Consider the following 57,671-nt stretch of genomic DNA (forward strand, 5'->3'; position numbering starts at 1 on the left):
TGGCCGGGTTCCTGCGCTGGTTCGCCGGCACCGTCGGGATGACCCCGGTCTGGCTGTGCCCCTTGCGGCTGCGCGAGCCGTCCGGTCCCGGATCGGCCCGGGCCTGGCCGCTCTATCCGCTCCGGGCCGGGCAGAACTACGTGAACGTCGGCTTCTGGGGCAGCGTGCCGATCGCGGCGGGGGCCGCCGACGGCGACGTCAACCGGGCGATCGAGCGCATGGTGTCGGAGTCGGGCGGCCACAAGTCGCTCTACTCCGACGCGTACTACGACCGGGAATCCTTCGACCGGCTCTACGGCGGCGCGACGTGGCGCGCGGTGAAGGACCGTTACGACCCGGACCACCGGCTCACCGGACTGTACGAGAAGGCGGTAGCGAGAGCATGAGCCTGACCGATCGAGACCAGGGGGCGGCGAGCGCTCCCGCCAGCCCGCCGGCGGGGAGCCGGCGACCGGGTCCGACCGTGGCGGACGTCGTCCGCGCGTTGACGACCGGTGCCCTGCCGGTGCGGGTCACCGGGTACGACGGCAGCGCGGTCGGCCCGGCCGACGCCGGCATCACCCTGTCGATCCGTTCCGAGCGGGGCCTGACCTACCTGCTCACCGCCCCGGGCGACCTGGGCATGGCCCGGGCGTACGTCGGCGGCGACCTGGCGTTGCAGGGGGTGCACCCGGGCGACCCGTACGAGGCGTTGCGGGTGCTCAAGGACGAGCTGCGGCTGCGTACGCCGTCGCTGGCCGAGGGGCTGGCCCTGGTGCGCGGGCTGGGCTGGGAGCGGCTGATGCCGCCGCCGCCCCCGCCGCAGGAGGCGCTGCCGCGCTGGAAGCGCGTGGTGAACGGGCTGCGGCACTCCCGCAGCCGGGACAGCACCGCGATCTCCCACCACTACGACGTCTCGAACGCCTTCTACGAGAAGGTGCTCGGCCCCTCGATGACGTACACCTGCGCGGTCTTCCGCTCGCCCGACGACACGCTGGAGCAGGCGCAGGCGGCCAAGTACGACCTGGTGGCGCAGAAGCTGGCGCTGAAGGCCGGGATGCGGCTGCTCGACGTGGGCTGCGGGTGGGGCGGCATGGTCCGGCACGCGGCCCGCGAGTACGGCGTGAAGGCGCTCGGGGTGACCCTGTCCCGGGCGCAGGCCGAGTGGGCCCGGGCGGCGATCGAGCGGGAGGGGCTGAGCGGCCTGGCCGAGGTGCGCCACCTCGACTACCGGGACGCGCCGCGCGAGCAGTTCGACGCGGTCTCCTCGATCGGCCTGACCGAGCACGTCGGGGTGCGCCACTACCCGGCCTACTTCGGGGCCCTGCGGGACCGGCTGCGGCCGGACGGGCGGCTGCTCAACCACTGCATCACGCGGGCCGACAACCGCGCGCCGCACCGGTCGGGCGCGTTCATCGACCGCTACGTCTTCCCCGACGGGGAGTTGGCCGGCCCGGGGCGCCTGGTCAGCGAGATCCACGACGTCGGGCTGGAGGTGCAGCACGAGGAGAATCTGCGGCTGCACTACGCGCTGACGCTGGCCGGCTGGTGCCGCAACCTCGTCGCGCACTGGGACTTCTGCGTCTCGGAGGTGGGGCCGGGCACGGCCCGGGTGTGGGGCCTCTACATGGCCGGGTCCCGGCTGGCGTTCGAGCGCAACGGCATCCAACTGCACCAGGTGCTCGCCACCCGCCTCGGTCCGGAGGGGGCGAGCGGCTACCCGCTGCGCCCCGACTGGCTGCCCTGATCCGCCGTCGACAGCCGCGCCGCCCGCCGGCGCGGCTGTCGCCGAAGCCATTGACAAACAAATTTTGTACGTACAAACTGATTTTGCCATGAGAGACGTCCTGTACCTGGAACAGATCGAGCAGGCCGAGGTCCTGCTCAAGCCGCACCGCGTCGAGGTGCTGCGACAACTGGCCGAGCCGCGCACCTGCACCGAGGTCGCCACCCGGCTGGAGCAGACGCCGCAGCGCGTCTACTACCACGTCAAGCAGCTCGTCGCCGCCGGGCTGGTCGAGCTGGTCAGCGAACGCAAGGTCCGGGGCATCACGGAGGGCATCTACCAGGCCGCCGCCCGGTCCTACTGGCTGTCTCCCCGGCTGGTCGGCCGGATCGGCCTGCGCCGGGCCCGCGACGAGCTGAGCCTCGGCTACCTGTTGGACCTGATGGAGGAGGTCCAGGAGGACATCGCCGGGCTCGACCGTGCCGCCCCCGAGCTCCCCTCGGTCGGGGTCGCCGGCGAGATCCGGGTGCCGGCGGAGCTCCGCCAGCAGTTCCTGCACGACCTGCAGAGCACTCTGCAGGACCTGTTCACCCGCTACGGGGGCGCCGAGGGCGACGCCTTCAAGCTCGCCGTGGCCTGCTATCCGAAGGGGAAAGAACGTGACTGAACCGATGAGGCTGCCCGTCCGTCTCGCCGCGCCGGCCGAGGCCGTCCGCCGCGCCCTGACCGACCCGGCCGAGCTGCGCGTCTGGCTCGCCGAGCACGCCGAGGTCGAGCTGCCGCGACGGTACGAGTTCTGGGGGCGCCACACCCCGGAGGGCGACGCGCCGCACCAGCGGCTGCTACACGTCGACGACGACACGCTGCGCTTCGCCTGGCTGCTCGACGGGGTGGAGACCACCACCGAGTTCGCCCTGCGCGCGGAGGGTCCCGGAACCACGGTGCTGACGTTGACCCAGAGCCACTTCGACTTCGCCGAGGCGATGAGCGGCAGCACCATCCGGGGCGTGCTCCAGACGTTCTGGAGCCTGTCGCTCGCCAACCTGGCCGCCCACCTGGCGGGGCAGTCGCTGCTGCCGAAGGTCGACTTCGCCTCCGCCGAGATGCGCGGCGAGCTGCTGATCGACGCGCCGGCGGCGAAGGTGTTCGAGTCGCTGACCGACTCCGAGCAGGCCAGCGCCTGGTTCGGCTACCCGATCGGCATCGAGCCCTGGGTCGGCGGTCGCTACGCCATGGGCGGCTTCGAGCACGGCTACGCGGCGAAGGTCGTCGACCTGGAGCCGGGCCGGAAGCTGTCGGTGGACTGGGGGCCGACCGGCGTCAGCACGTGGGAGCTGGCCGAGTCGCAGGGGAAGACGAAGCTGACCTTCGTGCAGTCCGGCTTCGACGAGCAGAACCCGCCGTACGGGGCGTGGGCCGGGTCGGTCTCGTCGCTGTTCGAGCTGCGCCGGTTCCACGAGATGAAGGACTGGCAGCCGATCTGGCTCCCCGCGGAGGTGCCGGGCCTGGAACCCGTGCCCGCGAAGGCGACGAGCTGACGTACGCCCCCGGGGCGCGCTCCAGGCGGAGCGCGCCCCGGGCGGTCGAAAGTCGCAGGTGATAGTCGGGCCTCTGGTGGGTACTGGGGGGCGATGTTCTTCATCTTCGGGCTCCGCACCAAGGTCAGCCAGTCCGGCGTGGTGCAGCAGGTCTGCCGCAACTGCCACAACCAGGCCGCGCAGGTGATCACGCGCCGATCGACGAAGTTCAGCCTGTTCTTCGTGCCGCTCATCCCGATCCGCACCCGCTACGTGCAGCAGTGCACCTTCTGCGGCGCCCAGTACGACATCTCCCGGTCGGAGGCCGAGCGCCTCCCGGTCGGCTGAGCCCACCGATGGCCCGTTTCCTCTGCTGGCTGATCGGCCGGCAGCCCGCCGTGCCCGCGCCCGTGCACACCGTCTCCCGGCCGCCGTGCACCCCCGGCCGCCGCCGTCGTCGCCGCGACCGCCGGCCGCTGGCCGGCACCGCCCTGCCCCGTTCGCCCTGGAACCGCTCCGCCGGGCGCTGACCGATTCGTGATCCGCCGAGGCGCGGCGGACTGGTGGGACCGTGCCAGGATGTGGCGGTGTCGTACCCCCCTCATGCGTCGTACCCGCACATGCCAGGCCCCGTGACGCCGATGGTGTACCCCCACCCGATCGCGCCCCCGCCCGGCTACGCGGTGCTCGCCGTCACGGTGAACCGTGGCCCGTACATCGTGCCCGCCCCCGCCACGAGCAAGTTCAAGGTCAACGGCCAGGCGGTGCCGATCCCCGGCGAGGGCACCTGGTACGTGGTGATTCCTCCCGGGTCACTCGACGTGCGGTACACCGATTTCATGGGCCTGCCGCTGATCACCACCACGCTGGTCGCCCATCCCGGCGCGGCCTACCACCTGTCGTTCCGCTTCGGCGGCTGGCGCAACCGCGCCTACGACGGGTACGGCACCGACGTGACGAAGTTCGGGCTCTGGTCGAACTACAGCATCGCGCTTGTCACGTTGGGCGCCTTCGGGCTGATCTGCTGCGGTTTCCTGGGGCCGTTCACCACCCTGCTCTGAGCCGGTTCCGCGCGGCCCGGCCCCGGGCCGACGGCTGCGGCGGGTGCCACCGGCCGGGGCGGCGCCGGGCGCGGGCGGCGGCGACCGCCTATCGTGGCGGATCGTGACGAGCACCGAGGAACGACTGGCCGCGATCCGCGGCGGCGTGCCACCGAGGCGGCACAACGCGCGCACCATCGCCGCCCTGACCGGCAACCCGGGCTGCACCCGGCGGGCCGTGCTGGACGGCGCGGGGGTGGACAAGCCGAAGCTGGCCGAGCGGATCGGCTTTCCCGCCCGGTTCGGGCAGTCCCGGTTCGCCATCACCCGGGGCAACGCGTTCGAGGCGCAGGTCAAGGCCGACGGCGGGGCCGAACTGCTGCGGCTGGTCGCCGAGCGGCTGGGCGTACCGGTGCCGGCGGCGGCGAGCTGGACGGACCTCGGCGACGGCGTCGAGGACGACACGGCCGCCCGGCACCGCCGCTCCGCCGCGCTGCTGACCGGCGCCACCCCCGGCGGGACGGACGACACCGCCGCCCTGTTCGACCACCCGCTGCTCGGCCTGGAGGTCGCCGGCCGCCGGGTGCACCTGGAGCCGGACCTCGTCGCCGCCCGGCTCGCCGGCCGGTTTTACGTCGTCGAGATCAAGTCGTTCCCGGTGGTCGACGGCCAGGCCGACCCGGCCAAGGTGTCCGGCGCCGCGATCCAGGCCGCCGTCTACGTGCTGGCCCTGCGCGAGCTGCTCGCCGCCGCCGGCCACGACCCGGAACTGGTGTCGCACGACGCGGTGCTGGTCTGCCCGCGCGACTTCGCCAACCAGCCGGTGGCCAGCCTGGTCGACGTGCGCAAGCAGTTGCTGGTGCTGCGCCGCCAGCTCGACCGGATGGCCCGGGTCGACGCGCTGCTGGCCGCCGTGCCCGAGGACTTCACCGCCGACCTGACGGTCGAGCCCGCAGCCCTGCTCGCCGCGCTGTCGCAGGTGCAGGCCCGCTACGCGCCCGACTGCCTGGCGGCCTGCGAACTGGCGTACTTCTGCCGGCACGAGGCGCGCGGGCACACCGGGGCGCTGGGCCGGCCGGTCCGGGAGGCGCTCGGCGGGGTCGCGGAGGTCGACGAGGTGCTGGCGCTGGCCGCCGGCGAGCGCGCCCCGGAACCGGGGCAGGAGGAGGCCGCCGCGCTGCTGCGGGCCGCCGCCCGGCTGCGCGCCGACGCCCTCACCGGGACCCCCGCATGAGTACGCCCCGCGACTCCGTCGCTGCCCGGGCGTCGGCCGCCGGGCGGGGCGGGCTGGCGTGAGTACGCTGCGCGCGCTCGCCCGGGCCCAGGCGCTCGCCGCCGGGGTGGCCCAGCCGGTGGCGACCGTCCGGCACCTGCACCTGTCCGGGCGGCCGTTGGTGCTGGTGCCCCTGGCGATGGCCGGCGAGGCCAACGCGCCGCTGGCGGCGCTGGTCGGCGACGCCCCGGACGCGGCGCGGCTGCTGATCGTGCCGCAGCCCCGCAACCGTGACCAGCGGTTCGCGTTCGCCGCCGAGCTGGCCGGGATCGTGCTGCCCTACCTGGACGGTTTCCGGGGCGTCTCCGAGGCGGTGCCGGTCGACCGGGGCAGGGACGTGCGGTACCGCCACGTCGACGCCCCGCAGCTGCTGGTGCCGAACCCCGCCGGGATCACCTTCCTGCGGCTGTTCGGCCGCTCCACCCGCTTCCGCCGGCCCGACGGGGACTATCCGGTGCACCCGTCGGTGCCGGTGCTGGGGCGCTGGCTGACCTTCTTCGCCGAGCGGGCCGAGCACCCCGGCTCGTCGGCGCTGCTGGCGATGACCGACGCGCTGGCCCTGCACTGGGCCACCGGGCAGAGCGTGGTGGAGGACCTGCACCTGCCGGCGCTGCTCGGCTGGATCGACCCGCCCGCCGGGCTCACCGGCCCCGAGGCGGCGGCCCGGGCCGAGGACCCGGCGACCTGCCCACCCGCCGGCCCGGCCACCGACCCGGACTTCGACAACCGGTGGCTCGCCCCGGCCGTCGCCGCGTACGCCGCCGCCGAGGACGACCCGGTCGCGCGCGCCGGGGCGTACGCGGAGCTGGAACGGCTGCTGCGCGACCAGCTCGCGCCCACCTGGGAGCTGATGTGGCGCGGCGTGGGGCTGCTGCGCGGCCTGCCTCCGGGCGCCCGGGTGGCCGGCCGGTGGGACGGCGACAAGGACGCCTTCACCGGCTACGCCGAGCACGTCGACTCCGGCGGCGCGCCGCAACCCCGCCGGGACGGGGCGGTCGCCGCCGCCCAGCGGCTGCACCGGCTGGAACGGGCCCTGACCTCCTACGCGGTGCAGCGCGCCTACGACGACCCGCTGGTGATGGCGGAGCACCGGCTGACCGGTGAGGCCTTCGTCGGCGAGGTGACCCTGGCGGACCCGAAGCGGGTGGACGACACCGGGAAGCGGCCGGTGCTGCGCCCCCGGATCCAGCTGGTCACCACCGAGCCGGTGGCGGTGCCGGTCGGCGCGACGCTGTACTCGCCGGCCCGGCCGGCGCAGAAGGCCCGGGTGGTCTTCGTGACCCCGGCGGCGGACGGCAAGACCGAGGTGGTGCTGGAGCTCTCCGGCGGGATGGGCCGGGGGCTGACCGCGCCGCCGGGCAGCGTGCCCGAGGTGGGGGAGCGGCTCTGCTACACCACGCTGTCGGACGCGTTCATGCCGGCGGGGGCGTTCCCGGCGGTCGACGAGACACCGTGGACGCACGGCGGACCGCCGGTCGCCGCTGGCGACGAGACCGGGGACGCCGCCGACGGTCCCGCGTCGGAGGAGCACTGACGACCCGCACCCGACGGCCCTCTTGTCCCGTCTCGGACGCCTATGCGCGCAGGGGTCTCCCCGCCGTGGCAGCCCCGATAGCATCCACCGAGATCGAATCGGCTGCGGTCGGTTCGGGCACGAGTCTGCTCAACTCACGGGGGATGCATTGTCAGTTCACCGAACGCGTAGATGGGGCGCCGCCCTGCTCGCCGCCACGGTCACGGCGGGCCTGCTGGGCGGGGCCTCCGCCCAGGCCGTCACGGGGGCCCAGCCGGTCCCGGACGGCACCTACCGGTTCAGCGCCAAGGTCACCTTCGGCGATCTCCGCGCCTGCTCGGGGGCGCTCGTCGACTCCGACTGGGTCCTGACGGCGAAGAGCTGCTTCGCCGAGGGCAGCGCGCCGGTCGCCGCCGGCGCCCCCAGCCGGCCGAGCACGGTGGTGGTGGGTCGCGCGGACCTCACCGGCACCGCCGGCCACCAACGTGTGGTGGCGGCGGTCGCCCCGCATCCGGACCGTAACGTCGCCCTGGTCCGCCTCGCGGCCCCGGTGACCGACGTGCCGCCGGTGACGCTCGCCAGCACGCCGCCGTCGGCCGCCGAGACGCTCCAGGTCACCGGCTACGGCCGGACGGCCACCGAATGGGTGCCGGATCGCCTGCACCAGGGCTCGTTCACCGTGCAGGACGTCGACGCCGCGTCGATCGGCCTGCTCGGCGCGTCGGCCGGCGCGACCCTCTGCAAGGGCGACGCGGGCGGACCGGCGTTCCGCGACGGCACCCAACTGGTCGCGATCGTCAACACCTCGTGGCAGAAGGGGTGCCTGGGCGAGACCGAGACCCGCGACGGCGCCACCGCCACCCGGGTCGACGACCTCGAACAGTGGATCCGCTGGCAGACCGCCGACGTCCACCTCTTCGCCGTCGTGCAGGACGGCACCGACTTCCGGCTGGTCTCGCACGCGCTCGACACGGGCGTCGACACGGTGCGCGCCACCCGTACGGCCGCCGCGGCGCTGCCCTTCCAGCCCAAGGCGATGGCCACGCTCAACGCCGACACCATCCTGATGACCGACCAGGTCGGCAACCTGCACCGGGTGGACGTCGCGGACGCCGTCGAGCTGACCTACACGATGACGCTGCTGGGCGACGGTTGGACCCACGACCGGCTCGTCTACGACGGCTACGGCTCGCTGTACGGCATCTTCTCCGGCTCGTCGCTGCGGCGCTACACCGTGACCAGCGCAAAGCCGACGCTGGCCCAGATCGGCACCTACACCACGATCAGCAGCGGCTTCGGCCTGAAGACGCTCGCCTCGCCTGGTGCCGGGCGGATCCTCGGCACCCTCAGCACCGGGTACCTGATCTCCTACAAGATCAATGGCAGCGGCGCCAACGCGTGGGTGCGCGCCGACCTGAAGACCACCGGCTGGGACCAGCCCACCATCCTGACCTCGCCCGGTGGCGGCGTCTACTACGTCCTGCACCCGGTCGGAGGGCTCCAGCGCTACCGTGACGCCAACCCGTACGACGGCAGTGGCGCGGACCTCGTCTTCGAGGGCGCTGCCCGCGTCACGGTGGGCGCGTGGAGTGCGCACCGGCTTATCTCCGCGCGGCCCTGGGCTGGCGTCGTGTCGGTCTTCGGCACGAAGCCGGATGGGCGGCTGTCGCACACGACGTTCGACCCGGCGACCGGCGCGCGGCGCACGGTTGTCTCGGCGGAGCCGCTCGGCATCACCCCGAAGGCGATGGCCGCTCTCAACGCCGACACCCTCCTGGTGACCAGCGCCGAGGGGCAGCTCTACCGGGTGGACGTCACCGGCACCGACCCGCTGACCTTCACCAGGACGGAATCCCTGTCGGGCGGATGGACGCACGACCGGCTGGCCTACGACGGGAACGGCTCGCTCTACGGCCTCGCCGGCGCCGCCCTGCGCCGCTACACGGTGACCAAGCCGAAGCCCGTCTACGCCGACATCGTCAACGCGAAGTCGATCACCGGCAACTTCACGTTGACCTCCCTGGCCGCGCCCGGCCCGGGCCGCATCCTCGGCACGACCAGCGGCGGCAAGCTGCTGACGTACGTCATCGACGCGGCCGGGACGTGGACGCCCACAGATCTGGCCGCGAGCGGTTGGGGCGACACGAAGTCGCTGTTCAGCCCGGGCGGTGGCCTCTACCACAAGCGGCTCGACTCGGGGCAGGTCCTCACCTACCTCGACGCCAGCCCGTTCGACGGCAGCGGCGCGGACATCAAGCCACACCTGGCCGACGCCCCGGCCAGCACGGGCTGGGACCCGATCCTGTCGGCCCGCCCGTACGACGCCTGGCCGGACGGCCGCCGCTGGTGACCGCCTGACCGCCTGACCGCCTGACCGCCTGACCGCCTGACTGCAGTGACCGTGCGGGCCGCCCGATCCTCGGGCGGCCCGCACCGTCGTCTCCGGCCGGCAGCGCCCCGGGAACCGCCCCGACCCGGCCCGGGACGGCGAATGCGCCGGCCGGCGAGGCGCAGAATGGATCGGGCTTGACCCTCACGTAACGGCAGGCGGGAGCCTCGGTGGCGGAAGGGAGGGAACCATGGCCTACACGGTGGGACAGGTCGCGAAGGCGGCCGGCGTGACCGTGCGCACGCTGCACCACTACGACGGGATCGGGCTGCTCTCGCCCAGTGACCGCAGCAGCACCGGCTACCGGCGCTACGACGACGCCGACCTGGACCGGTTGCAGCACATCCGCTACTACCGGGAGCTGGGGTTCCCGCTGGAGGAGATCGCCGCGATCCTCGACGACCCGGCGAGTGACCGGGCGGCGCACCTGCGTCGCCAGCACGAGCTGCTGTCCGTACGGATCAGGAAGCTCCAGGAGATGGTCGCGGCGATCGAGTTCGCGATGGAGGCGAGCAAGTTGAACATCCCACTCACCCCGCAGGAGCGGTTCGAGGTCTTCGGCGACTTCGACCCGGACGCGCACACCGAGGAGGTCGAGCAGCGCTGGGGCGACACCGACGCGTACCGCCAGTCGAACGAGCGGGTCGCCCGCTACACCAAGGACGACTGGCAGCGGAACAAGGCCGAGAACGAGGACTGGGCGCGGCGGTTCGTCGAGGTGATGGCATCCGGGGCGCCCGCGGACGGGCCGGCGGCCATGGACCTGGCCGAGGAGCACCGGCAGCTGATCAGCCGCTGGTTCTACGACTGCCCGTACGAGATCCACACCGGGTTGGCCGACATGTACGTGGCGGACGAGCGGTTCACCGCGTACTTCGAGAAGATCAGGCCGGGGATGGCCGCGTACCTGGGCGAGGCCATCCACGCCAACGCCATCACCCGCGCCTGACGCGCGGCCGTCCCCGGAGGTCAGCAGTGTTCATCGTCGCCGGCAGTCTCTACGTCGACCAGGACCAGCGGGACGCCTACCTGGCCGACTGCGTGGAGGTCGTCCGGCAGGCGCGGTCCGCGCCGGGCTGCGTCGACTTCGCGATCGGCGCGGACCTGGTCGAGCCGGGGCGGATCAACGTCTACGAGCGCTGGGAGTCCGAGGAGCAGCTGCTCGACTTCCGGGGCTCCGGCCCCTCGACGGAGCAGGCGGTGGCGATCCGCGGCGCGGAGGTGCACCGCTACCTGATCTCCGGGGTCGAGGCTCCCTGACGGGGCCGGCCGGGCGTCACGGCGCCCGGCCCGTCCCGGCGGGTCAGGCCCCGGGGCGGGGCGGTGCCCTACCGCTTCGGTGGTGCCGGTGCCGGTGCCGGGGTCAGGCCCGGGGCGAGGCGGCGCAGCGAGGTGAACGTGGGAACCAACGCGTCGTAGAGCCCGGCGAAGAGCGGCAGCAGGGCGGCGTAGGTGGCGGCGGCGGCCGGATCCGGGCGTGCCGTTTCCTCGATGTGCACCAGGTGGGCGGCGACCTCGATGGAGGGGATCAGCCCCAGCGCCTCCATGCCGAGCAGCGCCGCGCCGAAGCCGGAGCCCTCCCGCGTGGCGGGAAAGTGCACCGGCACGCCGAGCACGTCGGCCAGCATCTGCCGCCACAGTGGGCTGCGCGCGAAGCCGCCGCTGGCGCGAATCTCCCGGACCTCGTTGCCGGCGGCCCGCACCGAGGCCAGCACCAGCGCCAACTGCTGGCAGACGCCCTCCAACGCGGCCCGCACCAGGTGCGCCCGGCGGTGCCCGTGGGTCAGCCCCACGTACGCGCCGCGCGGCAGCGCGCTCCAGTGCGGGGCGCGCTCGCTGAGCAGGTACGGCAGCATGATCAGACCGCCGGAGCCGACCGGCGCCAGCGCGGCCTGCGCCAGCAGCTCCTCCTCGGCCTCCTCGCCCAGCTCCGGGGCGAGCGCGTCGCCGGTCCACTCCAGCACGACGCCGCCGTTGTTGATCGCCCCGCCGACCACCCAGCGTTGCTCGGTCAGCGCGTAGCAGAACACCCCGCCGAGCGGGTCGACGCCGGGGCGCTCCACCATGACCCGCATCGCGCCGCTGGTGCCGATCGTGCAGGCCATCACGCCCGGGGCGACCGCGCCGAGCCCGAGGTTGGCCAGCGGGCCGTCCCCGGCGCCGACGACCACCTTCGTGTCCCGGGGCAGCCCGGTCGCCGCGGCGGCCTCGGCGGTGAGGCCGGGCAGCACGGTGGTGGTGGGGACCAGCTCCGGCAACTGCTCCGCGGAGATCCCGGCGACGTCGAGCGCCTCTTCGTCCCAGGAGAGCTGGTGCATGTCCATCAGCCCGGTGGCGGAGGCGACCGAGTGGTCGGTCACCAGCGCGTCGCACAGCCGCAGCAGCACCCAGTCCTTGATGCCCACCCAGTACGCCGCCCGCCCGAACAGCACCGGCTCCTGCTCGGCGAACCAGAGCAGCTTGGGCAGCGGCGCCATCGGATGGACCGGGGTGCCGGTGCGGCGGTGCAGCGCCAGCCCGGACGGAACCGCGCGCAGCCGTTCGGCCTGCCGGCTGGCCCGCGAGTCGGCCCAGGTGACCGACGGGGTGAGCGGGCGGCCGTCCGGGTCCAGGCCGATCAGGCTGTGCATCGCCGTGCCGAAGGAGAGCCCGGCGACCGGCCGGTCCAGCTCCGCCACGACCACGCGCAACGACTCCAGCACCGCCGCGTGGATGTGCCGCGCGTCCTGCTCCGCGTAGCCGGGGAATGGTTCGTCGAGGGGGTAGCCGACCGAGTGGTGGGCGAGCAGGAGACCGTCCAGGTCGTACGCGACCGCCTTGGTGCTTGTGGTGCCGATGTCGACGCCGATCACCACCGGGCGGAGCGGGTCGCCCACCGGTCCCACCCCCTCGTCGGCCCTGGCTGCCGCCGACGTTACCCAGCGTCCGGGGGGTCCGTAGGGGGAACAACCCGGTTTCCCGGTCGGGTCTTCCTCGGCATGCCCGCGCCCGGCGAGAATGCCGGTCGTGTGAACTTCTCACACGTCCACCGGACGGGAGGAAGTCCCGATGAGGCCAAGGCCGCTCTGCGCACTGGTCACCGCCCTCGCCACGGTCGCCACCACAGCGGTCGCCGGCGTACCGCCGGCCGCCGCGCGGCACCATGACGGCGGCTACTCGGCGGAGATCCGCCGGGCGTCGTACGGCGTCCCGCACATCACCGCCCGCACCTTCGCCAGCCTCGGCTTCGGCGTCGGCCACGTCCAAGCCGAGGACAACATCTGCGTCATCGCGGAGAAGGCCGTCACGGTCAACGCCGAGCGGTCCCGCTACTTCGGAGCGGCGGGCCCCACGGACGCGAACGTCCGCAGCGACCTGTTCTTCCGCAAGGCGATCGACGACGGCACGGCGGAGCGGCTGCTGCAGGGGCCCCGCGACGGCGTGCACTCGCCGTCCGACGAGGTCCGTGACCAGATCCGTGGCTTCGTCGCCGGCTACAACAGCTATCTGCGCCGCACCGGCGCGGCGAACCTGACCGACCCGGCCTGCCGGGGCAAGCCGTGGGTGCGTCCGCTGACCGAGCTGGACATGTGGCGCGCGAGCTGGGCCAGCATGGTGCGGGCCGGCTCGCGGGCGGTGCTCGACGGGATCGTCGCCGCCGCCCCGCCCACGGCCACCGGCCCGGCCGCCGCCCTCGACGCGCCGGGCGCCGCGGCGGTCGTCGCCGCCCGCGACGGCGCGCCCGCCGGCGTCGGCAGCAACGCGTACGGGCTGGGCGCGCGGGCCACCACGCACGGCGGCGGGATGGTGCTGGCCAACCCGCACTTCCCGTGGGAGGGGGCGGAACGCTTCTACCGGATGCACCTGAAGGTCCCGGGCCGCTACGACGTGGAGGGCGCGGCGCTCATCGGCGACCCGATCATCGAGATCGGGCACAACCGCACCCTCGCCTGGAGCCACACCGTCTCCACCGCCCGCCGCTTCGTCTGGCACCGGCTCGCGCTGGTCCCCGGCGACCCGACGTCGTACTACGTGGACGGCCGGGCCCGGAAGATGGCCACCCGCACGGTCACCGTCCGGGTGCCCGCCCCGGGTGGCGGCACGGTGCCGGTCAGCCGCACCTTCCACGACACCCACTTCGGTCCGGTGGTCGTCGTCCCCGGCACCTTCGACTGGACCACCACCGCCGCGTACGCGATCACCGACGTCAACGCGACAAACAACCGGGCGTTCGACGGCTGGCTCGAGATGGGCCGGGCGAAGACCGTCCGCGAGCTGAAGCAGGTCCTCGACCGGCGCCAGTTCCTGCCCTGGGTGAACGTCATCGCCGCCGACGCCCGTGGCGAGGCGCTCTACGCCGACCACTCAGTGGTGCCCCGGGTCACCGACGAGCTGGCCGCCGCCTGCATCCCCGCGCCGTTCCAGCCGCTCTACGCCAGCAGCGGCCAGGCCGTCCTCGACGGCTCCCGGTCGGCCTGTGCGCTGGGCCGCGACCGCGACGCGGCGGTGCCCGGCATCCTCGGCCCGGCCAACCTGCCGATCCGGTTCCGCGCCGACTACGTGACCAACTCCAACGACAGCCACTGGCTGGCCAACCCGGAGGCGCCGCTGGAGGGCTTCCCGCGCATCGTCGGCAACGAGCGCACCGAGCGCAGCCTGCGTACGCGCCTCGGCCTGGAGCAGGTGCGGGAGCGCCTCGCCGGCACCGACGGGCTGCCCGGGCGGGGCTACACCACGTCCCGGCTCTGGCAGACGGTCTTCGGCAACCGCGCGTACGGCGGCGAACTGCTGCGCGACGACCTGGTGGCGTTGTGCGCCGCGCAGCCCACCGCGACCGCCTCCGACGGGAGCACTGTCGACCTGCGGGGGGCCTGCGCGGCGCTGAAGGGCTGGGACCTGCGCGTCGACCTGGACAGCCGCGGCGCGCACCTGTTCACGGAGTTCGCCCTGTCCGGCGGCATCCGGTTCGCCGACGCGTTCGACGCCGCCGACCCGGTGCGCACCCCGAGCCGGCTGATCACCGCCGACCCGCGCGTGCTCACCGCGCTCGCCGACGCCGTCCGCAAGCTCGCCGGCATCCCGCTCGACGCGCGCCTGGGCGACATCCAGACCGAGCCGCGTGGCGACCGGCGCATCCCGATCCACGGCGGACGCGCCGAGGCCGGCGTGTTCAACATGATCATCGGTCCGTTGGCGCCGGGCGTCGGCTACCCGAAGGTGGTGCACGGCTCGTCCTTCGTGATGGCCGTCGAGCTGGGCCGCAACGGCCCCTCGGGGCGGCAGATCCTCACCTACTCGCAGTCGAGCAACCCGAACTCGCCCTGGTACGGCGACCAGACCCGGCTCTACTCGGGCAAGGGCTGGGACACGATCAAATACACGGAGGCGCAGATCAAGGCCGACCCGAACCTGCGCAGTTACCGGGTGGGGGAGGGCCGCCGCCACTGACCCGCGATCGTTCGCGCCCGTCCGGTCACCGCGATCGGGCGGGCGCGACCGCGTTCACGGCCGGGGCGGCCGGTCCCTGCCGCCATCGGTCGGCGCGCGACGCGCCGTCGGGTCTGCCCCGCGCGCCGTCGACACGCCCGACGACGCGAATCGACTCGACGAAATCCACCTATCGCCCGTTTTCGCCCGCCGTTCGGCCATTTTGCCCGTTGCGGCGTGTCCCCGTGGGCCGTTGTCACCGTTGACGGTTGTGACACCCCGGTTGGTGGCCTGCGCGGCGAAGGAGTCGGCATGGCAAGGACTGATTCGACGGGTTCCACGTGGCGGTACCGGTGGGTGCACCGGCAGAACGAACGGCGGCGGCGGGAGTTCCGCAGCGCCGACAAGGCATGGCGAAGACGCGACGACGAACTGCGCCGCCTGCGTACCCTCGCCGAGGAGTTCCAGGGCTCGGCCGCGGCGGGCGCCGGCCTGGCGCTGGAGCTCGCGCCCGACGAGGTGGTGTTCTGGGTGCTGCCGGCCGCGCAGCTGGTGGAGGTACGACACACCACCGTGCTGCCCGCGCCCGACCTGACGGTCGCCCCGGCGGCCGCGCCGCCGCGGCCCCGCAGGCCGGACGGCGTCCGGGTCGCCGACGCCGGCATGGCGGTGATCACCAACCGCCGGCTGGTGCTGCTCGGCGGTCGCGGCCGGCGCGACTGGGCGTACGGGAGGATGACCGGCCTGGCCCACGACCCGCACGCGCCCGTCACTCTCATGCAGGTGCTGGACCGGCGGCGCACCTCCGGGCTGATGCTCCCGGCGGACGTCGCCGCCGACTTCCGGTTCAAGCTGACCCTGGCCTTCGCCGACGCCATCGAGCAGCGCGGCGCGGTGCTCGACCAGCTCGACGAGGCGATCGCCGAGCACGCGCAGCTCAAGCCGTTCCGGCCGCAGATCGCGACCCCGGCGCAGGCCCAGCCCTTCGCGTTCGTGCCCGGCGGCCGGCGCACCGTGGCCGTCGCCGCCGGCATCGCCCTGCTGGTGCCCGCCGCCCTGCTGGACACCGATCCCGCCGACCCGACCGGCTCGGAGGTCGCCGTCGCCGCGACTCCCGCGCCGACCTTCGTCGCCCCGCCGGTCGCCCTCCCGGCCGCGCAGGCGAAGGTGCCGCCCGCCGCCTCGAAGCCGCGACGTGGCACCACCGCACCCACGCCGACGCCCGCCCGCGAGCGGCGCTGCGGCGCCCCGACCAACCCGATGGGGTACGACTTCTGCGGCGGCGAGCGCATCCGCAGGCCGGCCGTCGAAATCTGCGACTGGTTCGACTGCGTACCCGAGTTCTGGGCCGGCCGGGGCCACCTGGTGCAGTGCGGCGACGGCTCGGTCAGCCTCACCGGTGGGCGGCGCGACGCCTGCGCCGGGCACGACGGAGTGCGCCGCACGGTCTGGCGCTGACGGCTCGGCGGGTGTCCGCACCCGGCTCCGCGGCACCCCTCGGCTCCGCGGCACTCCCGGTCGGGGCGAGGGCTCACGTGCGCAACGCTGTCGAGCTGATGTCGTAGACGATTCGCCGCCCTCTGGTGGCACAGCGGGCCGGACACCACCACCTGATGTCACAGCCGACTCAGCTCGACAGCGTCGTACGGTCCCTTCGCTGGCGGACCGACTCGGCGGCCACCATCGAGCCGGCCACCACCGAGGCGATGGAACGCCATCCGAGAGATTCGGGGTGGCGCGGAAGTCGCATGATGTTCCCTGTGATCTACCTCCCGAGCAACCAGCGTCGCAAGAAGAAGAGCCGTTTCGACAACTGCGACGCCTGCAACTGCGACATTCCCTGCTGCGACCTGGGGCTCTTCTCCACCCTGCTGACCCTGGGCGCGCTGGGCGCCCGGCTCGTGTCGCCCGGCCGGACCTCGGCACCGCCGGCCGTCGCCGCCGGGCGGGCGCCGCTGGTGGACCGGGCCGGGCGGGCCGCGATCCTTGGCTACCGGCGCTGGCTGTCGCACCGCTGGCCCGGGCAGTGCCGCTTCACCCCGACGTGCAGCGCGTACGGGCTCGCCGCCGTGGAGCGCCACGGGCTGGCCGTCGGCGGGCGGATGGCGGCCGACCGGGTGCGCCGCTGCCGGCCCGACGTGCCGTGCGGCACCCACGACCCGGTGCGCTGACCGGGGCGCCGGCGCCCGGTGTGCTGGCGGTCGGAGCGCCCTGAGCTGCGGGGATGCCCCCATCACGCGCCTCGGGATCGGTCATGATGACAGGATGGAGATCCGCTCCGACGACGGTGCCCGGGTGAGGATCCGGCCGGTGGGCTACCAGCCCGGGGTCGGGCCGCCGGACGACCCGGACGAGGCGGCGGACTGGGACGACTGGCTGCTCGTCGAGACCGACGCCCGCACCGCCGACGGGCAGGCCTGGTCGCACCTCGAACCCTGCCTGACGGTGGCCGAGGCGTACGCGCTGGCGGGGTGGCTGCGGCAGCAGGCGGAGACGACCGGTGACCCGGCGGAGCCCTTGGCAGTGGCCCGCTTCACCGAGCCGAACCTGGCCTTCCGCGCCCGGGTGCTGCGCCGGCGCCGACTGGCGCTGACCGTCGAGTTCTCGTACGGGTCGCTGCCGCCCTGGATTCGGCGGCAGCCGCTCGGCGCGGTCTACCCGTTGACGCTCACCGTCTCCGCCGACGCCCTCTCCGTGGCCGCCGAGCAGTGGGCGCGCGAAGCCGACGCGTACCCCCGCCGCATCGCCTCCTGACCACTCAGTCCGGTGGCGTGAGGTCGGGGACGGTGAGTGAGCCGTCCGGGCCGAGGGGGAGGCCCGGGTTCCAGGCGATCTCCCAGACGTGCCCGTCGGGGTCGGCGAAGCAGCCGGCGTAGCCGCCGTAGAAGGTCTCGCGTGCCGGCACGGTCACCTCGGCCCCGGCGTCGGCCGCCGCCGTCAGCAGCTCGTCGACCTCGCCCCGGGAGCGGACGTTCTGCGCCAGCGTCGTCCCGCCGAACCCGCCCGCGCCCCGGTCGGGCACGCCCGCGTCGGCCGCCAGCTTCTCCCGGCTCCACAGCACCAGGGCGAGGCCGCCCGCCTGGAAGAAGACGGTCTCCTCGACCTCCTGGCCGCGCCAGCCGAGCCGCTCGTAGAAGGCGCGTGCCCGGGCCACGTCGGCGACGCCGAGCGTCACGAGGCTGATCCGCTGTTCCATCACCCGACGACCCTCCACCCACGACCCGGCACCGTCCACCGTCACCGTAGCGTCGAACCACCGGCCGTTCCGGTTCCGGTGGCTCAGCCCCGTCCCGTCATCCGGTCGGCGAGGCGGCGCAGCGCCGGGGCGGCGGCGAGCAGCGTCTCGCGGTCCGGGGCGTCCAGCTCGGCCAGCGCGGCGGCGAGCAGGTTGCGCCGGTGCCGCCCGTACGCGGCCATCCGCTCCCGCGCCGCGTCGGTCAGCTCCAGCCGGATCGTGCGCCGGTCGGCCGGGTCCCGCTCGCGGTGCAGCAGCCCGGCGGTGGTCAGCTCGCCGACGAGGGTGCTGACCGTGTTCGGCGCGGTGCCCAGCCGCTCGGCGGCCTCGCGGACGCCGATCCCCGGGCGCCGCTGCACCAGTCGCAGCACCTCCACCTGGGCGTCCGGCAGGGCGGTGCGGCCGACCCGCTGGGTGGCCGTCCGGCGCAGCATCCGGTGCAGGTCACCGAGCGCTCCGCCGAGCAGGTCGACCGTCTCGTCCGTCACAGTCAGGCCTTCCGACGCCGAAATAGCTCTGTAGTCAGAGCTATCGTAGCCGGGCCGAGCCGTCAGTGAGGGGACCGCCATGCCGCACGCCACCGCGCCGCCCGTCCGACCGGACGAGCGCGTCGCCGCGCCCACCGGGCGGGCCGCCGTCGTGCTGCTGGTGCTGCTCGGCACGCTCACCGCGTTCGGGCCGCTCTCCCTGGACACCTACCTGCCGGCGTTCCCGGAGATGACCCGTGAACTGTCCGCCAGCCAGGCGCAGATCCAGCTCTCGCTGACCACCTGCCTCGTCGGCATGGCGCTCGGCCAGCTCGTCACCGGCCCGCTCAGCGACCGCTTCGGGCGTCGCCGGCCCGTGCTGGTGGGCGTCGCCGCGTACACCCTGCTGTCGTTGGTGTGCGCGGCCGTGCCGTCGGCCGAGACCCTGGCCGCCGCGCGGCTCGCGCAGGGCTTCGCCGGCGGCATGGGCGTCGTGGTGGCCCGCGCCGTCGTGCGTGACCTCTACGCCGGCCGCGAGGCCGCAAAGTACTTCTCCCGGCTCACCCTGGTCTTCGGCGTCGCCCCGATGGCCGCGCCCGCCTTCGGCAGCCTGGTGCTGCGCTACGGGGACTGGCGTACCGTCTTCGTCGCCCTCGCGGTGATCGGCGCGCTGCTCGCCGCCGCCGTCGCGTGGCGGCTGCCGGAGACGCTGCCCGCCTCGCGGCGCAGCACCGGCGGCCTCGCCGCCACGGCCGCCGCCGGCCGCTCGCTCTTCACCGACCGGATCTTCCTCGGGCACGCGCTGGCGCAGGGCCTCGCCTTCGCCGCGCTCTTCGCCTACATCTCCGGGTCGTCCTTCGTCTTCCAGGACGTCTTCGGCGTCTCGGCCGGCGCGTTCAGTCTCATCTTCGGCGTCAACGCGCTCGCCCTGGTCGCCGCCGGCCAGCTCAACGCCCGCCTGCTGGACCGCTTCGCACCCCGCACCCTGCTGCTGCGCCCAATGGGCGTGGGGCTGCTGGCCGCCGCCGTCCTGCTCGCCGGCGCGCTGCTCGGCAGCCTGCCGCTGGTGGCGGTGGCGCTCTTCGTCTTCATGGGATCCCTCGGCATGGTGATGCCGAACGGCACCGCGCTCGCCCTGGACCGGCACCCCGCCCACGCCGGCACGGCCGCCGCCCTGCTCGGCACCATCCAGTCGCTGGTGGGGGCGATGGCCGCGCCGCTGGTAGGGCTGGGCGGCGAGGGCAGCGCCGTGCCGATGGCCGTGGTGCTCGCCGGGGCGGCGGCCGCCTCCCTCGCCGTCGTAGGCACCCTGGCCCGCACCCGTCGGCCCTGACCGGCGGCAGCCTTCCACGTTTCTTACACGGTGCTTCCACGGCCCCCCGCGATCGTTGACGGCAACGCGGGACGGTTGCGCGGTGACGCACCTGTTCCGATCCACGGACAGCGGCTGGACCCAGGCGGCCCGGGCAGGATCGTCCACCTGGACGAGCACCGGCACCGACGCCACCCAACGGGGGCCAGCCGCTGGACAGGACAACAGGGAGGTGCCGATCTCATGTTCGTCGAATCCGCTGGCGCGTCGGGTCGAAAAGGTGGGGGGCGGATGAGCAGAAGTGCGGGCATCCGCGGCCTCGCCATGGCGGTCGCCGCGACGACCGCGCTGTCCCTGCCGATCAACCCGGCCCACGCGGCCGACCCCACGGGGAAGGCTCCGGCAGCCGCCGCGGCGGCGATCCCCATCGCCGCCTCCGAAGTGCGCAACTACGCCTGGTTCAACCAGAAGACCGACAGCGACATGCACGGCGGGCTCGTCGGTCACGTCAGCCGGCTCGTCAACGCCGCCCCGTCCGGGGCGACGCTCTCCCTGACCCTCTACTTCTTCAACCGGCAGGAGATCGTCGACGCCCTGCGCGGCGCCGCCGCCCGGGGCGTACGGGTGCGGATCGTCATCAACGGCAGCCAGGTCGGGACGCCCCATTACGCGGCGCTCAAGGCGATCCCCAACGTCCGGCTCGTGACGTGCGGCCAGCGGCGCTCCGACGGGCAGTCGACCCGTGGCTGCGTGACCAAGCGTACGGAGGCGACGCCGCTGCACAATCCGCCGCTGCTGCACGACAAGTTCATGACCATCTCCAGCGTGCGACTGGCGGGTGGCGGGACGGCGCGCAACGTCCTCTACGTCTCCTCGGCGAACCTCGACCACTACCGGGCCTACGAGAACGCCATCACCATCAGCCACGCCGGCCTTTACGGCACCTACCTCGACTACTTCAACGACCTCATGCGGTACGGCACCTCCGGCCGGAACAACCCCAACTACGGCCGGACCACGACGGTCGGCGCACACCGCGTCTACACCTTCCCCCGCAGGGAGGCCGCCGGGAGCACGCCGGGCAGCGCGAGCAATGACCCGATCGCCAGCCTGTTGAGGTCGACCAACTGCTCCGGAGGGACCCGCATCGACCTGGCGAACTTCCGGATCCAACGGACCGCCGTGGTCAAGGAGCTGAAGGCCGCGCGGAGCCGGGGCTGCCAGGTCCGGATCGTCACCGGCGCCAAGTCGGGCCGACCGCACGACGCCGGCCCGCCGATGAAGGCACTGGTGGAGCTCGCCCGCGCGATGCCGGTGCACCTCTGCGGCTACACCGAGGCCGGTGGCGTCCCGATGCACGAGAAGTTCATGATCATCCGTCGGGGCGGCCAGTCCACGCTCTACACGGGCAGCCACAACCTCACCTACCGGGCGCTGCGGCAGAACGACGAGAACATCCTGGCGCTGCGCAACCACCCGCTCGCCGCCCCGTTCCAACAGCGCTTCGAGCAGCACCACAGCACCTGCCTGCCATACCAGCCGCCGGCGGGCGCCACCGCCGACGTCGAGGACGCCGGCTGAGCACACCGCGACCCTGGGGGCCGGCCCGACACCGGGCCGGCCCTCCGGACGCTCACGGCGGGGCCGTCTCCGCCAGCAGCGCGCGGACCTGCCCGGCGTCCGGGTGGTCGAGGCCGGTGAAGATGTCCAATGCCTGCCGCCACGACTCCCGGGCCGCGCCGAGGTCGCCCCCGCCGCGCTGGGCCTCGCCCAGGTTGCGCAGGGTGAGCGCCTCGTTCATCCGGTCGCCGAGCCTCTGGTAGAGCCCCAGGGCCCGCTGGTAGCAGGCCAGCGCCTCGCCCAGATCGACCTCGCGGTAGGCGTACCCGAGGCTGTCCAGGGCCCCCGCCATGCCGACCGGGTCGCCGAGACCCTCGAGCAGCGCCAACGAGCGGCGGCAGTGGTCGATGGCCTGCCCGTGGTCGCCGAGCAGCGCGTGACACCAGCCCACCGAGTTGTGCGTGTTCGCCACCCCCCGCTCGTGACCGGCGCGCCGGAACAGCTCCAGCGCCCGCAGGTCGTAGCGCAGCGCATCGGAGATGTCGCCCCGCTGCTCACACAGCCAGCCGAGACTTCGGCAGGTGAACCCCTGCCCCACCAGGTCATCGAGCCGACCGAACAGCTCCAGCGCCTGCCCGTAATGCGCCCGCGCCGCCTCGAAGTCGCGCAATCGCACGTGGGCGCCGCCCAGGATCCGGTACGCCTCCGCCTCGGCCGCCTGGTCGCCCTGCCGCCGCGCGGCGGCCACCGAGGATTCCCCGACCCGCACCCAGTCCAGCCAGTGACCCCGGCGGGCGAAGAAGTTGGTCGTGGCCCAGGCGAGCCGCCACACGTGCCCGTCCAGGCCGGAACGCTCGGCCCGGTCCAGCGCCGCGAGCAGCACCCGATGCTCGGCCGTGAACCACCCCAGGGCCGCCTCCCGGTCCGCGAACACCTCCGGGCACACGCCTTCGACGGCCACGGGCGGTTCCAACGGATCCCGGTGCGGCCAGAGCAGCCGGTCGGCGCCCACCGCCGTGTGCAGGCAGTGGTCCAGCACCCGACGCAGCGCCGAGAGCCCCTCACCGTCGCCGGCCGGAATCAGCTCGTCGGCGTACGCGCGCAGCAGGTCGTGCAGCGCGTACCGGCCCGGGACGTGCTCGACGAGCAGGTGCGCCGCCGCCAGGTCCCGCACCGCCACCCGCACCCGCTCGACGGGCGACGCGGCGAGGCTGGCCGCAGCCTCGACCGTGACGTCCGGGCCGGGATGCAACGCCAGCAGCCGGAAGAGCCGGGCCGACGCCGCCGGCAGGGCGTGGTACGACCAGGAGAAGACTGCCCGGACGTCCGTGTCGCCGATGGCGAACGCGTCGAGGCCACCACCGCCCGTACGCAGCTCCCCGGCGAGCGCGCGCAGGGTGAACTCGGGATGGTTCGCCGCGCGGGCCGCCACGATGGCCAACGCCAGCGGTAGGCGCCCGCAGGCGTCGACGATCTGCTCGACCGCCACCGTCTCGGCGGCCACCCGCCCCGCACCCACCCGGCGGCCCAGCAGCTCGCGGGACTCACCCGAGGTGAGCAGGTCGAGCCGCAGCGGTCGGGCGCCCTCGGCCACCACGAGGCCGGAAAGCTGGTTGCGGCTGACCACCACCGTGGCGCAGCCGGGCGCACCCGGCAGCAGCGGCCGGGCCTGCTCCACCTCGCGGACGTTGTCGACGACGACGAGGACCCGCCGGCCGGCGAGCATGCTCCGGTAGAGGCCGGTCTGCGCCTCCAGGGTCGCCGGCACCCGCTCGGGCGGCACGGCGAGCGCGTCGAGGAAGCCCCGCACCGCCTCACCCGGCCCAGCCGGGGTACCGATCGGGCCGTAGCCGCGCATGTCCACGTACAACTGGCCGTCGGGGAAGTCGTCGCGCACGCTGTGCGCCAGGCGTACCGCGAAGTGCGTCTTCCCCACGCCAGCCAACCCGCTGACCAGGACCGTCGGGGAGCCGGCCGGTGCGGCCAGCAGGAGCCGCCGGGCCGCGGCGAGTTCCGCCGCCCGGCCGACGAACTGCGGCGGGTCGGGCGGCAGCAGGCACGGCCGGGCCGACTTCACGTGCTCCGCCGGCCCGCGCGGCGACGGCACCCGGCGGTGCAGGATGTCCCGCTGGAGGGCCTGCAGCTCCGGCGCGTCGAGCCCCCGTTCGCCCAGCAGCACGAGGCCCTCCCGACACACCTCGGCGGCCTCGTCGACCCGCTGCTCGGCGTAGAGCGCCAGCGCGAGCAACCGCCGCACCCCCTCGTCGTACGGGTCGTCGGCGAGGGGCCCGGAGAGCTGCGCGACCGCCTCGGCGTACCGCCCCAGCGCGGCGAGCCCTTCGGCGCAGTCGCGCCGCGCCGCCCGGCGTACCGCCTCCAGCCGCGCGACCCTCGGCCGCACGAACGGGTGGTCCGCCACGTCGGCGAAGGCCGGACCACGCCACAGCGCCAGCGCCGCTTGCAGGGTCGCCACACCCCGCTCGGTCAGGTCGTCGTCGCCGGCCGCGACGAGCTGGCGTCCCTGCGCGCACCAACGCTCGAAACGGTGCGCGTCGACGGCGTCGTCCGGTAGGTCGAGGAGATAGGCGGCGCCGGTTCCCGAGCCGACCGTCCGCACCACCGGCTCACCCACGGCCCGCAGCGCCCGACGCAGGTGGGACACGTGGCTGCGCAGCGTCGCCCGGGCGCCGGCCGGTGGCGTCCCGGCCCACATCAACTCGACGACCCGGTACGCCGGCACCGCCGAACCGGCCTCGACCAGGAGAATGGCGAGCAGCGCCACCAGCTTCGGGCCCAGCCGTACGGGCCGGTCGTCGTCGGACACCTGCACGGGGCCGAGCACGCTGATGCGCAACACTCGGAAATCACGCTCCGATCGCCGTGTTTCGATAACCATAGTGGTGCATGTCACGACTCGTACGCGCGCCGTCACCGGTCGGAGTAAAACGGTCGCCGTGCCCCGCTGGACGCCGATAACGTGCCAGGGTGTCCCGCTCCGTCACTCTCGTCCTGGTCGATGCCGCCGGCGCTGCGCTGGGCACCCTGCCGGCGTTCGACGTCCCGTCGCCCTGGTGGCAGGAGGTCGCCCCGGTCGTGGCCGAGGCCCGCCAGCGGTACGGCGTCGAGGTGGCCGTGCTCCGCCTGCTGACCGGCGACGCGCCGCAGCCGATGGGCGGCACGGTCACCTACCTCGCGCAGGTCGACGGGCCGCCCGCCACGCCGCTCGTACCGGCGAAGGCAGACCTGTCGGCGGACCCGCTGCGCGCCCCCTACGCCGAGCCCGGCGGCCCGGCGCGCAGCCTCGCCTGGGCGACGGCCGAGCTGCGGCGGCTCGGCCGCCCGGCGGAGACCGTCACCCAGCAGCGCACCTGGAACCTGTCGGCGGTCTGGCGGCTCGACGGGCCGGACGGCACGGCCTGGCTGAAGCAGGTGCCGGTGTTCTTCCGGCACGAGGCCGCGGTGCTGCGCTGGCTCGGCCGGGCCGCGCCGGGGAAGACGTCGACGCTGCTCGCCGACGACGGCGACGGCCGGATGCTGATCGAGCACGTGCCCGGCGAGGACCGCTACGGCGCACCCGTCGAGGAACGGCTGGCGATGGCCGCCGACTTCCACCCGGTGCAGGTGCGCTCCGTCCCCGACGCGGCGGAACTGGTCGCGGCGGGCGTGCCCGACCTGCGCGCCGACGCCCTGCCGGCCTGGATCCGCGACCGGCTGGTCGGCTGGGACACCTCGCCGGTGCGGTCCCTGCTGGCGGGGCTGGAGGCGCGGCTCGACGAGGTACGCGGGTGCGGGCTGCCGGACACCCTCGTGCACGGCGACCTGCACCCCGGCAACGTGCGCGCCTGCGATGGGCGGCACGTCGTCATCGACTGGGGCGACGCGTTCGTGGGAAACCCGGCGTTCGACGCGCTGCGGCTGGTGGAGGGGCTCGCCGACGACGTCGCCGCCCCGGTGCTGGCCGAGTGGTGCGCGCGGTGGCGGGCCGAGGTGCCGGGGTGCGAGCCGGAGCGGGCCGTGGAGCTGCTGCGGCCGGTCGCGGCGCTGCGGCTGGCGGCCGTGTACGCGATGTTCCTCGACGGGATCGAGGCGAGCGAGCGGGTCTACCACGCCACGGACGTCGACACCTACTTCGCGAAGGCACTCACGCCCGCTGCCCGGTGACCTGTGACGAGCCGCGTCACGATGACGAGGGCTTGCTGGCGCGCTCGTTGCGCGCATTGACCGGCCCTTGACAATGGCTGCCACATTAGCGCCAACAGCAATTCTCCGGTCAACGAGCTGTCGCAGAAACGAGCCCCATGTTCTTCCGCTTTCTTCACCGCAAATGGGTCAAGGTCACCGGTCACGTGCTCGACTCGCGGCTCCACAGCGTCCGAAACTCGGACGCGAAGTGGGCCTACATTGTCCAGTTCGCGGGGCCGAACGGACAGAAAACCAAGCTCGAGGTCCTGGAGGACTCCCGCACCCTCGGGGTCGCAGTCAGCGCCACGGTACCGCTGCTGGTGAGCCCCGACGGGAAAAGGGCAGTCTTCGACAGGAGCGATCCGCAGATCAACGCGGTGGAGGTCGTCAAGAACCGCAAGAAGGCCGATGAGGAGCGCTTCCGCGGACAGCTTGAAAACTGAGTTTCCACTGTGGCTGTGCCAGCCGGGCGTCACGGGTGCTCTCTGACGGGTCATCCGGGCTCGTACAGAAACGTCTGCACGCCCGTCAGTTCGGCGAGGGCTGCCTCGATCAGGGGGCGGACGTCGGCCCAGTCGAGGCCGCCGTTGCCGCAGCCGAGAGCCGGCACCGCCACCGAGGCGATGCGGTTGTCGCGCAGGACGCGTACCAGATCGGGTAGCCCGGATTCGATGTCTGTGAGGCGGGACGGCGAGCGCCAGTGGCCCTTGGTCGGGAAGTTGACGACGTAGCGGTGCCGGCCCGGCGTGCCCGAGTCGTACACGAACATCCGCCCGAGACGGACGGTGCCGGCGGCGCAGGCCGCGCGGTACGCGGTGAAGTTCGCGGGATGGGCCCTCTTGAAGGCCAGGGCGAGCCCCTTGCCCATCACCCCGACGGTGTTGACCGGGTTGACGAGCGCCTCGACGTCCGCGTCGAGCAGGTCGCCGTGCCGAATGCTGATCACGGCAACATGGCTACCAGAGGGTTGTGACAGCGGAACTCCGCTCGGTGCTGCTGTCGCGTCCCTGACAGAGTCGCTGCGCCACCGTGCTCCAGCCCGTCGGGATGGCCGTCGCGCGGAGTCTCAGCCTCGGACCCCCTGTCCCTACTGAGCAGGGCGAATACGGCATCACCGGCAAGTAGTTGCGCGTGCGCAATATCGACATCGTAGGTAATTGACGGCGGGAACAGGTGAGCCGAGGCCGGCCGATCGGTGGAACCTCGGGGGTCCCGCTGGTAGGACTCTTGTGGGTAGGGTCCGGGGACCGCCAGTGGGGAGGTGGGAGCCGTGCGTCAGCGCGGAGGTGACCGACTGCTCGTACGACGAGCCCGCCTACCGATCTCCTGACGACAGGTCGATCCGTCCCGTCCTGGCCGGTCCACCCAGCAGAACCAAAGGTGCCACATGCTTTCCCGCTCCACGTCCTCGACGGAATCGCCCGCACTCATCCGGGACCGGGCCACCTCCCTGGTCGAGTACCTGATGGCCGTGCGGGCGCAGCTGGAGAAGCCGGCCCGGACGGTGCCCACCGCCGACGCCTTCTGGCAGCACGACTTCCCCGCGCACGCCGCCTGCGAGGTGGGCGTCTCGACCGACGGCGCCAGCTGGCTGCGCGTCGGCCTGCCCGCCGCCACGAGACCGATCAGGACGCCCGCGGAGTTCGCGCCGTACCTGACCGGTGCGCTGTCGTACGCCGTGGAACCCCGGCTCGTCGGCGACGAGGAGACGATCGAGAGGCTCCAGGAGCGGTTCGCGCAGTGGCGGGAGCGGGAGTGGCGCCCCTGGGCCGACCAGACCCGGCGTACGGAGGCGACGCGGCAACTGCACCGCAGCCTGTTCGACCTGAAGCACCGCGTCGACATGGACGCCGCCACCCACGAACTCGTGTGGGGGCACGGCGTCATCCGCACCGACGTCGCCGGGCACCGGGTGCAGTACCCGCTGGTGGTGACCCCGGTCGCCATCGAGTTCGACGCCGACCGGTCGATGGTCACGGTGGCGCCGCAGGGCGCGCCCCGGCTCCAGACCGATCCACTGACCGGCCTCGACGAGCGCTACCTCAGCCAACTGCTCGCGCTGGCCGGCTCCGGCGGTCAGCTCGACCTCGACGTCTGGCACGACCTCGACCGCGTCGAGTTCTTCGAGCGGGCGCTGCGCCGGCTCGGGCACGACCCCGTCGTCCGGGACAGCGGCGCGGCGGCCCCGACCGGCCCGCACGTGCACGACACCGGCGTGCTCTTCGTCCGGCCCCGGCAGCGGATGCTGCGCCGCTTCCTGGAGGAACTGCGCGCCCGGCTGCTCGCCGGCGACACCGCGAGCATCGGCTCGCTGGCCGCCATCCTGGCGCACGAGCCGAGCCGGCTGGAGATGCCGCAGGACCAGCCGGCGCGGTGGGCGCCGCTGGGGGAGCGGCTGCTCATGCCGTTGCCGACCAACGAGGCACAGGAGTCCATCGCGCGCCGGCTCGCGCAGCACCGCAACGTCGCCGTGCAGGGCCCGCCCGGCACCGGCAAGACCCACACCATCCGCAACCTGATCTGCCACCTCATGGCGCACGGCAAGCGGGTGCTCGTCGTGGCGCAGAAGGAGGACCCGTTGCGGGTCCTGCGCGACGGACTGCCGAAGGAGATCCAGTCGCTGTGCCTGGCGGTGCTGGGCCGCTCCACCGACCAGCTCGTGCAGCTCCAACTGGCCGCCCGCGAACTCTCCGACCGTGGGGCGACCCTCGACAAGCGGGGCGAGCAGCAGCGCGTCGACCGGCTGCGACGCCAACTGGAGGAGGCCGAGCGGGACCTCGGCCAGGCCCTCGGCGGCCTGCGCACCATGGCCGAGAACGAGTCCGCGCACTACGAGATCGACGGCATCCGGCTGTCGCCGAGCGACGTCGGCAACTGGCTGCGCGAGCGGGCCGACCGCTACGGGGACATTCCCGACGCCCTGGCGCCGGACGTGGCCGCGCCGCTGGGCGTGGAGGAGTTCACCGAGCTGCTCGACATCGCCCGGCGTACCGTCCGGCAGGACCGCACCCAGGCGCTGCGGCACCTGCCCACGGCCGCCGAACTGCCCGCGGAGGCCGCCGTCCTCGCCGGGCGGCGCGAACTCGCCGCCGCCCGCGAGGAACTCGACCGGCTCGCCGCCGCCGGGGTCGTCCTGCCGGAGGTACGCGCGTTCGGCCGGCCGGCGCTCGACGACCTCGTCGGGCAGCTGCGTCAGGCGCTGACCCTGCTCGCCGGCCGCGAGGGCGCGTGGACCGACCGGTTGGCCACCCTGCTCCAGGCCGACCCGAACTGGCAGACCATGTGGCAGGACCACGTCGCGGCCTGCCAGCGCGCGCTCACCGAGCTGACCGCGGCGACCCGGACCCTCGCCGGCCACCAGGTGAGCGTGCCCGAGGCGCAGCTCGCCGAGCCGCGCCGCCTCCTCGCCCAGCTCGGTGAGCTGCGGCAGCGGTTCGCGACCGGCAAGGGCGTCAACCGGCTCTTCCAGAGCACCCTCGCCCGGCTCGCCGCCGAATGCCGCATCGACAGCGAGCCCCTGCGCACCACCGAGGACGTCGACATCGTCGTCGCGTACGTCACCCGGCTGCGGCTGCGGCAGGAGCTGAACACCCGGTGGGCCGAGTGGCGGCAGCTGCTCAACCTCCCCGCCGACCTCGGCGACCAGCCCGACCTGTGGGTGGGTCGGCTGCTCACCGACGCCGCCACCGCGCTCGACTGGGACCGCCGCCGCTGGCCCACCCTGCACGCCACCGTCCGCCGCCTGGTCCCCCGGGCCGAGCAGGCGGTCGACGTACGCCGGCTGACCGCCCTCGCCGACCTGGTCGCCCGGTGCGCGACCGTGTTCGACCACGACCGGCTCGTCGCCGACGAGCGGGCCCTCGGCACGGTGCTCCAGGAGGGCATGTCGCGCACGGACGCCAGCGAGCTGTGGCGGCTGCTCGACCAGAGCCGCCAGCGCGCCGACCTCGAAGGGTGGGACGGCATCCTCGCGGAGGTGCGCCGGCTCGCCGCCCTGCGCCCCGACGCGCAACGCTTCGCGCAGTTCACCGAGCGGCTGCGGCCGGCGGCGCCCGGCTGGACCGCCCAGCTCGAGGACGGCACCGCCGTCGCGATCGGCGGCACCGGGGCCGACTGCCCGCACCGCTGGCAGTGGCGCCGCGCGCAGACCTGGTTCGACACCGTCGTCGGCAGCGTCGACCCCGTCGCGCTGGGCCGCCGGATCGAGCAGACGCGGGAGCGGATCCGCCGGCTGACCCAGGAACTCGTCGTCGCCTCGTCCTGGCTGGAGGTGTCCAAGGCGCTCGACGACCGGCGCCGGGCCGCCCTCGCCGACTGGACCACGGCCCTGCGCAAGATCGGCAAGGGTACGGGCAAGAACGCCGCCCAGTGGCAGGCGCACGCCCAGCGGGCCATGAACTCCGCCGTCGACGCCGTGCCCGTCTGGGTCATGTCCGTCGACCGGGCCATCGAGCAGTTCGCCGGCGGCGCCCACTTCGACGTCGTGATCGTCGACGAGGCGTCGCAGGCGGACATGTTCTCCCTGCCGATCCTCAGCCTCGCCGAACGGGCCGTCGTCGTCGGCGACGACCAGCAGATCGGCCCGCAGCTGTCGTTCGTCGGCACGGTCACCGGCCTGATCAACTCGCACCTGGTCGACGTGCCCTCCGCCGAGCACTTCGACCCGGAGAGCAGCCTCTACGACCACGCCGTACGCCGCTCACCCGAGCGGATCCTGCTCACCGAGCACTTCCGCTCCGTACCGGCGATCATCGGCTTCTCCAGCCAGACGTACTACGGCGGCGAGATCGAGCCGCTGCGCACCGACCGGCCCGCCGGCATCGGCGACCCCGTAATCGCCGTACACGTGCCCGAGGGCATCCGCCAGGACCTTCCCACCTACGGCAACGTCAACGTCGCCGAGGCCGAGGCCCTCGTCGATCGGGTCGCCGCCATCGTCGCCGACCCCGCGTACGAGGGACGCACCATCGGGGTGGTGAGCCTGCTCAGCACCAGCGGGCAGGCCATCTACCTGCTCACCCGCCTGCGCGAGGTGGTGGGCGAGGAGGAGATGGAACGGCGTCGGCTGCGCGTCGGCGACCCGTACACCTTCCAGGGCGACGAACGCGACATCGTCCTCGTCTCCACGGTCGTCTCCCCGCACAACGGCATGGTCTCCGCCTTCACCAAGCGCGACCACCACCGGCGGGTCAACGTCGCCGCCTCCCGCGCCCGCGACCAGCTCTGGGTCTTCCACTCCGTGCAGCCCGCCGACCTGCGCGAGGACGACGCCCGGGGGCTGCTGCTCACCTACTGCCAGAACGTCACCGCCGCCGACGAGGCGTACGACGACCTGGAGAAGCGCTGCGACAGCGACTTCGAACGCGCGGTGCTGCGTCGCGTCCTGACCCGGGGATACCGGCCGCTGCCGCAGTTCCGCATCGGCGGGTACCGGATCGACTTCGTCCTACCCGCACCCGACGGGCGGCGGCTCGCCATCGAGTGCGACGGCGACGCCTACCACGGGCCGGACCAGTGGGAGAGCGACATGCGCCGGCAGGCGGTGCTGGAGCGGGTCGGCAACTGCGTCTTCGTACGCATTCGGGGGAGCGTGTTCAGCCGGGACCCGGAGGCGGCGCTGGAGCCGCTGTGGGAGCGGATCGCCGAGCTGGGCATCGAGGTCTCGTCCCCGACGGCCGCGCCGGTCATCGACGTCGAGGTCGTCGAGGCTGCGCTGGTCAGCACGGAGGCAGCCCGCGCGACGTCTCCCGTTGCGCCGGCCCCGGTGCCCGCCGAGCCGGTCGATGACGTGGTGCCGCCGGTGGAGACGACCGGCAGCGATGGTTCCGCCGGCGCCGAGCCGCCGTCGGTGGTGACTGAGCCCGTCGAGGTCGAGCCCGTTCGTCCGGCGCCTGCTGCCCGCGCCGGATCGGAGGGCAGCGGCGACAAGGAGCCGCGCGGGGTGGCGGTACCCCCGGTGCGGCCCACGCCCGGCGCGGCCCCGCCACCGGCAGAGGAGCCGGCGGGGACCCCGGATGACGGCATGGTGCCCGTGCCCGCCGGCTACCGGAACGTGGCCTGGCTGCGGCCGTACGAGGCGGTGGCCGCCCTGGACAGCTACCAGCACTGCCGCGACGTGCCGGTGCGGCACGAGGGCAAGGTGCTGGGATGGGCCCGCTACTACGACAGTGCCTCCGCCGAGGCGCGCAAGTACCGGGCCAACGTCCGCGTCGAGCGGGCACACCCGAACGGTGCGCGGCTGGTCTGCTGGGTGCGCCCGCACGAGGCGAAGGCAGTGATCGCCGCGGCATCGATGAAGCGCGACATGCCGGTGGAGGACAGTCGCGGCCGGCACGCGGGCCTCGTCCAGTACTTCCCGGCCGCCAGCCCCGCCGCCGTGCGCTTCCGCAGCGTCACCCGGCTCCTGCGGCTGTCGGGCGGCGAGAGCCGCGACGCCCGCCCGGCCACGCCGCCGGTCCGGCCCGCGCCCGAGCCGCGGGGTCCGGGCGAGCCGCGGCCCGCACCGGCGGGCGAGGGGACACCCGCCCGCCGGGAGCTGGAGGAAACGCTGCACCAGGCGATGGCGCGGGCGTACGACCAGGAGGCCGAGCCGGCCGACGAGCCCGTCGAGGCCTCGGCCGACCGCCGGGCGCTCGAAGCTGCGTTCCACGAGGCGATGGTGCGTACGTACGAGCGGGCGCGGGACGAGGCGAACTACCACGCCAGCCTGCTGCTGCGGATGGTGACCGAGAAGGGCGGCCTCGCCACCGCCCGCCAGCTCCTGCACCATCCGCTGGTCTCCGACGGGTTCACGGCGCTGTGGGAGCGGGGGCGGGTGGACCTGACGGCCGAGGCGGTGGTGATCCGGCCGCGCTTCCGTCCGCTGTTCACCGACGAGGAGTTGGCCACCGCCAGCAACCGGGTGGTGGACGCCTCGGCACACGCGTCCTGAACCACCTGCCACACCCACCGACCACCGAGGAAGATCCCCTATGAGAGCGGATACCGTCCAGCTCGTCCACGTCTTCGGCACCGATCGCCGGCATGTCATTCCGGTCTTTCAACGCCCATACGTCTGGGAGCAAGAGCGCAACTGGGAACCACTCTGGTCGGACGTCCGGGTGGCGGCAGAGGAGGTAGAGGCCGAGGTCAACGGGACCAGCGCCTTTATGGGGCAGTCGCCCCGGACGCACTTCCTCGGAGCGATAGTGCTGGAGCGGTTGCCCCCTGCGCCGGGCCGGATCCTCGCGATGAACGTGATCGACGGGCAGCAGCGCCTTACCACCCTTCAAGTGCTGTTGGCCTCCTGCTGGGCGGCCACGAAGGAACACGCTGCCCAGAATGCTGAAGCGCTGCTCAGGATGTTCCTCCATAACACCCCGCAGTTGGTGCATCCGAGCCACCCCTACGAGCGGTACAAGGTGTGGCCGTCGTTGCCGGACCGGGTCGCTTTCAAGAGGGTCTTCGAGGCAGAGCTGCCGCCGGAGCAGGCCAGCGAGCATCGTCTGCTTTTGGCGCGCCGCTACTTCGACAGCGAGGTGAATGCCTGGCTCGCCAAATCGCCGAAACCGGCCGAACGGGCGGACGCCCTGGTCATCGCACTGCGGGAGCGGCTCGGTCTGGTGGAGATCCAGCTGGAGCCTCACGACGATGCTCAGGTCATCTTCGAGACGCTTAATGATCGTGGCACTCGACTCCGCGCTTCCGACCTGGTGAAGAACACCCTGTTCCGTTTGGCGGAGCAGCAGGGGCAGGATGTCACCGCACTGCATGAGGAGCACTGGGTTCCGTTCGAGTCGACATGGTGGGGCGAGGAGGTCACCACCGGCCGGTTCAAGCGTGCTCGGATCGACCTGTTGCTGTCGTACTGGTTGTCCATCCAGACTGGCTATGAAGTGCCCGTCGAGCGGCTGTTTGCGGACTTCCGGCGGTGGCAGGCCAACACTCAGGCGTCGGCGGCGGAGGTGCTCGCCGACCTGGCCCACCACGGACGGGCGATGCACCGCCTTGAAAGCCTGCCCGGCACCGAACCCACTGGGCGGTTGCTTCAGGTCCTTGACATGCTCAAGACCACTACGCCGGTGCCGATCCTGTTGCACCTGCAGGCCAGGGAGGGCGTCAGCGCGAAGCAGCGGGCTATCGCCGCCGACGCCATCGAGTCCCTGATCGTGCGCCGGTTCGTGTGCGGGCTCACCACCAAGGACTACAACCGTCTGTTCCTCTCCGTCTTGCAGAACATCCGCAAGTCGGAGGACGCGGCGATCGGCGATCTGCTCCGCGATCAGCTGGCAGCGCAAACAGCCGACTCCCGCCACTGGCCCGACGACGGCGACTTCGTGGATGGCTTGTTGCAGAACAACCTCTATCGCACCTTGAGCGGCCCACGGCTGCGCGTGCTACTCGCCGGCTTGGAGGCATACCTACGGGGGGACAAGGCCGAACAGACCTTCATTCCTGCCCAGGCCGCAAAACTCAGCGTCGAGCACCTGCTGCCCCAGGGATGGGAGCAGCACTACCCTCTTGCCGCCGACCTGCCGGAAGAGGAGGCCAAGAACCACCGTAGTGCCGCCCTCCACAAGTTGGGCAATTTGACCCTCACCACCACGAAGTTGAACTCGTCGGTGAGCAACGGGCCTTGGCACGCCAAGCGGACTGCACTGAACAAGAACGCCGTGCTGCTGCTGACGGCCGCCACCGTTCTGCAACCGCACGAGGCGATCCCGGTGGAGGCGGCCCGGACGTGGTCCGACGGATGGACGGAGGAACACATCCAACTGCGGACGCTCCTACTGGCCAGCCTCGCAGTGAAGGCCTGGCCGCGATCGAAGTGACGTGACACGTCCACCGCTCGGGCAAACCAGTGGCTCGGCGCGAGCCGAGCCTCATGCGGCGATCGCCCGGGCGGTGGCGTACACGTCGGCGGGGAGGGCGTGCACCAGTCGCCAGATGATGCGCATGGGCCGGTCGCCGGTGTGCTCCCGGTAGGTCATCGGGCCGGCGTAGAGGTATGCCGGCGCGCCCAGGTCCCGGTCCGCGACCCGGGTCTCGCGTACGAAGAGGTGCACTGTCGAGCCGCGCGAAGCGTGGTGGATGTAGCGCTGGCCGGTCGCCGAGGCCGACGACGTGGTGCTCTGCGACTCCCACTGGAACAGGCTGTCGGTGATGGCCCGGTCGGCGTACATGGTGGTGGGGGAGTAGTGCGCCTCCGACTTGACCAGGGTGACGAAGAAGAGATCCGCTTGGGCGTCAGGCAGCCACTTCACCCCCTCCCGCAGCGATCCCGGGTTCGGCATCCCGAAGGCCGCGCACGCCTCGTTGCGGCTGTAGCGGGCGTGCACCCGCAGCGGCACCTTCGCCGACGGCGGGCTCGGCGTGACGCGGTGGATGTGTTCGCGTAGCACCTCGGCCACCTGCCGCAGCTCGGCGCAGCGGGCCGGCTCCGCCCAGAGTCGCGCCAGCCGCTCGTTCCGGGAGGCCAGCGGCGCGTTCGGCCCCCAGAGGTCGAAGTGCAGCATGTCCCAGAGCCGCCCGGTGCCCGGCCGCTGGCCCGCTGCCACCCGGGTCAGCAGGTCAAGGCGGTCCGGGTCGTCGAGGTGCAGCATCCGTCCGATGGCCCGGCCCAACTCCCGGTCGTCCGGTCCCGGCGTCGACGACTCCAGCCCGGCGAGCCGCCGCAGCCCCGTCCACCCGCCGATGGTCGCCGACCGGTACACGTCCTCGATCTCCACGCCGGTCTCCCGCAGGAACCCGGCGAGGCTGACGTCCCCGAGGTGTCGCAGCTCCGCCAGCAGGCCGTTCTTCGACGTCGGCATGACGTTGCGCAGGTTCGCGAGCACCTTGTCGCGGGCAACCGGATCCAGCTGGATGTGGCATCCGCTGGGCAGCGACGGGAAGCCCTGCTCGACCGCCTCTTTGATCTCTCTGCGGCTGACCCCGGTCAGGGCGCGCCAGCGCAGGTCGAAGCGGAAGTTGGCGTGCTGCCCGCCGATGAAGTCGAGCACCGTCAGGCAGGGCTTGTCGTCGTCCAGGCGCAGCCCCCGGCCGAGCTGCTGGAGGAAGATCGTGGCGCTCTCGGTGGGCCGCAGCATCAGGATCGTGTCGACCATCGGCAGGTCGACGCCCTCGTTGAACAGGTCCACGGTGAAGAGCACCCGCAGCTTGCCGGCCTTGAACTCCCGCAGCAGATCATGCTGGGCGAGTCGATCCACGTGAGAGGTCACCGCCGCCGACGGCACGCCGTGCCGGGTGAACCACTCCGCCATGAACCGGGCGTGGGCGATGCTCACGCAGAACCCGAGCGCCCGCATCCGGTCCACATCGACCGTGTCGCGCACCGCCTTCAACACCAGCCGCGCCCGCGCGTCGTTGCCGGTGTAGAGGCCGTCAAGCTCGCCGAGGTCGTACCCCTGGCCGCGCTTCCAGCGCAGGCGCGACAGGTCCACGTCGTCGTGCAGCCCGAAATACTGGAACGGCGCGAGCAACTGCCGCTCCAGCGCCTCCCACAGGTGCAGCTCCACCGCTACGCGGCCGTCGAACCACCGCCGCACATCGCGGCCGTCGGCCCGGTCGGGGGTCGCCGTCAGCCCCAGCAGTACGCGCGGCCGAAGCCGCTCCAACAGCCGGGCGTACGTCGGTGCCTCCGCATGATGGAACTCGTCGACGATCACCATGTCGTACGCCTCGGGGTCGATCTCCCGTCGGTGCAGCGACTGGATGGAGGCGAAGACGTGCCGCCACCTGGTCGGGGTTTTGCCCCCGACCAGGGTTTCGCCGAAGCTGCCGTCAAGCATCACCTGCCGGAACGTCGCCAGGCTCTGGGTGAGGATCTGCTCCTGGTGGGCGACGAAGAGCAGCGAGTCGACCTGGCCGTTGCGGTGCAGGCGCCGGAAGTCCAGCGCGGCGACGACCGTCTTGCCGGTGCCGGTCGCCATCACCACCAGGTTCCGGTGCCGGCCGTGCACCTGCCGCTCGGCGTCCAGGTCGGCGAGGATCTCCGCCTGGTACGGGTACGGCCGCACGTCCAGATTGGCGATCTGCGTGGGCGAGTCCTCGCGCCGCTCCCCGCTGAGGGCGTTGCGCAGCCGCTCGGCGTCCCTGCTGGCGTCGTAGCTCTCGAACGCCGGGTCGTTCCAGTAGTCCTCGAAGGTGGCGGTGAACGTGTCGATGACGTGCGGCTGCTCGACGTTGGAGACGCGCACGTTCCACTCCACGCCGTCGATCAGCGCGGTCTTCGACAGGTTGGATGAGCCGACGTACGCGGTGGTCATGCCATTGCCCCGGCGGAACAGCCACGCCTTGGCGTGCAGCCGGGTGGTCCTGGTCTCGTAGGACACCTTGATCTCGGCGCCCAACTCGGCAAGCCGGTCGAGGGCCCGCTGATCGGTCGCGCCGAGGTAGGTCGTGGTGATGACGCGCACCTTGCCGCCCCGGGCGATCAGCTCGCGAATGGCGGGCTCGACGATGCGCAGGCCGTACCACTTGATGAACGCGCAGAGCAGGTCGACCTGCTCCGCCGACGCCATCTCGTGGGTGACCTCGTGGCCGATGCGGGGCTGGTGGCGGCCGTTGACCAGGAGTGCGCCGGTGGAGAGCGGGGTGGTGGGGCGCTGAGGGAATGCTGGTTGCGCGGGTGGGGTGGGTGGGGCGGCGATGGCGTGCAGGAGATGCCTGGCGTCGGTCACCTGGTCCTGTGCCGTGGATGCCTGCGGGCTCTCGGCGGCTATGGCGTCCGCGATGCGGTTGGCGAGTTCGATCTGGCGGCGGAGCTTGTCGTCGCCGCTGGGGACGGCGTGCAGGGCTCGGCGGGCCAGGGTCGCGATGTGACGGGCTAGGGCGACGGGGGCGTCGGCGGGGTCGAGCTTGTGGTGCTGGACGAGGGCGGGGTCGACGTGCTGGAGGCGGTCGGCCAGGTTACGGGTGATGAGGTGCTCATAGATGCCCCGCTCAAGATCCGTCACCCGGCCAAGGTAGCGGCCGCCGTAGAGCCCTCGATACCCCTGCCACGTTGTCTCGCACCGCTGTCGGGTCTATGACAGTTGCGCTTTTGCGAGTCTGCGGACTGCCGAGGCAACGTCGTCGAACATAGCTCAAACGATCGGTTCAGCGTCTCGGTTCTGTGCCTTGACCTGCGACGGGCCGAACTATCCGCGGATAGCCGTCTGAAGCGAACCCGGATCTGTAGGTCGTTGACGGTGCAGATGGGCCGGCTGTGGTGCCTCGAGCAGGCAAAGATCTGGGGTCCCGCTGGTCGGACTCCTGCCGGTAATGTCGCCGACACGCCTTGTGGGGAGGTGAGAGGCGATGCTTCCTGGGCTGGAACTGCCGTTCGCAGCAATAAAGGCCACGTTCATCGGCTCGGGGTTGGCGGACCTGCGTGGCGACGCCCACCGGCCCGTGGTTGTCGACCCACGGGCGCCTATGCGGACGTCGCATCGACGCCACGAACTTGGCAGCGTGCAGCAGGGAGCGGTCACGATCTTCCAGCACGGCCAGACGGGAAGCCGACCGTTCCGCCTAGGTTGCCTTCGTCCAGAGGCGTCTGGCGAGGCCAAGGCAGGGGCTGCCGTCAGCACCCCCGACCTGGTTGCAGGCCGCATCTATGGCGTGGCGGTCGTCCTTCACCGAGAGATATCCGGCTTTCACCTGATTCCAACGCGGCTATGCACCTTGACAACGCGTTACCGGCCTGTATGCGGCGTAAGGGCTAGAGCAGGAGTACCCGCGCTGCTTTCGTCCAACCATCAAGGTGTCTGCTCTAGTGCGAAGGCCGGGATCCCACTAGATACCCCGGGATCACCCTCAGACCTGACGTTAATTTCCTTTCGTAAAGGTGGAGCAGCAGTGATTAGCTTCCCAATCTTCCGGCAACTAACAGTCAACGGCTACAGTCTGTATCCTGGCAGCAAGGATAACCCGGGTTTAAACGCAAGTTTCGAGCCTGGACTTACGCTGATTGTGGGCGCTAACGGTTTGGGTAAGACGACCCTAGTTCATCTGCTTTATCGAATGCTCACGGGCCCTTTCGATATCGGCGGCTTGCCTGCTGGCGAGCTGGGGAACATGCAGTTTGACGTTACGGGGCTAAAGGCAAATCGGCTAAGGATTTTTGCGGCACGGGTTCATGACGAAGCGACTAATGCAACCGCTCGCCTCGCGTATGAAATTGGTGGAGTTGCCTTCGAGGTTGTGCGCGATTTGAGGCGATTGCGGCTGATCTCTCTGCGCGTGTCGGGTGAAAGCGTTTTTCCCGACGAAGACAACTATCAAGCTGCGATTCTTGACGCCGCTGGGATATCTTCCTTTTCGGACTTTATTTTGACGCTTCGATACCTTACCTTCTACTTTGACGATCGCCGGTCTCTTGTATGGGACCCGACGGCTCAGCGTCAGATCCTCCGTTTGCTTTTCCTCCCGCGGGAGGAGTCACGGATTTGGGTGGACCTCGAGCGTAGTGTGCTTAGCCAGGACAGCTATGTGAGGAACTTGAGATCGCAACTGAACAAGGAAGAGCAGAGGCTCGTTGAAAGCGAGGAAGCGTCGAGCCGCCCCACTGACATCCGGATTGCCCTCCACTCCGCTCGCGCCGATCAACAGAAAGACGAGCAGGTGCTCGCTAATGTGCAGTCAAGCCTAGAAAGCCTTGATGCTGAGCGTCGATCGGCCCAGCTGAGTGCCTTGCGAGCTGCAGAACATCGGGAGTCGGCATACCGATCGCTCGAACAGCTGCGGCTAAGGCAGCTTCAAGCCTCGTTTCCGTCTGATAGCGAAAGCGCCGCATATATCTTAAGCTACTTGATTACCTCAGGTGAGTGCTTAGTCTGTGGATCGGATGCGGAGGCAGTCGGGACACTTCTGAGAAATAAAATCGACAGCCATATATGCATTATCTGTGATTCGCCGCGCTCTAAAGCGCAGCAGCACATCCCTATCCAAGACACAGACATGGAACGGCTGGCGGCTAGGCTCCACGCTGCGGAGGAAGCAGTTTCGGCGGCGAATGTTCGACGTGATGAAGCCGAGGCGGGCTTCAATGGTGCAGTTAGGCGAATTGCAGAGCTTCAGGATGCTATCGCCACAAGGGAATCGCAGATATCATTCCTGGTTGGGCAACTCCCGCCCGAAGAGCGGGAGGTGCGAGCGCAGAGAAGTGCTTTGGAGACGATGCAGGCCAGGCTCGAGGTGGAAAAAGCGGAGCTAAAGCGACGCCAAGGCGCCTATCGAGCTCACCTGGATTCTGTAAAGTATCGTATCGCGGTTAGAAAAGACGAGATCAAGAAGAGCTTCGACTCCTTCGCATCTGATTTCTTGATTGAGACGTGCGCGTTGACTTGGACTAGCAGGAAGACTCATGTCGGCCAAGATGGCGGGTCCATTGATAGTCCGACATTCAATGTTGATATGACTGGAAATGACTTTGACTCCCCAGTAAGAAGAGAAGGCGCCGAGCAAGTATCAGAGAGCCAGAGAGAGTTCATCGATCTGGCATTCCGCATGGCGTTGATGGAGGTTGCGGCATCCGATGGAAGAGGGTCTCTGGTGGTTGATGCTCCAGAGTCCTCTCTCGATGCGGTGTTCGCCCCTCGAGCAGCGAGCGTTTTAATGAAGTTTGGCGAGCCGAGCCGAGGGAACAATCTTGTCATTACATCCAACCTGGTTGACGGCTCGCTTATCCCTGCTTTACTTGACAAGTCTCAAATAGCGGATCCAAGTGACAACCGGGTGGTGAATCTATTTGAGGTGGCCTCTCCTACGGCGGCCATTAGACACCTTAGGGGAGAGTACGATCAAGCTCTGGCTCGTGCGTTTGCGAAGGCGCAATGATGACGGCCTCGACTGGATTCGGTAATTTGCGCTCGAGTTTGCGTATTATCTCCATCCTCGAAGCATGTCGCGAGGCCGGCTTCGCTGCTACGCCCTTGGGCGCACTCCATACAATCGCATACTTTTCCGATGCCTTAGCTCCAGTATGGAATATCCCGGTTATCGAGAGTCAGGTTTTGAAGGGAAGGAACGTTCCGACGAACCCTGACCTACAACGAGACGTGGACCATCTAGTTGGTCGAGCTGTTGTCCTAGCGTCCTCGATTCGCCACGTTCGGATTAATGACAAGTGGGCGCTTGACGCGAACTATGGCTTGAACCCAACCTTTGCGCCCCGAATTGTAGCTGCCATGGCTCGAGACGGAGTAGCGAGAAGGGAACTCAAATTCGTGAGCGAGGTAGTGCTCGCTCTCTCGGGCTTGGGTCTCCCGGGAATTTCAGAAGCCGCTCGCGCTGATGCGTCTTACGCGGACCCCAACATCGACGAGGGTGAGCTAGTTCATCTTGCTGGTGAGGTGCCTAGCAAAACGACTCGGGTAACTAGTCGTTTTCGGGAGCTACTCGGAGCAAACGAACGTCTGACCGAAGCCGAAGTCACGCATCTTTACGTCCGCCATCTTTATTCGGCACTAAGGAGGACGGATGTTTGATGTGTCAAACTTAGATGCCTGGGGCGATGATGCCCTACTGCGCACTGTTCAAGAGTTCAGAGGAGTAGGCTCTGAATCTGATCAGCCGGACGAAGATCGCTTTCTTGTAGGAGTTGCAGCTCTCGTTCGAAAGCGACTGGAGCGCGATGAGCTAGAGGGCGACCGTCGTCCGGCGTTCTTCTTCCTGCATCCATCACCTCCAACGATTCCAAAGCTCAGAAGGCGACGCCATGTGCCGATGCTCGACAGCGGTTTGGAACGGGTGTCGGGACATCTTTGGTTCGTCAATAAGGTAGCGAATGACGGAACTGCTGTACCGTTTGAAGATGACGATGACGATGAGGCAGTGTTCCGCCTAGCTCTTCACGATTGTCAAGTCGGAGAGTTTCCTGCAATCGTATTCGATTGCAGGTTGCAAGAGCCAGAGCTGCGATACTACCCAGACGGGTTGGCAAAGCCCGACAGTTGCAGGGTAGTCAGAATTTCACGTACAGAGATAGCTATTGAGGAGATCTTCGATGTCATAGACAGTCTCTATCGGCAAGCGCTGTGTACTCCTGACGCACAAGGGCGAGCGGGGAAGATTTGGAAAGATGCCGCCAAAGGATGGGCCTCGTCTGACGCGGAGGATCTGGTTCAGGTCGTGGTCCGCAACGGACTGATTGGACGTTTCCCCACCTGCTTTGTCAACGTCGAACAATCGCGTGCCACGGGGCGGCTAGATATTGAGATCGAGGAGCCATTGCCGGAGAACAGGGCGCGCTATATCAAGCACGCTGTGCTCGAGTTGAAGGTCCTTCGTGGTAGAAACTACAAAGGCACCCCGGTTTCTGATTCGTATAACCGCGAGTGGGTCAAGAAGGGGGTTAAGCAGGCATCTGAGTACCGCACCGAGCGCGGGGCCCGGCTGGCAGCGCTTTGCTGCTTCGACATGAGGCCGGCGCCCTCAGGTGATGCCTGTTTTGCGCATGTTATAGACTTAGCGTCCGCTCTGGATGTGAATTTACGATGCTGGCATCTCTTTTCCAGTTCAGAAGCATACCGCGATTACCGGGTAAGCGCTGCGGTTTCGGAATCGGCGTCTTGACGTTGGGGTGCAAATATGGCTGAGCCGCTGGCGGCGCTCACTAGGCACTATGAAAGTCTGGCCACGAAGTGGCAGGTATGCGACCGCAGCGGTGATTATGCTCCTTTGGTTGTTCCCACAGGCAATTCGCAAGAGCCGTTCCACCGCTGGTTCCGGATGAAGGAAGCATACTCACATGCGCTCCTGCCTCAACTGCTGAAAGAGCGTGAAGCCGTGCCGGGCGGCCTGAGCCTTCTAGATCCATTTTCCGGAGGCGGGACGACTGCGGTGAGCGGAATCTCATATGCCAGATCCGTTGGCGTGCCTGTTGACATAATGGCGATTGAGAGAAACCCGGTTCTCCGTGTCATATCGCACGCGAAATGCGCGGGTATTAGGCGTGGGTCAGAGCTTGCTGAGTTAACCGAGGATGCTTATGCGCAAGTGGTCGCTGCCTCTCGTCGACTGAAGAGCCGCCCGGAGCTACTTGACACGCCGTCAGTTACGCTTCGGAACCCTTCCTATTATTCTGATGCAAACAGGACTTCGCTTTTAGCTCTAGGTAAAGCAGCGGCTGAATGTGAGCTAGATTCCGACGCTCGCGCGGTGATTCAAACGTGTATTGCCGCAGCTGTTGAGCCTGCCGGTCGGCTCCGGCGGGACGGCCGAGCACTGCGTTACACGCCGGAACGTAAACCTGCCGATCCTGTCGATGTTTTTGGGGAATCCGTTAACCGATGCATCGTTGATATGCGTCTTGCTCGAGCCGCGGAGCATGGCGCATCCTTCTCGCTTGCAAGTGGTGATGCCCGTCAGGTGGATGTACTGTCCGGCGGAAGAAGGTTCAACTGGATCGTGTTTTCGCCGCCGTATCCTAACAATATTGACTATACTGAAATATATAAGACCGAAGCGTGGGCTTTGGGCTTCTATGACGACATTGCTTCAATGAAGGCTCAGCGGCTAAAGACGCTACGTAGCCACACCAGCCTGTATTTCCCGGAAGAGTATGCTTACTTGTCTGGCCGTCGCTCCGGGGACGTCCAAGCGCTCATCAGTCCTGTTCTAGCGGCCATCCCCGTCGATCGCTATGAACGTGGGAGACGGCAGCTCGTCCGGGGTTATGTTGACGATATGTTGCGAGTTCTCGCTGCATGTCGAGCGATCTGCACTGACGACGCCCAGCTTGCTCTCGTGGTTGGAAACTCAGTTCACGGAATCGGTGAGAATAGGTTCGTTATTGCTGCTGATCTTCTGATCGCGGCTCTGGGGGAACTTTCTGGATGGGAGGTGGTTGAGATACGTATCGCTCGGCGCTTGAGGAGGCGCTCAACGGATTCGCGGTATTCGCGAGAAAGTGTTGTAGTTCTTCGCCCGTCTTTGGCGTTCAATTCGTGTGATGAAATAAGCCCACTCCATAAGCCTGCTTAGCGACGCGAGGGTTGATGATCTTTATACGATATTCACGCAGAGTAGGGTGGTGGTGAGCAGGTGGGCTAACGAACGATGGACATCTGGCTTCCATGAGGCTTGGGGCAATTCAGGCCCGTCGTGCACGGACTCGCCTCTTCGCGGCTATCGACGGAAACTGCGGCGACCTAACTAGAATCGCCGCCGATGCCACTATCCGGCGGGAAGGCCCGCAAGTGAACAACCCACCGTGCCGATCGGTGACGGGGTTGCAAGTGGGCGATCCGGATGACGGTGCCTGCGTTTGGCCGGAGATGGCAGGACGGCCGTGCTTGTCTACCTCGGCCAGGTGTAGCAGTCGGCAGGTACCCCAGGCTCTGTCGGCGTGGCTGCCGTATGGCTCGCATGATTTTCTGTCTGAAACAATGACTCTCCCCCCGTTTACCTCATCCGGGGGTGGATCACGGTGAGCGCCTGCGCACGTTCGTCTCGGTTAGGCATCCCGCTTTCCCCCTAACAGGTCGAGGCCGTCGTCGAGCAGGGGTGGCGCGAAGCCCAGGGTTACAGACGAGTTGAGGTCGTGCCTCTTGCCGTCCCAATCCACCACCTGAGCCCCAGCCTCCCGCGCGATGGCTACCCCTGCAACCATGTCCCAGGGATGGTTGGAGAGGGTGAAAGCAACATCGACTCTTCCCTCGGCCAACCAGGCCAGGTCAAGCGCCGCGGAGCCAGTCATCCGAACCCGCTGCACGGACTCAGCGAGCCGTGCGGTCAGCGCGAGCCGGAGACGGTTCTTTGCCGCCGCATCTTCGCCCACGGCGTAGTCGCCGATCGCCACGATCGCCTCGCTAAGCCGGCTCGTCCTGCTCACCCGAATCGGTTTGCCGTCGACCGTTGCGCCACCCCCCTGAGCGGCGGCGTAACGGTTGCCGAGGAAGGGCAGCTCGATGACCCCCAGGACCGCCTCGCCGTTGTGCAGCAGCCCGAGCGACACCGCGCAGAGCGGGATGCCTCGCACGAAGTTGGCTGTCCCGTCAATCGGATCGAGCACCCACTGCAGCTCTCCCGACCCGCTGATGCCGTCCTCCTCGCCGAGAAACCCGATGTCGGGAGTTGCGATACGGAGAAGCTCGCAGACGCTGCGCTCGATCTCGTAGTCCAACGCGGACGCCATGTCGCGGTCACCCTTGGCTGTGAGCGCGCCCGGTGGCTTACGCCGCATGTCCTCGGCCGCCCGTGCAACCGCCTCGATCGCAACCGGCAACAGTGGTCCGTAGTCGCTCACAACTGCTGCCCCCGTCGCCACTGCGTCTCGAAGTGCTGTTCGAACACCGGATACAGGCCGCCGCGAGCCTGTCTCCGTCTGGCGACGAACGCGGGGGAGTCGACCCCTCGGCTCTCCGCGAGGTACGGCTGCGCGACGCAGAGATCGTCGACCAGGATGACGTTGAAGCGCAACGTGTCGTCGTAGACCGCCAGTTCCATGCGGTCCTGGAGCCTGTCGGGCAGCCGGTCACGCACGCGCATGAGCGTTTCGATGTTGAGCTTCGTCAGCCCGGACAACTGCCCTGCCGGAAAGCCTTCTTCCGCCTCGCGTGCCTGGACAGCCTGCCCCGATGGATCGAGGAACAGAAGGCGGGCGTGCGCACCGGCCTCGACCAGGTCGTGCCAGCGGCGATCCGGGTAACCCTGGGACAGGAGGTTGAGCGACAGGCCAACGGCGCGCACGGTGCTCGCGCCGCCGAGGAGTTGATCGGGCGGAAGGTTGGTCGAGAACTCGGAGCGGTTCGGGTGGACGGCGACGAGGTCTCCGAACCGCTCCTCATCCAGGTTGCCCGCGGCGGACGGGTCGAGAATTGCGGAGAGCGCGAGGACCACGTCGCCGGGTGGGACCGTGCTCGTCTCCCAGTTGGTGACGTCGTCTCCGGTGGGCCGCCAGGTCAGCGTCCGGGCCAGCACGGCGGCGAAGTCTCCGACGCTCAGTCCGAGGGCCTGACGAGTCCGCGCAACCTGTCCGCACGCTGCGGCTCCAAGGTCGAGCCCGCTGCCGGAAGCCGGGGCCGGCAGGTTCGTCTGCGGTATCGCTGCCGCGAATCGGCGTCGAGCCTCGTCGGCAGCCTGAGCGAGGGCAGTGTCCAGGGCCGCCTGCATCTCAGGGCGGGGGTTGACGCTCTTCCCGCCGGCTTCCCACTTGGAAACGGTCCGTTCGGCCACGCCCAGGTGCACGGCGAAGTCACGGATGCTCATGCGGAGCGCATAGCGGAGTGCCTTCGTCTCGCGGCCGGTCCATCGCTGCACGGGTGTCATCGTGCCGCCTTCGATCACGTCGAGAACGGTCATCGTGCACCTTACCGGCAGCAGGTGCAGCGCAGTTACCGGCCAAGTGCAGTGCGTGGTCATTCTGGTCTTTCTGCAGCTCAGAAATGGTGGACGCATGACCCGGGGCGGGTGCTGGCTCCGGAACTGCGTCGGTCCCCGAACGACACAGCTCCGCTCCCGCCCGCCCCGGCGCCACTCCACCAGCCGCATCCCGAGGGGCAGAAGAACGTGACCACCCTGAGCGACGCCATCCCGATCCTGACCACCACCACTGGGGAAGCCGGAGCCCTTGTCGAGCAAGGCGGCTGGGCGTGAGCGTGCAGGAGGTGGTCGGGCGGTGGCTGCGCCTCGTCGTGGCGGACGCGGAGCTGTCGCCGTACCTCATCGGGGTCGACCTGGAACGGCTCGGCGCGCACCTGGCGGCGGGCCTCGCCGCGGCCCTCGAAGGCCAGCCGAGAGAGGACCCGTGGCGCGGGTTCGGCCTGTCGGAGGAGCAGCACCGGCGCGTCGTCGACTACCTGGCGGGGGTGCTCTGGGCGCTCGACGAGCCCGACGAGCGGATCGCCCGCGCCCGCCGGGCCTTCGCCGGGGAGGTGGGCGCGTGACCATCACCGCCGCCTGGGAGGCAGCCGTCGAGAAGGGCGCCGACGACTTCTGGTGCACCCTGGATGACCGCCGCCCCGGCCTGCTCCCCGAACGGGACGCGCCGCTGCTCTTCGCCGCGCTCGGCCGCCTCACGGTCGGCGGCGACGATCCGGCCGGGCGGGCGGCGCTGCTGGCGGTGCTCGGCCGCGCGTACCGCCAGCTTGGCCTGCTGCCGCACGCCGCCACCATCGGCGACGCGCTGCTCGCCGCCGTTGCCCGGCGCGCCCGCCCACTGTGGACGCCACGGCTCGCCCACGCCTGGGAGCACGCCGGCCGCCGCGCGGACAAGGCCGTGCGGCGAGCCGCCGCCCGCGCCGACGACCGGCCGGCCTGGTGCCCCGCCGAGGTGATCGGCCACGACCGGCCGTGCGACACCATCGCGATCCTGACCGTACGCCCCTGGCAGCGCCTGCCCTTCCGGCCCGGCCAGGCGGTCCCGGTCTGCACGCCGCGCCGGCCCGGCCGCTGGCGCTGGCTCTCCCCGGCCAACGCCCCGCGCCCCGACGGCACCGTCGAGCTGCACGTCCGCGCCGTCGCCGCCGGGGCCGTCGCCCACAGCCTCGTCCACGACGTACGCCCCGGCGAGCTGCTCCACCTCGGCCCGCCGCGCGACGCCGGGCTGTGCCTGGACCCGTCCGCGCGGCGGGACCTGCTGCTCGTGGCCGGCGGCACCGGGCTGGCGCCGCTGCGCGCCCTGGTCGAGCAGGTCGCCGCTGCGCCCGACGGCCGGCGGGTGACCCTGGTCGTCGGCGCGCGCGCCTTCGCGGACCTGTACGACGCGACCGCCCTCGACAAGCTTCAGCATGCCCACGACTGGCTGACCGTCGTGCCCGCCCTCAGCCACGATCCCGGCGCCGAGCCCGCCGAGCGGGGCGACGCCCTCACGATCGCCCTCGACCACCGCCGCCCCGACGACGACGTGTACGTCTGCGGCCCGCCCCCGATGTTCGCCGGCGCGCGGCTGCGGCTGCTCGCCGCCGGGGTGCCCGCCGACCGCATCCACCTGCCGGCGGAGCTGGTGCCCTGATGGCCGTCTACCGCAGTCGCCACGCCCTGCCCGGCCCGCTCACCCCCGACCGGGTCCTCGACGTCGCCCTGCCGCGTACGCCGCTCGGCCGGCGCGGCTACCGGGTCGACGAGGTCGACGCCCTGCTGTGCCGCCTCGCCCACGAGCTGCGCGACCGCACCCGCCAGCTCGACCTCACCCGCGCCGAGAACCACCGCATCAAGGAGGCGCTGCGCACCTGGCAGACCCGGCAGACCGAAGAGCGCTCGCGGTCCCGTCAGGCCGAACGATCCTGAGTGGAGGGTGGTGAGGCCGCGCGATCAGTCGCGAGCTTGGTGATCACTAGGATCGGCGCCGTGATGATCAAACGACGGCTTCCAGCGGTCCTCTTAGGACTGTTGGTGGCCTTCCCGACACTGGGCGTGCCTCCCGCCTACGCCGACGAGCACGAGACCGAACCCGTCGAGCCGCCCAAGGTGGAGCTGGTCCTCGACGTCAGCGGCTCGATGCGCGCCAAGGACATCGGCGGGCGCTCCCGTATCGCCGTGGCCCAGGAGGCGTTCAACGACGTCGTGGACGCGTTGCCCGAGACGACGGATCTCGGCATCCGCGTCCTCGGCGCCACCTACGGCGGCGACGACAAGAAGGTCGGCTGCCAGGACACCCAGCAGCTCGTCCCGGTCGGCCCGGTCGACCGGGTGAAGGCCAAGAACGCCATCGCCACCCTGCGCCCGACCGGCTTCACCCCCGTCGGGCTGGCCCTGCGCGAGGCGGCGAAGGACCTCGGCGCCGGCGAGACCACCCGCCGCATCGTGCTCATCACCGACGGCGAGGACACCTGCGCGCCACCGGACCCCTGCGAGGTGGCCCGCGAGTTGGCCGCCCAGGGCACCCACCTGGTGGTCGACACGCTCGGCCTCATCCCGGACGAGAAGGTACGCAGGCAGCTCGTCTGCATCGCCTCGGCGACCGGCGGGACGTACACCTCCGCGCAGAGCAAGGACGACCTGACCCGGCGGATCAAGCAGATCGTGGAACGGGCCAAGGACACGCACACGAAGACGCCGGCGAAGGTGGCCGGCACCGACGTCTGCGCCAAGGCGCCCGTGCTCACCGCCGGTGTCTACACCGACCGGGAGCGCTTCGAGGAGCACCGGTGGTACCGGATCCCGGTCCAGCCGGGGCAGGAGCTGCGGGCCTCGGTGAGCATCGGCCTGGACCGGCCGTTGAACCGGGACTACGGCGTACTGCTGCGGGCCACCGCCACCGACGGGCGGGAACTGGTCCGGGGCAACGACGCCGGCAGCGGTCGTACCGATGTGCTGTCGACCGGCGTGCGCTGGTCGGCGGCGGACGACGCGGACGAGGAGGAGTCGGCGGACGACGACAAGGGCGGCGTCTTCACGGAGTCGACGGAGAAGGCTCCCGAGCCCACCGTCGTGTGCCTGGTGGTCAGCAACTCCTTCTCCGCGAAGGCGGGCGCCGGTGCGGCTCCGGGCATGCCGCTCGAACTGACAATCGACCTGGTCGACGCGTCGCCCGCCCCGAACAGTCCGGGTCTCGGCCGGGGCTGGGTGCTGTTGGGCGTACTCATCCTCGCGGGCCTGCTCAGTGGGTTGATCGTTGGTTGGCTGACCCGTTGGTGGGTAGCGGTCTGGAGGACCCGATGACGATGCGGAAGGCTCCGGCCCTGACCTCGGCCCGCCGGGCGGCGGTGCTGCTCGCCGCCACCGGTATCGCCGTCGCGCTGCCGGCCGCCGCCGGCGCGGACACGCCCACCCCGTCGCCGGGGGCCGCCACCATCAACAAGGCCGGCACCTCGTTCCTCACCGCCGCCGGGATCAGTCCCGGCCAGCCGGTACGGGTCGGCGCCTCCGTGGGCGACTACCTGTACTGGTCGTTCACGGCCGCGGCGGGGGACACCCATCACGTGGCGGCCACCGTGTCGCTGCCCGCCGCGGCGAGCCGGAAGGGCGACTCCACCTGGACGGTCGAGGTCTTCGACGGGCTGCGCCGCCGGCAGGCGTGTGTGGCGGGGGCGCAGACTCCGGTGGCGTCGAAGAGTGCCGCCACAGTCGAACTCGACTGCGAGCTGCGCCAGGTGCGCTCGTGGGCCGAGCCGTGGTCGGGTGACCCGTTGCCGGGCACCTACTACGTCCGGCTGTCCGGCATCGAGTTGCCGGAGCAGGAGCTGGGCCTGCCGATCGAGGTGAGCCTGCTGGTCGGGGTGGAGTCCGACGGCGACACCGAGCCGGAGGGCGGCGACCTGAGGGAGCCCCTGGTCCCGGCGGTGAACCCGGGCAAGGTGCTCGCCGGCGATCCGACCGCCAGCACTCCGGCCCCGGGGGCGGCCGGTGTCGAGGAGGACGGCTGGTTCGACTGGGTGCGGTGGCCGGGCCTGTCGTCCCGCTGGTACTGGACCATCGGCGGCGGCATCCTGGCCGCCGTCGCGGGCGTGGTCGGGTTCGCCCTGACCCGCCCCCGCCAACGCGTCGGCTGACCGTACGCGCGGTCACAGCACAAGGGCACGAACGAGACCGACGACGACGGCAGGGCGGGCATGACCGAGCAGGTCATGCCCGCCCTGCTCCGCGGCCGGGTCGACGGGTCAGCCTCCCGGCGGCCGGTAGGGCATGTTCATCCGGAGCGCCCCGTCCATGTCCTCCGGGGTCAGCAGGGGGTTGACCCGGGTGTCCAGGCCACCGGCCGCCCGGATCGTGGTGGCAAGGGCGACGGCGGTCTGCTGGTCGGGAAGATCGCAGATCACGTACGCGTCGTGCGGGCCGAGCCCGAAGTGGAAGGACTCCACCCGGCCACCGGCGTTCTCGACCAACGCCTGGATCACCTCGGCGCGTCTCGTCCCGCCTTCCCTCATCAACCCGTTGATCCCCTCGACCGTGTAGGTCGCCATGAACAGGAACTTCGTCATCCGGGCGTCACCTCCGTATCCCGGCCGCGGGTACCCGACGTGCCGGCGACTAGTCCTGCCCGCTCTGCCCTTGACGAGGGCGCGAGACAACCAGGGGGGTACGTCACCCCGGGCGCGCGCAACCCGGGTGGTAGGCCCATTGCCAACTCCGGCATGACGACCTGTGACCACGCCGGTACATACGCTGCCGGCTGTACTCGTCATGCGAGCGAAGGGATCCTCGATGAACGTTCGTCACCTGCTTGCCGCCACTAGCGCCTACACCATGAGCGCCGGGCGCCTCGGGGCCACCGTCGCCGCCCTGCTGGGGCTGGCCGGCGTGATCATCGGCGGGCTGGCTCTGGCCCGCCCCTCCGGTCGGTTCGGCACCGGTTCCGGCCGACTCGGGGCCACCGTGGCGCTGGCCGCGGGGCTGATCGGCGTCGCCCTCGGCGGGCTGGTCGTGGTCACCTCCGACAGCGGTATCGGCACCGGAAACGGGCGGGGCGGGGCCTACGTGGCCCTGGTGCTGGGGCTGGTCGCCGTGGTCCTCGGTGGGCTGGCCCTGGTGCGTTCCCGGCGCACCGCCTGATCGCGGGCCGGCCAGGGGCGCCGGGTCGGTGCGGTGCCGCCGAGGTCGCCGTCAGGAGCGGGCGAGCCAGCCGGGAACGGTCAGGCCGGACTCGTACGCGAGGATCACCAACTGGGCCCGGTCCCGGACCCGGGTCTTGGTCATGATCCGGCTGACGTGCGTCTTCGCGGTGGCCGGGCTCAGCACCAGCCGCGCCGCGATCTCGTCGTTGGACAGGCCGGCGGCGACCAGCACCAGCACCTCGCGCTCCCGCTCCGTCAGCGCGCTCAGCCGCGGCCCCGGATCCGGGTGCGTGGCCCGGGCGGCGAACTCGGAGATCAGCCGGCGGGTGATCGACGGCGCGATGAGCGCGTCACCCCGCGCCACCACCCGCACCCCGTGGATGAGCTCCGCCGGCTCGGTGTCCTTGACCAGGAAACCGCTCGCGCCGGCCCGCAGCGCGCCGTAGACGTACTCGTCCAGGTCGAACGTGGTCAGGATGATCACGCGGGCGTCGCTGCTCGTGACGATCTCCCGGGTGGCGGCCAGGCCGTCCAGCCGGGGCATCCGGATGTCCATGAGGACGACGTCCGGCCGCAGTTGCCGGGCGAGCCGTACCGCCTCGGCTCCGTCGGCGGCCTCGCCGACCACCTCGATGCCGTCCTCGCCGCCCAGGATGGACCCGAATCCGGCGCGCACCAGGGTCTGGTCGTCGGCGAGCAGCACCCGGATCACGCCGCGTCCCCCGGCTCCGGTCGGGGCGCGGGCGGGCCCGCCGGCACCGGAACGGGCGGTATCGGCAGGCGGGCGCGTACCCGGAAGCCGCCGTCGACGCCGGGGCCCGTGGTCAGCGAGCCGCCCAGTGCCCGGGCCCGCTCGCCCATGCCCAGGATCCCGTTGCCGGGCTGGCCCGCCGTGCCGACGCCGTCGTCCTCGACCTCCAGCAGCACGTCGTCGCGGTCCGGTCGGACCCGGATCACCACGGCCGTCGCGCCGGCGTGCCGGGTGACGTTGGTGAGCGCCTCCTGGACGATCCGGTACGCCGCCAGGTCCACCTCCGGTGGCAGCGCGCGGGTCTCGGCCAGCTCGGTGCGGATCTCCAACCCGGACCGCCCGGCGGTCGTGACCAGCTCGTACAGGCGGTCGAGGCCGGGTGTGGGCCCGGTCGGCGCCGCATCCTCCCGCCGCAGGATGCCGAGCGTGGTGCGCAACTCCCGCAGCGTCTCCTTGCTGGTCTGTTTGATCGCGGCGAGCGCCTGCGCGGACCGGTCGGGGTCCGGCCGGTGCAGCGCGGCGCTGGCCTGCACGTTGATCAGGGAGAGATGGTGACCGAGCACGTCGTGCAGCTCACGGGCGATGCGCAGCCGCTCCTCGGTGGCCCGTCGCCGGGCCTCCTCCTCCTTGCCCTGCTCCGCGGCCAGCACCCGGGCCTGCGCCTCGGCCAGGTAGGCCCGGCGGTTGCGGGTCACGCCCACGATGACCGCGACGAGCCAACCGGCGTGCAGCAGCGTCGCCCCGTTCACACTCTCGGCCGTCCGGTTGTAGCTGTCCGCGACGGCGAAGGCGACCACCGAGGCGAGACCGAGCCCGACGGCGACCCCGAGATGCCCCTCGTCGACGACGGTGTAGAGCGCCACGACGAACACCAGCATGATCGGCCCGGGCCGGTGCAGCAGCGCGCCGTACGCGCCGACGGCAGCCAGCGCCACCACGCCCACCGCCACCGGATGGCGGCGGCGAAGGTAGAGCGCGCCGGAGGACGCCAGCACCGCCAACAACGCCGCCCGTTCGGCGGCGGTGTCGATGCCGGACGCCTGCACCACCAGGCCGACGACGGCCACGAGGCCGACCACCGGCACCAGGGCCACCTTCGCCGCCAGGCCGTGCCATCGCGACGTCCACATGCGTCGAAGCCTAGTGCCGGACGCCGTACGACTCACTTGCGCCAGGCGGGGGCCATCCGTTCGGACATCTCGTGCCAGAACGTGCGCAGGTCCCTGCGGTTGACCGCCTGCCAGTCGGCCCGCGCGCCCGGCCGGAACCAGTGCCCGACGAGGTCGATCTGGTGGCGCAGAAGACCTCCTCCATCTGGTACGGCAGCTCGTCGCCCTTCGGCGGCAGCGGGCACAGCCGGAACGGGCAGTCGTCGACGCAGGTGGAGCCGGGCTGGACGTCGTGCGCCTGGCGGCGGCTGAGGGTGACCCGCATGGCGGTGCGGTCGATGGTGAGGCACGGCGGCAGCTCGGGCCGGCTGGCGCGGGTGAGCCGGCGGGCCCGCTCGGTGCTGTTCCGGCCCCGGTCGGCGAGGTTGAGCAGCAGCATCACGTCGGCCAGCAGCCGTTGCGCCCGTGGTTCCAGGACGGCCCAGCCGTGCGAGGCGGGCAGCCAGGAGTCCTGGAGCCGGCGGATGCCGGGCTGTGGGCTGACCGTCCCGACCCGCCCGACGATCTCCCGCTCGTCGATCCAGCAGCGTCGCTCGGGGTGCCGGTCGACGAGCGACTCGACGCACAGGTCCGCGACCTTGCGGACGAGCGGGTGGTCGGTGCCGCTGTGGCGGTGCGGGGCGCGGTCGCCGCCGCCGGCGATCGAGGTCCAGAAGTCGACAAGTCCGCGCGGGTCCGATCCGTGGCCCCGCTCGCGCAGCGTCTCGCCGGGATCGCGGGGCAGGGCCAGCAGGGTCAGCGCCTGGATGAGCACCAGGTGCGAGTACCAGAACCGGGAGTGCCGCAGCGCCTTTTCGGCCTCCTCGATCAGCAGGCTGCGGTGCGCCGGGTAGACCCGGCAGTTCGCCGCGAGGCGGAACCCCTGGGCGAGCGTGAGCTCGTAGACGCGGGCCCCGTCGGTGGCGTCGGAGGCCAGCCGGTGCACCCGGCGTTGCAGGGCCAGGTGGGCCTCGTGGCACCAGTTGGGTTCGCCGGGTCCGTGCTCGTCGTCGGCGTAGAGGAACAGTGACGGCGTCATCCAGGTCCGAATCTCGTCGAGGCGCTCCTGGCCCGGTGACGCGTCCGCTCGCGGCGGGTCGGAGAGCCGGCCGCGCAGCGCGCGGACGGCCGCGTTGCCGCCGGCGGCGATCTCGCGGGCCGCGGCCAGCCGGGGAAGGTAGGAACCCTCGTCGGCCATCATCAGGAACAGTTGGTCGTACTGCGGGGTGGGTCGCCGCGACCGGAGCCCGGTGGGATCGGGGGGCCGCTCCGCGAGCTGCCGGGCGGCGTCGCCGTAGCGGTGCACGAGGGCGATCTTGGCGTCTTCGAGGGGGCGGTCGGTGACGGACCCGTCGCCCTGGTAGTGGCACCAGGCGCTGCGGATGGTGTCGGCCAGCCGCCGGTGCGAGGTGTGCCCGGTGGCGGCGTCCATCTCCAGCGCGGCCGCGAACATCTCCAGCGCCCGGGTGCGGTTCGGGGTGCGCGCCGCCTCGGTGCAGAGCCGCCGCACGAGGTCGATCGACGTCTTCCGGGTGGCGATCGCGTCCCGGCTGTCGGCCGGCAGGCCCACCCTGCGCCGTACGGCGTCGCCGAGGCGGGGCAGGTTCCCGGGCCGGACGGTCCGCTGGCGTCGCCCGTCCAGTTGCGCGAACGCGCCCGCGCTGCGGGTGTGCAGGGTGAGGGCGGCCAGCAGTTCCCGCCCCGGGCCGTGGTGGTGGGCGAAGGCGCGGTCGAGGAAGTCGGGGTCGCGCATGGCGGCGGTGAGGAAGCGCGCGCCGAGGTACGCCTGGATCACCCCGTGCTGGAAACGCACCCCCTCCTGCCGCTTCACCACGATGTTCAGCGCGTCCCCGGTGGTCTCGGCCAGCCCGACGTCCTGTGCGTTGCCGGCGTCGAGCTTGCGCAGCCGGTTGCGCAGCTCGGTCAGGATCCACCGCCGGCCGGCGTCGGTGGCGCCGTCGCCGCCGGTGAGTTCCGTCGTCCGCACCGACAGCCGGTTGTCGCGCAGTCCGATGCAGGCGAGGGCGGAGAGCACCTCGATCGCGTCGGACCGTTCGACCTGCGGCAGGCCGTAGTCCTCGTACAGGTCGCCGGCGACGGTGGCGGCGCACCACTCCTCCAGCAGGCACCAGCGCAGCGCCACCCGGCCCGGGCCCACCGGCTCGACGCGGTCCAGCCGGTCGACCTCGTGGAGCTGCCCGATGACCCGCAGGTAGAACGGCGAGTCCGCGACGTCGGCGGCCTTGACCAGTTCGGTGATGCGCTCCCACCGGTGGCCCGCTTCGGAGCGGCGGCTGCGGGCCTGCACGTATTCGAGGGCGGGGCCCTGGGCGAGCGGCTCCAGTTGCAGCAGCAGCGCGTCCAGCCCGCGCAGCGGGTCGTCGGGCCGCGAGGCGACCACCAGGGGGAGTCGCTCGCGGACGGCGGCCCGGATGGCGTCCCGCAGCACGCTGTCCCGGTCGGCGGGCTGGGTGGCGTCGGCGAGGCTCTCCTCCAGCCCGTCGGCGAGCACCACGAGGCGGTTCTCCAGCCAGAGCCTCCGCCAGATCCGGTCGGCCTCGCCCGAGGCGCGCAGCCGGGTGTCGATGGTGCGTCCGAACTGTTCGACGGCGAGCTCGCGGAAGTTCAGCTTCTCCGGGTCGGTGACGCTCCGCAGGTCGACCCCGACCGGTACGACGTCGGCGGCCATCAGCATCTCCGCGAGGCGTGCCAGGGTGGCCGTCTTGCCGGTGCCGATGCCGCCCACCAGCAGCAGCGGGCGCCGGGTCGCCCGGTCGCGCAGCCGCTGGATGAGCAGCTCGCACAGCTCGTCGCGGCCGACGATGTCGTTCGGGTCGAGGCCCCGTTCGACGCTGGGCAGCACCATCCGGCTGTTGCGCAGCACGTTGCGCCGGTACCAGCGGCGGACCGGGACGTAGCGCCAGTAGTAGAAGAACGCGACGCCCAGCGCCGCGGCCATCAGGGGCTTGACGAAGCCCTGCACCTGCCCGCAGTAGTACGCCCTCGGCTGGTCACCCTCGCACCACCGGGTCACCCGCAGGAAGTGCGGCTCGGTGCCGAGGACCGTCAGGACCAGGGAGAGCAGGGTCCAGCCCAGCAACGTCCAGGCGACGGCGACGATGCTCCACCGCAGCCAGCGGCGGTAGCGCCACCTGACCCGGTTGCCGGCCCGCTCGTCGGTCCGCCGGCGGCGGTCCCGTTCCGTCCGGCGTTCGCGTCGGGTGCGCCACCGGCGCCGGCGCTGGCGGAGCCACAGTTGGGCCGCCCAGACCGGACCACGTTTCGGCCCGCGCACGGACACCCCCATGGTCGACACGGCCGGTTACCGGACGGAGGCGTCCCCGCCCGCACGTTCACGCTAGAGGGGTTCGCGCTGGTGGGAGCCCGGTTTCGGCGTTCCGTGGCGGCCCGCCGCGCCCGCCCCGCACCACCAGCCCCGACACCCCGGCCGTCGAGGGGCCGGCCGCCGCGCGGGGCGTGACCGGGGCACGGCGTCACCGCTCGACGGTGGGGCAGGCGTAGTGTCCCGGTGATCGGTGGGGAGGGGGAATCGATGCGCTCCGGGCTGGAGGTGCCGCCGGCGGTCGAGGCGGAACGGGTCATCGCCGCCGTACTGGCCGACCTGCGCTCCGGCGACCATCGCGGCGTGGTGGTCGACTCGCCGCCGGGGGCCGGCAAGTCGACCCTGGTGGTGCGCGCCGCCGTCGAGCTGGCCGCCGCCGGCGAACCGCTGATCATCATCGCGCAGACCAACGAGCAGGTCGACGACCTCATCGACCGCCTGGCGCGCAAGGCGCCCGAGCTGCGCATCGGGCGGCTCTCCGCCGCCGACTACCGGCCGTCCGAGCGGGTCAGGGGCCACGAGACGGTCCGGGTCGCCGCCAAGGTCGCCGACCTGGGCGGCCCGGCCGTCATCATCGGTACGGCCGCCAAGTGGGCCACGGTCGCCGAGGGCTCCTGGCCGTGGGCGATCGTCGACGAGGCGTACCAGATGCGCTCGGACGCCCTGCTGCGCGTGGCCGGGCGGTTCGAGCGGGCGCTGTTCGTCGGCGATCCCGGTCAGCTCGACCCGTTCTCGACCGTGGAGACGGGCCGCTGGACGGGCCTGACCTGGGATCCGATGCAGTCGGCGGTGGCCGTGCTGCTGCGGCACAACCCGGAGCTGCCGGTGCACCGGCTGCCGGTGTCGTGGCGGCTGCCCGCCTCGGCGGCCCCGGTGGTCGCGGCGGCGTTCTACCCGTTCACCGGGTTCCGCGCCGGCACCGGCCCGGCCGACCGGGCGTTGCGTCTCGGCGAGCCCGGGGCGGGCGACGCCCTGGACCGGACGGTGGACCTGGCGGCGGCCACCGGCTGGGCGCTGCACGAGCTGCCGGCGCGGCAGACCCTGCGTACCGATGCGGAGGCCGCCTCCGCCTGCGCGGCCCTGGCGCTGCGGGTGCTCCAGCGGGGAGCGGTCGCCGTCTCCGAGCACGCGCCGGCGGGCGCGCCGGTCACCGCCGACCGGATCGCCGTCGGGGCCGCCCACCGCGACCAGGCCGCCGCCATCCGCGCGCACCTGGGGCCGGCGGGGGCCGGCATCACCGTCGACACCGCCAACCGGCTCCAGGGCCGGGAGTACGACGTGACGATCGTGCTGCACCCGCTGTCGGGGCGGCGCGACGCGACCGCGTTCCACCTGGAGTCGGGGCGGCTCTGCGTGTTGACGTCGCGGCACCGCCAGGCGTGCGTCGTGGTGGCGCGCGCCGGGATCGGGGAGCTGCTGGACGCCCACCCGTC

Annotated in this window: 44 protein-coding genes (2 of these 44 only partly in view); 32 read left to right on the plus strand and 12 right to left on the minus strand. The window is 71.3% G+C overall.

Annotation, left to right across the window (positions count from 1 at the left end; translation table 11 throughout):
• The 12 genes from ACGFNF_RS12345 to ACGFNF_RS12400 form a co-directional block, all read left to right on the plus strand.
• Window positions 1-386, plus strand: partial view of an FAD-binding oxidoreductase gene (locus ACGFNF_RS12345; RefSeq protein WP_357576486.1) — the 3' portion only. 1,015 nt of this gene lie to the left of the window's left edge; 386 of the gene's 1,401 nt are visible here — the last part of the coding sequence; its start codon lies off the left edge, out of view; it ends in the stop codon at window positions 384-386.
• Window positions 383-1,726, plus strand: coding sequence for a class I SAM-dependent methyltransferase (locus ACGFNF_RS12350; protein ID WP_393167565.1), 1,344 nt, complete (start codon window positions 383-385; stop codon window positions 1,724-1,726). Before ACGFNF_RS12345 ends, ACGFNF_RS12350 begins: the two co-directional genes overlap by 4 nt.
• A gap of 88 nt (window positions 1,727-1,814) precedes the next feature.
• On the plus strand, window positions 1,815-2,372 hold the full coding sequence (locus ACGFNF_RS12355; protein ID WP_357576488.1) for a helix-turn-helix domain-containing protein: 558 nt from the start codon (window positions 1,815-1,817) through the stop codon (window positions 2,370-2,372).
• On the plus strand, window positions 2,365-3,243 hold the full coding sequence (locus tag ACGFNF_RS12360; protein ID WP_393167567.1) for an SRPBCC family protein: 879 nt from the start codon (window positions 2,365-2,367) through the stop codon (window positions 3,241-3,243). Before ACGFNF_RS12355 ends, ACGFNF_RS12360 begins: the two co-directional genes overlap by 8 nt.
• 93 nt (window positions 3,244-3,336) lie before the next feature.
• Entirely contained in the window at window positions 3,337-3,570 is a 234-nt protein-coding gene (locus tag ACGFNF_RS12365; protein WP_132233650.1) for a zinc-ribbon domain-containing protein, read from the plus strand.
• A gap of 8 nt (window positions 3,571-3,578) precedes the next feature.
• A complete protein-coding gene (locus tag ACGFNF_RS12370; protein ID WP_192581430.1) occupies window positions 3,579-3,752 on the plus strand; it encodes a hypothetical protein in 174 nt (57 codons plus the stop codon).
• Between the two features lie 111 nt (window positions 3,753-3,863).
• Window positions 3,864-4,283, plus strand: coding sequence for a hypothetical protein (locus ACGFNF_RS12375; protein ID WP_357576490.1), 420 nt, complete (start codon window positions 3,864-3,866; stop codon window positions 4,281-4,283).
• Window positions 4,284-4,386: 103 nt separating this feature from the next.
• Window positions 4,387-5,496 carry a hypothetical protein gene (locus tag ACGFNF_RS12380; RefSeq protein WP_393167570.1) on the plus strand — a complete coding sequence of 370 codons (1,110 nt, stop codon included), beginning with the start codon at window positions 4,387-4,389 and terminating at the stop codon, window positions 5,494-5,496.
• 58 nt (window positions 5,497-5,554) lie between these two features.
• Window positions 5,555-7,069: a hypothetical protein gene (locus tag ACGFNF_RS12385; protein WP_393167572.1), complete on the plus strand. Its 1,515-nt coding sequence runs from the start codon at window positions 5,555-5,557 to the stop codon at window positions 7,067-7,069.
• 148 nt (window positions 7,070-7,217) lie between these two features.
• Entirely contained in the window at window positions 7,218-9,398 is a 2,181-nt protein-coding gene (locus ACGFNF_RS12390; protein ID WP_393167574.1) for a S1 family peptidase, read from the plus strand.
• A gap of 229 nt (window positions 9,399-9,627) precedes the next feature.
• Window positions 9,628-10,386: a MerR family transcriptional regulator gene (locus ACGFNF_RS12395; protein WP_357576494.1), complete on the plus strand. Its 759-nt coding sequence runs from the start codon at window positions 9,628-9,630 to the stop codon at window positions 10,384-10,386.
• A 26-nt stretch (window positions 10,387-10,412) separates the two neighbouring features.
• Window positions 10,413-10,697, plus strand: coding sequence for a putative quinol monooxygenase (locus ACGFNF_RS12400; RefSeq protein WP_393167576.1), 285 nt, complete (start codon window positions 10,413-10,415; stop codon window positions 10,695-10,697).
• A 68-nt stretch (window positions 10,698-10,765) separates the two neighbouring features.
• Here the strand turns inward: ACGFNF_RS12400 and ACGFNF_RS12405 are convergent, their stop codons facing one another.
• A complete protein-coding gene (locus tag ACGFNF_RS12405) occupies window positions 10,766-12,313 on the minus strand; it encodes a gluconokinase (RefSeq protein WP_393167578.1) in 1,548 nt (515 codons plus the stop codon).
• Between the two features lie 172 nt (window positions 12,314-12,485).
• On the opposite strand from ACGFNF_RS12405, the gene ACGFNF_RS12410 reads away from it, so the two are divergent.
• The 4 genes from ACGFNF_RS12410 (at window position 12,486) to ACGFNF_RS12425 (ending at window position 17,597) form a co-directional block, all read left to right on the plus strand.
• Entirely contained in the window at window positions 12,486-14,864 is a 2,379-nt protein-coding gene (locus tag ACGFNF_RS12410; protein WP_393167580.1) for an acylase, read from the plus strand.
• 291 nt (window positions 14,865-15,155) lie between these two features.
• Window positions 15,156-16,301 (plus strand): hypothetical protein, encoded by a 1,146-nt coding sequence (locus tag ACGFNF_RS12415; protein WP_393167582.1) that lies wholly within the window; start codon window positions 15,156-15,158, stop codon window positions 16,299-16,301.
• Window positions 16,302-16,594: 293 nt separating this feature from the next.
• Window positions 16,595-17,014, plus strand: coding sequence for a membrane protein insertion efficiency factor YidD (gene yidD, locus ACGFNF_RS12420; RefSeq protein ID WP_393167803.1), 420 nt, complete (start codon window positions 16,595-16,597; stop codon window positions 17,012-17,014).
• Between the two features lie 94 nt (window positions 17,015-17,108).
• Entirely contained in the window at window positions 17,109-17,597 is a 489-nt protein-coding gene (locus ACGFNF_RS12425; RefSeq protein ID WP_393167584.1) for a hypothetical protein, read from the plus strand.
• Window positions 17,598-17,601: 4 nt separating this feature from the next.
• Here the strand turns inward: ACGFNF_RS12425 and ACGFNF_RS12430 are convergent, their stop codons facing one another.
• Together ACGFNF_RS12430 and ACGFNF_RS12435 are read right to left on the minus strand one after the other, a co-directional pair.
• A complete protein-coding gene (locus ACGFNF_RS12430; protein WP_393167586.1) occupies window positions 17,602-18,039 on the minus strand; it encodes a VOC family protein in 438 nt (145 codons plus the stop codon).
• Between the two features lie 83 nt (window positions 18,040-18,122).
• Window positions 18,123-18,512, minus strand: coding sequence for a MarR family winged helix-turn-helix transcriptional regulator (locus ACGFNF_RS12435; protein WP_393167805.1), 390 nt, complete (start codon window positions 18,510-18,512; stop codon window positions 18,123-18,125).
• Between the two features lie 133 nt (window positions 18,513-18,645).
• Here ACGFNF_RS12435 and ACGFNF_RS12440 point away from each other — a divergent pair, with 133 nt between their 5' ends.
• Both ACGFNF_RS12440 and ACGFNF_RS12445 read left to right on the plus strand, forming a co-directional pair.
• On the plus strand, window positions 18,646-19,878 hold the full coding sequence (locus tag ACGFNF_RS12440) for a multidrug effflux MFS transporter (protein ID WP_393167588.1): 1,233 nt from the start codon (window positions 18,646-18,648) through the stop codon (window positions 19,876-19,878).
• Window positions 19,879-20,148: 270 nt separating this feature from the next.
• Window positions 20,149-21,438, plus strand: coding sequence for a phosphatidylserine/phosphatidylglycerophosphate/cardiolipin synthase family protein (locus ACGFNF_RS12445; protein WP_393167590.1), 1,290 nt, complete (start codon window positions 20,149-20,151; stop codon window positions 21,436-21,438).
• A 52-nt stretch (window positions 21,439-21,490) separates the two neighbouring features.
• On the opposite strand, the gene ACGFNF_RS12450 is transcribed toward ACGFNF_RS12445, so the two are convergent.
• Window positions 21,491-24,274, minus strand: a complete 2,784-nt coding sequence (locus tag ACGFNF_RS12450) for a tetratricopeptide repeat protein (protein WP_393167592.1) — start codon at window positions 24,272-24,274, stop codon at window positions 21,491-21,493.
• Window positions 24,275-24,402: 128 nt separating this feature from the next.
• Between ACGFNF_RS12450 and ACGFNF_RS12455 the strand changes: the two genes are divergently transcribed.
• Window positions 24,403-25,578, plus strand: a complete 1,176-nt coding sequence (locus ACGFNF_RS12455; RefSeq protein WP_393167594.1) for an aminoglycoside phosphotransferase family protein — start codon at window positions 24,403-24,405, stop codon at window positions 25,576-25,578.
• Window positions 25,579-25,715: 137 nt separating this feature from the next.
• Complete coding sequence (locus ACGFNF_RS12460; protein ID WP_393167596.1) at window positions 25,716-26,042, plus strand: hypothetical protein; 327 nt, start codon at window positions 25,716-25,718, stop codon at window positions 26,040-26,042.
• A 50-nt stretch (window positions 26,043-26,092) separates the two neighbouring features.
• Here the strand turns inward: ACGFNF_RS12460 and ACGFNF_RS12465 are convergent, their stop codons facing one another.
• On the minus strand, window positions 26,093-26,545 hold the full coding sequence (locus ACGFNF_RS12465) for a macro domain-containing protein (RefSeq protein WP_393167598.1): 453 nt from the start codon (window positions 26,543-26,545) through the stop codon (window positions 26,093-26,095).
• 441 nt (window positions 26,546-26,986) lie between these two features.
• Between ACGFNF_RS12465 and ACGFNF_RS12470 the strand changes: the two genes are divergently transcribed.
• Window positions 26,987-32,530 (plus strand): AAA domain-containing protein, encoded by a 5,544-nt coding sequence (locus ACGFNF_RS12470; RefSeq protein ID WP_393167600.1) that lies wholly within the window; start codon window positions 26,987-26,989, stop codon window positions 32,528-32,530.
• 40 nt (window positions 32,531-32,570) lie between these two features.
• The gene (locus ACGFNF_RS12475; protein WP_393167602.1) at window positions 32,571-34,409 is read left to right on the plus strand and encodes a DUF262 domain-containing protein; all 1,839 of its coding nucleotides are present in this window, start codon (window positions 32,571-32,573) and stop codon (window positions 34,407-34,409) included.
• A 51-nt stretch (window positions 34,410-34,460) separates the two neighbouring features.
• Here the strand turns inward: ACGFNF_RS12475 and ACGFNF_RS12480 are convergent, their stop codons facing one another.
• Complete coding sequence (locus ACGFNF_RS12480) at window positions 34,461-37,535, minus strand: DUF3427 domain-containing protein (RefSeq protein ID WP_393167604.1); 3,075 nt, start codon at window positions 37,533-37,535, stop codon at window positions 34,461-34,463.
• Between the two features lie 883 nt (window positions 37,536-38,418).
• Between ACGFNF_RS12480 and ACGFNF_RS12485 the strand changes: the two genes are divergently transcribed.
• The 3 genes from ACGFNF_RS12485 (at window position 38,419) to ACGFNF_RS12495 (ending at window position 43,545) form a co-directional block, all read left to right on the plus strand.
• Window positions 38,419-40,398 carry a hypothetical protein gene (locus ACGFNF_RS12485; RefSeq protein ID WP_393167606.1) on the plus strand — a complete coding sequence of 660 codons (1,980 nt, stop codon included), beginning with the start codon at window positions 38,419-38,421 and terminating at the stop codon, window positions 40,396-40,398.
• A 642-nt stretch (window positions 40,399-41,040) separates the two neighbouring features.
• Complete coding sequence (locus ACGFNF_RS12490; protein ID WP_393167608.1) at window positions 41,041-42,135, plus strand: hypothetical protein; 1,095 nt, start codon at window positions 41,041-41,043, stop codon at window positions 42,133-42,135.
• Between the two features lie 15 nt (window positions 42,136-42,150).
• A complete protein-coding gene (locus tag ACGFNF_RS12495) occupies window positions 42,151-43,545 on the plus strand; it encodes a hypothetical protein (protein WP_393167610.1) in 1,395 nt (464 codons plus the stop codon).
• A 472-nt stretch (window positions 43,546-44,017) separates the two neighbouring features.
• Here ACGFNF_RS12495 and ACGFNF_RS12500 read toward each other — a convergent pair whose 3' ends face one another.
• The gene (locus ACGFNF_RS12500; RefSeq protein WP_393167612.1) at window positions 44,018-44,809 is read right to left on the minus strand and encodes an inositol monophosphatase family protein; all 792 of its coding nucleotides are present in this window, start codon (window positions 44,807-44,809) and stop codon (window positions 44,018-44,020) included.
• Window positions 44,806-45,864, minus strand: a complete 1,059-nt coding sequence (locus tag ACGFNF_RS12505; protein WP_393167614.1) for a DUF5919 domain-containing protein — start codon at window positions 45,862-45,864, stop codon at window positions 44,806-44,808. Before ACGFNF_RS12505 ends, ACGFNF_RS12500 begins: the two co-directional genes overlap by 4 nt.
• 290 nt (window positions 45,865-46,154) lie before the next feature.
• On the opposite strand from ACGFNF_RS12505, the gene ACGFNF_RS12510 reads away from it, so the two are divergent.
• From ACGFNF_RS12510 to ACGFNF_RS12530, 5 genes are all read left to right on the plus strand, one after another.
• Window positions 46,155-46,448, plus strand: coding sequence for a hypothetical protein (locus ACGFNF_RS12510; protein ID WP_393167616.1), 294 nt, complete (start codon window positions 46,155-46,157; stop codon window positions 46,446-46,448).
• The gene (locus ACGFNF_RS12515; RefSeq protein WP_393167618.1) at window positions 46,445-47,515 is read left to right on the plus strand and encodes an FAD-binding oxidoreductase; all 1,071 of its coding nucleotides are present in this window, start codon (window positions 46,445-46,447) and stop codon (window positions 47,513-47,515) included. The genes ACGFNF_RS12510 and ACGFNF_RS12515 overlap by 4 nt, the downstream gene beginning before the upstream one ends.
• Window positions 47,515-47,790 (plus strand): DivIVA domain-containing protein, encoded by a 276-nt coding sequence (locus ACGFNF_RS12520; RefSeq protein WP_393167620.1) that lies wholly within the window; start codon window positions 47,515-47,517, stop codon window positions 47,788-47,790. The genes ACGFNF_RS12515 and ACGFNF_RS12520 overlap by 1 nt, the downstream gene beginning before the upstream one ends.
• Before the next feature lie 63 nt (window positions 47,791-47,853).
• Window positions 47,854-49,164, plus strand: coding sequence for a VWA domain-containing protein (locus tag ACGFNF_RS12525; protein ID WP_393167807.1), 1,311 nt, complete (start codon window positions 47,854-47,856; stop codon window positions 49,162-49,164).
• The gene (locus ACGFNF_RS12530) at window positions 49,161-49,994 is read left to right on the plus strand and encodes a peptidase (protein ID WP_393167622.1); all 834 of its coding nucleotides are present in this window, start codon (window positions 49,161-49,163) and stop codon (window positions 49,992-49,994) included. Before ACGFNF_RS12525 ends, ACGFNF_RS12530 begins: the two co-directional genes overlap by 4 nt.
• A 108-nt stretch (window positions 49,995-50,102) precedes the next feature.
• On the opposite strand, the gene ACGFNF_RS12535 is transcribed toward ACGFNF_RS12530, so the two are convergent.
• Window positions 50,103-50,423: a GYD domain-containing protein gene (locus ACGFNF_RS12535; RefSeq protein WP_393167624.1), complete on the minus strand. Its 321-nt coding sequence runs from the start codon at window positions 50,421-50,423 to the stop codon at window positions 50,103-50,105.
• Between the two features lie 223 nt (window positions 50,424-50,646).
• On the opposite strand from ACGFNF_RS12535, the gene ACGFNF_RS12540 reads away from it, so the two are divergent.
• Window positions 50,647-50,994 carry a DUF6223 family protein gene (locus ACGFNF_RS12540; protein WP_393167626.1) on the plus strand — a complete coding sequence of 116 codons (348 nt, stop codon included), beginning with the start codon at window positions 50,647-50,649 and terminating at the stop codon, window positions 50,992-50,994.
• A gap of 51 nt (window positions 50,995-51,045) precedes the next feature.
• On the opposite strand, the gene ACGFNF_RS12545 is transcribed toward ACGFNF_RS12540, so the two are convergent.
• From ACGFNF_RS12545 to ACGFNF_RS12555, 3 genes are read right to left on the minus strand one after another with little or no spacing between them, the layout of a single operon-like run.
• The gene (locus ACGFNF_RS12545) at window positions 51,046-51,708 is read right to left on the minus strand and encodes a response regulator (RefSeq protein WP_393167628.1); all 663 of its coding nucleotides are present in this window, start codon (window positions 51,706-51,708) and stop codon (window positions 51,046-51,048) included.
• Window positions 51,705-52,877: a sensor histidine kinase gene (locus tag ACGFNF_RS12550; RefSeq protein ID WP_393167630.1), complete on the minus strand. Its 1,173-nt coding sequence runs from the start codon at window positions 52,875-52,877 to the stop codon at window positions 51,705-51,707. The genes ACGFNF_RS12545 and ACGFNF_RS12550 overlap by 4 nt, the downstream gene beginning before the upstream one ends.
• 10 nt (window positions 52,878-52,887) lie before the next feature.
• The gene (locus ACGFNF_RS12555; protein WP_393167632.1) at window positions 52,888-56,190 is read right to left on the minus strand and encodes a hypothetical protein; all 3,303 of its coding nucleotides are present in this window, start codon (window positions 56,188-56,190) and stop codon (window positions 52,888-52,890) included.
• 258 nt (window positions 56,191-56,448) lie between these two features.
• Between ACGFNF_RS12555 and ACGFNF_RS12560 the strand changes: the two genes are divergently transcribed.
• Window positions 56,449-57,671: the 5' portion of an AAA family ATPase gene (locus tag ACGFNF_RS12560; RefSeq protein ID WP_357576529.1), read on the plus strand. Its footprint extends 103 nt past the window's final position; the window shows 1,223 of its 1,326 coding nt (coding positions 1-1,223); the start codon lies at window positions 56,449-56,451; the stop codon falls past the right edge of the window.

Source organism: Micromonospora sp. NPDC048868 (assembly GCF_043198195.1).
In the GTDB taxonomy this organism is placed as follows: domain Bacteria; phylum Actinomycetota; class Actinomycetes; order Mycobacteriales; family Micromonosporaceae; genus Micromonospora; species Micromonospora reichwaldensis.

What these genes read in the sequence shown, in the direction of transcription:
- ACGFNF_RS12475 (WP_393167602.1), top strand. Translation starts at nt 32,571, where the DNA reads ATGAGAGCGGATACCGTCCAGCTCGTCCACGTCTTCGGCACCGATCGC.
- ACGFNF_RS12550 (WP_393167630.1), bottom strand. Translation starts at nt 52,877, where the DNA reads ATGTGGACGTCGCGATGGCACGGCCTGGCGGCGAAGGTGGCCCTGGTG.
- ACGFNF_RS12540 (WP_393167626.1), top strand. Translation starts at nt 50,647, where the DNA reads ATGAACGTTCGTCACCTGCTTGCCGCCACTAGCGCCTACACCATGAGC.
- ACGFNF_RS12520 (WP_393167620.1), top strand. Translation starts at nt 47,515, where the DNA reads ATGGCCGTCTACCGCAGTCGCCACGCCCTGCCCGGCCCGCTCACCCCC.
- ACGFNF_RS12525 (WP_393167807.1), top strand. Translation starts at nt 47,854, where the DNA reads ATGATCAAACGACGGCTTCCAGCGGTCCTCTTAGGACTGTTGGTGGCC.
- ACGFNF_RS12470 (WP_393167600.1), top strand. Translation starts at nt 26,987, where the DNA reads ATGCTTTCCCGCTCCACGTCCTCGACGGAATCGCCCGCACTCATCCGG.
- ACGFNF_RS12505 (WP_393167614.1), bottom strand. Translation starts at nt 45,864, where the DNA reads ATGACCGTTCTCGACGTGATCGAAGGCGGCACGATGACACCCGTGCAG.
- ACGFNF_RS12425 (WP_393167584.1), top strand. Translation starts at nt 17,109, where the DNA reads ATGGAGATCCGCTCCGACGACGGTGCCCGGGTGAGGATCCGGCCGGTG.
- ACGFNF_RS12530 (WP_393167622.1), top strand. Translation starts at nt 49,161, where the DNA reads ATGACGATGCGGAAGGCTCCGGCCCTGACCTCGGCCCGCCGGGCGGCG.
- ACGFNF_RS12435 (WP_393167805.1), bottom strand. Translation starts at nt 18,512, where the DNA reads ATGCTGCGCCGGACGGCCACCCAGCGGGTCGGCCGCACCGCCCTGCCG.
- ACGFNF_RS12370 (WP_192581430.1), top strand. Translation starts at nt 3,579, where the DNA reads ATGGCCCGTTTCCTCTGCTGGCTGATCGGCCGGCAGCCCGCCGTGCCC.
- ACGFNF_RS12410 (WP_393167580.1), top strand. Translation starts at nt 12,486, where the DNA reads ATGAGGCCAAGGCCGCTCTGCGCACTGGTCACCGCCCTCGCCACGGTC.
- ACGFNF_RS12350 (WP_393167565.1), top strand. Translation starts at nt 383, where the DNA reads ATGAGCCTGACCGATCGAGACCAGGGGGCGGCGAGCGCTCCCGCCAGC.
- yidD (WP_393167803.1), top strand. Translation starts at nt 16,595, where the DNA reads ATGTTCCCTGTGATCTACCTCCCGAGCAACCAGCGTCGCAAGAAGAAG.
- ACGFNF_RS12535 (WP_393167624.1), bottom strand. Translation starts at nt 50,423, where the DNA reads ATGACGAAGTTCCTGTTCATGGCGACCTACACGGTCGAGGGGATCAAC.
- ACGFNF_RS12395 (WP_357576494.1), top strand. Translation starts at nt 9,628, where the DNA reads ATGGCCTACACGGTGGGACAGGTCGCGAAGGCGGCCGGCGTGACCGTG.
- ACGFNF_RS12365 (WP_132233650.1), top strand. Translation starts at nt 3,337, where the DNA reads ATGTTCTTCATCTTCGGGCTCCGCACCAAGGTCAGCCAGTCCGGCGTG.
- ACGFNF_RS12495 (WP_393167610.1), top strand. Translation starts at nt 42,151, where the DNA reads ATGGCTGAGCCGCTGGCGGCGCTCACTAGGCACTATGAAAGTCTGGCC.
- ACGFNF_RS12375 (WP_357576490.1), top strand. Translation starts at nt 3,864, where the DNA reads ATGGTGTACCCCCACCCGATCGCGCCCCCGCCCGGCTACGCGGTGCTC.
- ACGFNF_RS12490 (WP_393167608.1), top strand. Translation starts at nt 41,041, where the DNA reads ATGTTTGATGTGTCAAACTTAGATGCCTGGGGCGATGATGCCCTACTG.
- ACGFNF_RS12430 (WP_393167586.1), bottom strand. Translation starts at nt 18,039, where the DNA reads ATGGAACAGCGGATCAGCCTCGTGACGCTCGGCGTCGCCGACGTGGCC.
- ACGFNF_RS12445 (WP_393167590.1), top strand. Translation starts at nt 20,149, where the DNA reads ATGAGCAGAAGTGCGGGCATCCGCGGCCTCGCCATGGCGGTCGCCGCG.
- ACGFNF_RS12440 (WP_393167588.1), top strand. Translation starts at nt 18,646, where the DNA reads ATGCCGCACGCCACCGCGCCGCCCGTCCGACCGGACGAGCGCGTCGCC.
- ACGFNF_RS12460 (WP_393167596.1), top strand. Translation starts at nt 25,716, where the DNA reads ATGTTCTTCCGCTTTCTTCACCGCAAATGGGTCAAGGTCACCGGTCAC.
- ACGFNF_RS12415 (WP_393167582.1), top strand. Translation starts at nt 15,156, where the DNA reads ATGGCAAGGACTGATTCGACGGGTTCCACGTGGCGGTACCGGTGGGTG.
- ACGFNF_RS12355 (WP_357576488.1), top strand. Translation starts at nt 1,815, where the DNA reads ATGAGAGACGTCCTGTACCTGGAACAGATCGAGCAGGCCGAGGTCCTG.